Source organism: Olleya aquimaris, from assembly GCF_003259525.1.
In the GTDB taxonomy this organism is placed as follows: Bacteria; Bacteroidota; Bacteroidia; order Flavobacteriales; family Flavobacteriaceae; genus Olleya; species Olleya aquimaris.
Genome location: NZ_QLLO01000010.1, coordinates 1 through 57,671, shown reverse-complemented (window position 1 = coordinate 57,671; position 57,671 = coordinate 1). Strand labels below are relative to the sequence as shown.

Annotated in this window: 59 protein-coding genes (1 of these 59 running past the window's edge); 41 read left to right on the top strand and 18 right to left on the bottom strand. The window is 31.9% G+C overall.

The features are described 5' to 3' along the window. Positions 1–821: the 3' portion of a proline dehydrogenase family protein gene (locus LY08_RS12310; RefSeq protein WP_111660752.1), read on the top strand. It extends 352 nt beyond the left edge of the window; only the last 821 of its 1,173 coding nucleotides appear in the window; its start codon lies beyond the left edge, outside the window; it ends in the stop codon at positions 819–821. On the opposite strand, the gene LY08_RS12305 is transcribed toward LY08_RS12310, so the two are convergent. The 6 genes from LY08_RS12305 to porX all read right to left on the bottom strand — a co-directional run bounded on the left by LY08_RS12305 (position 818) and on the right by porX (position 5,276). After that, a complete protein-coding gene (locus LY08_RS12305; protein WP_111660751.1) occupies positions 818–1,201 on the bottom strand; it encodes a DUF4258 domain-containing protein in 384 nt (127 codons plus the stop codon). The genes LY08_RS12310 and LY08_RS12305 overlap by 4 nt on opposite strands. A 23-nt stretch (positions 1,202–1,224) precedes the next feature. Continuing rightward, the gene (locus tag LY08_RS12300; RefSeq protein ID WP_111660750.1) at positions 1,225–2,424 is read right to left on the bottom strand and encodes an alanine dehydrogenase; all 1,200 of its coding nucleotides are present in this window, start codon (positions 2,422–2,424) and stop codon (positions 1,225–1,227) included. Positions 2,425–2,482: 58 nt separating this feature from the next. After that, on the bottom strand, positions 2,483–3,028 hold the full coding sequence (locus tag LY08_RS12295; RefSeq protein WP_111660749.1) for a hypothetical protein: 546 nt from the start codon (positions 3,026–3,028) through the stop codon (positions 2,483–2,485). After that, the gene (locus LY08_RS13585) at positions 2,970–3,113 is read right to left on the bottom strand and encodes a hypothetical protein (RefSeq protein WP_170120613.1); all 144 of its coding nucleotides are present in this window, start codon (positions 3,111–3,113) and stop codon (positions 2,970–2,972) included. The genes LY08_RS12295 and LY08_RS13585 overlap by 59 nt, the downstream gene beginning before the upstream one ends. A gap of 169 nt (positions 3,114–3,282) precedes the next feature. Next, positions 3,283–3,696: a tRNA (adenosine(37)-N6)-threonylcarbamoyltransferase complex ATPase subunit type 1 TsaE gene (gene tsaE / locus LY08_RS12290; protein ID WP_111660748.1), complete on the bottom strand. Its 414-nt coding sequence runs from the start codon at positions 3,694–3,696 to the stop codon at positions 3,283–3,285. A 26-nt stretch (positions 3,697–3,722) separates the two neighbouring features. Next, the gene (porX, locus tag LY08_RS12285; protein WP_111660747.1) at positions 3,723–5,276 is read right to left on the bottom strand and encodes a T9SS response regulator signal transducer PorX; all 1,554 of its coding nucleotides are present in this window, start codon (positions 5,274–5,276) and stop codon (positions 3,723–3,725) included. A 36-nt stretch (positions 5,277–5,312) separates the two neighbouring features. On the opposite strand from porX, the gene LY08_RS12280 reads away from it, so the two are divergent. The 21 genes from LY08_RS12280 (at position 5,313) to hisIE (ending at position 28,096) form a co-directional block, all read left to right on the top strand. Continuing rightward, entirely contained in the window at positions 5,313–6,542 is a 1,230-nt protein-coding gene (locus LY08_RS12280; RefSeq protein ID WP_111660746.1) for an HD domain-containing protein, read from the top strand. Positions 6,543–6,567: 25 nt separating this feature from the next. Further along, positions 6,568–7,596: a UDP-3-O-(3-hydroxymyristoyl)glucosamine N-acyltransferase gene (gene lpxD, locus LY08_RS12275; RefSeq protein ID WP_111660745.1), complete on the top strand. Its 1,029-nt coding sequence runs from the start codon at positions 6,568–6,570 to the stop codon at positions 7,594–7,596. Then, on the top strand, positions 7,583–8,989 hold the full coding sequence (locus LY08_RS12270; protein WP_111660744.1) for a bifunctional UDP-3-O-[3-hydroxymyristoyl] N-acetylglucosamine deacetylase/3-hydroxyacyl-ACP dehydratase: 1,407 nt from the start codon (positions 7,583–7,585) through the stop codon (positions 8,987–8,989). The genes lpxD and LY08_RS12270 overlap by 14 nt, the downstream gene beginning before the upstream one ends. Positions 8,990–9,086: 97 nt before the next feature. Next, positions 9,087–9,872, top strand: coding sequence for an acyl-ACP--UDP-N-acetylglucosamine O-acyltransferase (gene lpxA, locus LY08_RS12265; RefSeq protein WP_111660743.1), 786 nt, complete (start codon positions 9,087–9,089; stop codon positions 9,870–9,872). Between the two features lie 21 nt (positions 9,873–9,893). Continuing rightward, complete coding sequence (efp, locus tag LY08_RS12260; RefSeq protein ID WP_111660742.1) at positions 9,894–10,460, top strand: elongation factor P; 567 nt, start codon at positions 9,894–9,896, stop codon at positions 10,458–10,460. Between the two features lie 9 nt (positions 10,461–10,469). Then, complete coding sequence (locus LY08_RS12255; RefSeq protein ID WP_111660741.1) at positions 10,470–11,405, top strand: UDP-3-O-(3-hydroxymyristoyl)glucosamine N-acyltransferase; 936 nt, start codon at positions 10,470–10,472, stop codon at positions 11,403–11,405. Then, on the top strand, positions 11,406–11,813 hold the full coding sequence (locus tag LY08_RS12250; RefSeq protein ID WP_111660740.1) for a nuclear transport factor 2 family protein: 408 nt from the start codon (positions 11,406–11,408) through the stop codon (positions 11,811–11,813). It begins immediately after the preceding gene. 85 nt (positions 11,814–11,898) lie between these two features. Continuing rightward, positions 11,899–12,771 (top strand): succinate--CoA ligase subunit alpha, encoded by an 873-nt coding sequence (sucD, locus tag LY08_RS12245; RefSeq protein ID WP_111660739.1) that lies wholly within the window; start codon positions 11,899–11,901, stop codon positions 12,769–12,771. Positions 12,772–12,876: 105 nt separating this feature from the next. Further along, positions 12,877–15,846: a M16 family metallopeptidase gene (locus tag LY08_RS12240; protein ID WP_111660738.1), complete on the top strand. Its 2,970-nt coding sequence runs from the start codon at positions 12,877–12,879 to the stop codon at positions 15,844–15,846. A gap of 168 nt (positions 15,847–16,014) precedes the next feature. Further along, on the top strand, positions 16,015–16,761 hold the full coding sequence (fabG, locus tag LY08_RS12235; RefSeq protein WP_111660737.1) for a 3-oxoacyl-[acyl-carrier-protein] reductase: 747 nt from the start codon (positions 16,015–16,017) through the stop codon (positions 16,759–16,761). Between the two features lie 26 nt (positions 16,762–16,787). Further along, positions 16,788–17,330 (top strand): hypothetical protein, encoded by a 543-nt coding sequence (locus tag LY08_RS12230; RefSeq protein ID WP_111660736.1) that lies wholly within the window; start codon positions 16,788–16,790, stop codon positions 17,328–17,330. Continuing rightward, positions 17,330–19,363, top strand: coding sequence for a vWA domain-containing protein (locus LY08_RS12225; RefSeq protein WP_111660735.1), 2,034 nt, complete (start codon positions 17,330–17,332; stop codon positions 19,361–19,363). The genes LY08_RS12230 and LY08_RS12225 overlap by 1 nt, the downstream gene beginning before the upstream one ends. Positions 19,364–19,378: 15 nt before the next feature. Then, positions 19,379–20,194 carry a prohibitin family protein gene (locus LY08_RS12220; protein WP_111660734.1) on the top strand — a complete coding sequence of 272 codons (816 nt, stop codon included), beginning with the start codon at positions 19,379–19,381 and terminating at the stop codon, positions 20,192–20,194. Between the two features lie 279 nt (positions 20,195–20,473). Beyond that, positions 20,474–21,331 (top strand): ATP phosphoribosyltransferase, encoded by an 858-nt coding sequence (hisG, locus tag LY08_RS12215; RefSeq protein WP_111660733.1) that lies wholly within the window; start codon positions 20,474–20,476, stop codon positions 21,329–21,331. A 50-nt stretch (positions 21,332–21,381) separates the two neighbouring features. Further along, positions 21,382–22,665, top strand: a complete 1,284-nt coding sequence (gene hisD / locus LY08_RS12210) for a histidinol dehydrogenase (RefSeq protein WP_111660732.1) — start codon at positions 21,382–21,384, stop codon at positions 22,663–22,665. 73 nt (positions 22,666–22,738) lie between these two features. Beyond that, on the top strand, positions 22,739–23,788 hold the full coding sequence (hisC, locus tag LY08_RS12205; protein WP_111660731.1) for a histidinol-phosphate transaminase: 1,050 nt from the start codon (positions 22,739–22,741) through the stop codon (positions 23,786–23,788). A gap of 87 nt (positions 23,789–23,875) precedes the next feature. Then, on the top strand, positions 23,876–25,015 hold the full coding sequence (gene hisB / locus LY08_RS12200) for a bifunctional histidinol-phosphatase/imidazoleglycerol-phosphate dehydratase HisB (protein WP_111660730.1): 1,140 nt from the start codon (positions 23,876–23,878) through the stop codon (positions 25,013–25,015). 145 nt (positions 25,016–25,160) lie between these two features. Continuing rightward, positions 25,161–25,745, top strand: coding sequence for an imidazole glycerol phosphate synthase subunit HisH (gene hisH / locus LY08_RS12195; RefSeq protein WP_111660729.1), 585 nt, complete (start codon positions 25,161–25,163; stop codon positions 25,743–25,745). 63 nt (positions 25,746–25,808) lie between these two features. After that, positions 25,809–26,543, top strand: a complete 735-nt coding sequence (gene hisA, locus LY08_RS12190; RefSeq protein ID WP_111660728.1) for a 1-(5-phosphoribosyl)-5-[(5-phosphoribosylamino)methylideneamino]imidazole-4-carboxamide isomerase — start codon at positions 25,809–25,811, stop codon at positions 26,541–26,543. Positions 26,544–26,610: 67 nt separating this feature from the next. Continuing rightward, entirely contained in the window at positions 26,611–27,366 is a 756-nt protein-coding gene (gene hisF / locus LY08_RS12185) for an imidazole glycerol phosphate synthase subunit HisF (protein WP_111660727.1), read from the top strand. A gap of 130 nt (positions 27,367–27,496) precedes the next feature. Beyond that, positions 27,497–28,096, top strand: coding sequence for a bifunctional phosphoribosyl-AMP cyclohydrolase/phosphoribosyl-ATP diphosphatase HisIE (gene hisIE, locus LY08_RS12180; protein ID WP_111660726.1), 600 nt, complete (start codon positions 27,497–27,499; stop codon positions 28,094–28,096). Positions 28,097–28,139: 43 nt separating this feature from the next. On the opposite strand, the gene LY08_RS12175 is transcribed toward hisIE, so the two are convergent. Beyond that, entirely contained in the window at positions 28,140–28,559 is a 420-nt protein-coding gene (locus LY08_RS12175; RefSeq protein ID WP_111660725.1) for a hypothetical protein, read from the bottom strand. 93 nt (positions 28,560–28,652) lie between these two features. Here LY08_RS12175 and LY08_RS12170 point away from each other — a divergent pair, with 93 nt between their 5' ends. The 6 genes from LY08_RS12170 (at position 28,653) to LY08_RS12150 (ending at position 32,434) form a co-directional block, all read left to right on the top strand. Then, positions 28,653–29,432 carry a tRNA pseudouridine synthase A gene (locus LY08_RS12170; RefSeq protein ID WP_111660724.1) on the top strand — a complete coding sequence of 260 codons (780 nt, stop codon included), beginning with the start codon at positions 28,653–28,655 and terminating at the stop codon, positions 29,430–29,432. 182 nt (positions 29,433–29,614) lie between these two features. After that, complete coding sequence (locus tag LY08_RS12165; protein ID WP_111660723.1) at positions 29,615–30,118, top strand: Dps family protein; 504 nt, start codon at positions 29,615–29,617, stop codon at positions 30,116–30,118. A 54-nt stretch (positions 30,119–30,172) separates the two neighbouring features. Further along, a complete protein-coding gene (locus LY08_RS12160; RefSeq protein WP_111660722.1) occupies positions 30,173–31,078 on the top strand; it encodes a mechanosensitive ion channel family protein in 906 nt (301 codons plus the stop codon). 107 nt (positions 31,079–31,185) lie between these two features. Then, a complete protein-coding gene (locus LY08_RS13580; protein WP_170120612.1) occupies positions 31,186–31,329 on the top strand; it encodes a hypothetical protein in 144 nt (47 codons plus the stop codon). Positions 31,330–31,394: 65 nt separating this feature from the next. After that, the gene (locus LY08_RS12155) at positions 31,395–31,556 is read left to right on the top strand and encodes a DUF1328 domain-containing protein (protein ID WP_111660721.1); all 162 of its coding nucleotides are present in this window, start codon (positions 31,395–31,397) and stop codon (positions 31,554–31,556) included. Between the two features lie 197 nt (positions 31,557–31,753). Continuing rightward, positions 31,754–32,434, top strand: a complete 681-nt coding sequence (locus LY08_RS12150) for a DUF2461 domain-containing protein (protein ID WP_111660720.1) — start codon at positions 31,754–31,756, stop codon at positions 32,432–32,434. Here the strand turns inward: LY08_RS12150 and LY08_RS12145 are convergent. Together LY08_RS12145 and LY08_RS12140 are read right to left on the bottom strand one after the other, a co-directional pair. Further along, the gene (locus LY08_RS12145) at positions 32,427–32,873 is read right to left on the bottom strand and encodes a transcription elongation factor (RefSeq protein WP_111660719.1); all 447 of its coding nucleotides are present in this window, start codon (positions 32,871–32,873) and stop codon (positions 32,427–32,429) included. The genes LY08_RS12150 and LY08_RS12145 overlap by 8 nt on opposite strands. A 6-nt stretch (positions 32,874–32,879) precedes the next feature. Beyond that, entirely contained in the window at positions 32,880–33,296 is a 417-nt protein-coding gene (locus LY08_RS12140) for a glyoxalase (protein WP_111660718.1), read from the bottom strand. Positions 33,297–33,415: 119 nt separating this feature from the next. Between LY08_RS12140 and LY08_RS12135 the strand changes: the two genes are divergently transcribed. After that, positions 33,416–33,805 (top strand): acyl-CoA thioesterase, encoded by a 390-nt coding sequence (locus tag LY08_RS12135; RefSeq protein WP_111660717.1) that lies wholly within the window; start codon positions 33,416–33,418, stop codon positions 33,803–33,805. Here the strand turns inward: LY08_RS12135 and LY08_RS12130 are convergent, their stop codons facing one another. Both LY08_RS12130 and LY08_RS12125 read right to left on the bottom strand, forming a co-directional pair. After that, on the bottom strand, positions 33,806–35,017 hold the full coding sequence (locus LY08_RS12130; protein WP_158526738.1) for a TlpA disulfide reductase family protein: 1,212 nt from the start codon (positions 35,015–35,017) through the stop codon (positions 33,806–33,808). A gap of 46 nt (positions 35,018–35,063) precedes the next feature. After that, complete coding sequence (locus tag LY08_RS12125) at positions 35,064–35,339, bottom strand: DUF3817 domain-containing protein (RefSeq protein WP_111660715.1); 276 nt, start codon at positions 35,337–35,339, stop codon at positions 35,064–35,066. Positions 35,340–35,430: 91 nt separating this feature from the next. On the opposite strand from LY08_RS12125, the gene LY08_RS12120 reads away from it, so the two are divergent. The 7 genes from LY08_RS12120 to LY08_RS12090 all read left to right on the top strand — a co-directional run bounded on the left by LY08_RS12120 (position 35,431) and on the right by LY08_RS12090 (position 43,684). Next, positions 35,431–36,348: an EamA family transporter gene (locus tag LY08_RS12120; RefSeq protein WP_111660714.1), complete on the top strand. Its 918-nt coding sequence runs from the start codon at positions 35,431–35,433 to the stop codon at positions 36,346–36,348. A gap of 187 nt (positions 36,349–36,535) precedes the next feature. Beyond that, complete coding sequence (locus tag LY08_RS12115) at positions 36,536–36,991, top strand: cold-shock protein (protein ID WP_111660713.1); 456 nt, start codon at positions 36,536–36,538, stop codon at positions 36,989–36,991. Positions 36,992–37,172: 181 nt separating this feature from the next. Beyond that, positions 37,173–38,747, top strand: a complete 1,575-nt coding sequence (locus LY08_RS12110; RefSeq protein WP_158526737.1) for a T9SS type B sorting domain-containing protein — start codon at positions 37,173–37,175, stop codon at positions 38,745–38,747. A gap of 62 nt (positions 38,748–38,809) precedes the next feature. Continuing rightward, complete coding sequence (locus LY08_RS12105) at positions 38,810–40,150, top strand: DEAD/DEAH box helicase (protein WP_111660711.1); 1,341 nt, start codon at positions 38,810–38,812, stop codon at positions 40,148–40,150. A gap of 3 nt (positions 40,151–40,153) precedes the next feature. After that, complete coding sequence (locus LY08_RS12100; RefSeq protein WP_111660710.1) at positions 40,154–41,464, top strand: DEAD/DEAH box helicase; 1,311 nt, start codon at positions 40,154–40,156, stop codon at positions 41,462–41,464. Between the two features lie 203 nt (positions 41,465–41,667). Beyond that, on the top strand, positions 41,668–42,471 hold the full coding sequence (locus tag LY08_RS12095; RefSeq protein ID WP_111660709.1) for an alpha/beta fold hydrolase: 804 nt from the start codon (positions 41,668–41,670) through the stop codon (positions 42,469–42,471). After that, positions 42,464–43,684, top strand: coding sequence for a HAMP domain-containing sensor histidine kinase (locus tag LY08_RS12090; protein WP_317046891.1), 1,221 nt, complete (start codon positions 42,464–42,466; stop codon positions 43,682–43,684). Before LY08_RS12095 ends, LY08_RS12090 begins: the two co-directional genes overlap by 8 nt. 366 nt (positions 43,685–44,050) lie before the next feature. Here the strand turns inward: LY08_RS12090 and LY08_RS12085 are convergent, their stop codons facing one another. Beyond that, positions 44,051–44,395: a winged helix-turn-helix transcriptional regulator gene (locus LY08_RS12085; RefSeq protein ID WP_111660707.1), complete on the bottom strand. Its 345-nt coding sequence runs from the start codon at positions 44,393–44,395 to the stop codon at positions 44,051–44,053. 236 nt (positions 44,396–44,631) lie between these two features. Between LY08_RS12085 and LY08_RS12080 the strand changes: the two genes are divergently transcribed. The 5 genes from LY08_RS12080 to LY08_RS12060 all read left to right on the top strand — a co-directional run bounded on the left by LY08_RS12080 (position 44,632) and on the right by LY08_RS12060 (position 49,029). Beyond that, complete coding sequence (locus tag LY08_RS12080; protein WP_111660706.1) at positions 44,632–45,306, top strand: NAD(P)H-dependent oxidoreductase; 675 nt, start codon at positions 44,632–44,634, stop codon at positions 45,304–45,306. Between the two features lie 92 nt (positions 45,307–45,398). After that, positions 45,399–46,376 carry an LLM class oxidoreductase gene (locus LY08_RS12075; RefSeq protein ID WP_111660705.1) on the top strand — a complete coding sequence of 326 codons (978 nt, stop codon included), beginning with the start codon at positions 45,399–45,401 and terminating at the stop codon, positions 46,374–46,376. Then, on the top strand, positions 46,369–47,166 hold the full coding sequence (locus tag LY08_RS12070; RefSeq protein ID WP_111660704.1) for an SDR family NAD(P)-dependent oxidoreductase: 798 nt from the start codon (positions 46,369–46,371) through the stop codon (positions 47,164–47,166). The genes LY08_RS12075 and LY08_RS12070 overlap by 8 nt, the downstream gene beginning before the upstream one ends. Positions 47,167–47,279: 113 nt before the next feature. Continuing rightward, positions 47,280–48,335 (top strand): serine hydrolase domain-containing protein, encoded by a 1,056-nt coding sequence (locus tag LY08_RS12065; RefSeq protein WP_111660703.1) that lies wholly within the window; start codon positions 47,280–47,282, stop codon positions 48,333–48,335. Between the two features lie 97 nt (positions 48,336–48,432). Then, positions 48,433–49,029 (top strand): hypothetical protein, encoded by a 597-nt coding sequence (locus LY08_RS12060; protein ID WP_111660702.1) that lies wholly within the window; start codon positions 48,433–48,435, stop codon positions 49,027–49,029. 406 nt (positions 49,030–49,435) lie between these two features. Here the strand turns inward: LY08_RS12060 and LY08_RS12055 are convergent, their stop codons facing one another. From LY08_RS12055 to LY08_RS12030, 6 genes are all read right to left on the bottom strand, one after another. Continuing rightward, a complete protein-coding gene (locus LY08_RS12055; RefSeq protein WP_146603226.1) occupies positions 49,436–51,616 on the bottom strand; it encodes a tetratricopeptide repeat-containing hybrid sensor histidine kinase/response regulator in 2,181 nt (726 codons plus the stop codon). A 277-nt stretch (positions 51,617–51,893) separates the two neighbouring features. Further along, positions 51,894–52,316, bottom strand: a complete 423-nt coding sequence (locus tag LY08_RS12050) for a PepSY-like domain-containing protein (protein WP_111660700.1) — start codon at positions 52,314–52,316, stop codon at positions 51,894–51,896. Between the two features lie 3 nt (positions 52,317–52,319). After that, a complete protein-coding gene (locus tag LY08_RS12045) occupies positions 52,320–52,646 on the bottom strand; it encodes a hypothetical protein (RefSeq protein WP_146603225.1) in 327 nt (108 codons plus the stop codon). A 115-nt stretch (positions 52,647–52,761) separates the two neighbouring features. Then, positions 52,762–53,127 (bottom strand): hypothetical protein, encoded by a 366-nt coding sequence (locus LY08_RS12040; protein ID WP_146603224.1) that lies wholly within the window; start codon positions 53,125–53,127, stop codon positions 52,762–52,764. Between the two features lie 160 nt (positions 53,128–53,287). Then, a complete protein-coding gene (locus LY08_RS12035) occupies positions 53,288–56,113 on the bottom strand; it encodes a M16 family metallopeptidase (RefSeq protein ID WP_111660697.1) in 2,826 nt (941 codons plus the stop codon). A gap of 100 nt (positions 56,114–56,213) precedes the next feature. Beyond that, positions 56,214–57,671, bottom strand: a 1,458-nt coding sequence (locus LY08_RS12030) for a MopE-related protein (RefSeq protein WP_146603223.1), incomplete at its 5' end; no start/stop codon positions are given.

Below are 57,671 nucleotides of genomic sequence, written 5' to 3'. Positions count from 1 at the left end.
TTGCAAAAGCCAATAAAGAAATCCCTATAGTAGCTATGAAACCTACTGCTTTAGGGCGTTTTGCTTTGTGGCAAAAGGTGTCTGAAAAGAAACCTTTAACTCAAGCAGAAGAACAAGAGTGGCAACGTATTGTTGATCGTTTTGATAGTATATGTAAAGCAACGTATGATGCAGAATTACGTGTACTTATTGATGCGGAAGAAAGTTGGATGCAAGATGCTGCAGATGATTTGGTAGAGCTTATGATGGAGCGCTACAATACAAACCGTATGACAGTATATAACACGTTACAGTGTTACAGATGGGATAGAATAGATTATTTAAAAGCCATCCATCAACGCGCTAAAGACAAAGGATTTATGTGCGGAATGAAAATAGTAAGAGGTGCTTACATGGAAAAAGAAAGAGAACGTGCAGAAGAGAAAGGGTATCCATCACCAATTTGTGCAACAAAAGAAGAAACAGATATCACTTTTAATGAGGCTTTAAAATATATTTTAAATAACAAACAAGATTTTTCTGTGTTTGTTGGGACACATAACGAAGCTAGCTCTTATTTAGCTATGGACATTATGGATAATAAAAAGATAGAGAGTAATGATAATACAGTTTGGTTTGGTCAATTATATGGTATGAGCGACCATATTAGTTTTAACCTCTCCCAACATGGTTATAATACAGCAAAATTAATTCCGTTTGGACCTGTTAAAGAAGTAATTCCATATTTAATTCGTCGTGCTGAAGAAAATACAAGTGTAGCAGGACAAACAGGTAGAGAATTAACCTTGTTAAATAAAGAAATGAAGCGTAGAAAGACTTAATTTAAAAACTGAATAGATTGTAAGGTAGCAATACTATCACAGTTTTCGATGTAAAAAGATACGTTTTGTTGATCTTTTGTTGTGCCAGAAATGTAGTAAACGCCACAAGGTTCTTTTCTAGGTTCGCTTTTAGAAAAATTAACGTCGCCTTCTTTTAATATATAGCTAATTGCAGCAGTATCAATCGTTTTTGATGCAATTAATGCTTCGCTTTCTGTAGAAAATTTAAGTGTTTTAGTTCTAATACTTTTTAATACGCGTCCTTCAGGACCATAGTTATATTCGCAAGAGACGCCTCTTCCGTTTAAAAATAAGGCTAAAATGACAAGTCCAATAGCAAATCCACCTAAGTAATATCCAAATCTGTGTAATAATTTCATGTACTAATTATTGAGCTGCAAATTTAGAATATTAATAGATTAATATCACTATGTTTTAGATCAAACCATTCACCAACTGCTCGACTAGTTAAAATACCATGATAAAAATATAATCCATTTTTTAAGCCTTTATCAAACCTAATGGATTGTTCTAAACCACCATCATCTGCAATTTTAAGTAAATAAGGCGTGAAAATATTACTAATAGAAGCGGAAGCAGTCCTAGAGTATCGCGCAGGAATATTAGGCACGCAATAATGGATAACACCATGTTTGTTGTACGTAGGATTATTGTGTGTGGTGACGTCACTAGTTTCAAAACACCCTCCCATATCTATACTAACATCAATTATTACTGAACCTTTTTTCATGCTTTCAACCATAGTCTCGGACACGATAATAGGTGCTCTGTCTTTTCCCCTTACTGCACCAATAACCACATCGCAACGTTTTAAAGCTTTGCTTAAATATTTTGGCTGAATGGTGGACGTGTACAATGTTCGTCCTAAATTGGCTTGTAAACAGCGTAATTTTGTAATAGAATTATCAAACACTTTAACATTAGCGCCTAATCCCACTGCGCTTCTAGCAGCAAATTCGCCGACAGTTCCTGCGCCTAATATTACAACTTCAACTGGTGGTACACCGCTAATATTACCAAACATTAACCCATTACCGTTACTAGAATTACTGAGTAGTTCTGCAGCAATTAACACAGAAGCAGTTCCTGCAATTTCACTTAATGCACGTACAGCTGGATACGCACCATCTTCATCACGAATAAACTCAAACGCTAACGCAGTAATACGTTTAGACGCTAATGTTTCAAAGTATTTTTTGGTTTGTGTTTTTATTTGAAGCGCAGAAATAAGTGTGGTCTGCGGATTTATTAATTGTAATTCGTCTAGAGTAGGAGGTTCGACCTTTAAAATCATAGGACACGCGTAGACTTTTGCGGTGTCTTTGGTGACTTCTGCACCAGCTTCGCTATAATCTCTATCGCTAAAGTTGGCACCTTTACCAGCTTCAGACTCTATTAATACTTTATGACCATTATTAACAATTGCCGATACTGCATCTGGTGTCAAGCACACACGTTTTTCTTGAAACGCTGTCTCTTTTGGGATACCAATAAAAAGCTCGCTTTTGTGTTTATAAATTTCTAAAGTTTCTTCTTGTGGTAATAATTGTGCTTTAGAAAAAGGGGAGAGGGGTTTGGACATAATTAAGTTGGTTTTTTAAACAGAAACAAATTACAAAATAAAATGCAAAATTGTACTATTAAAAATACTGCTTAATTTTACCCCATAAAGTTTTTGGTTTGAAGGTTAACTCGTCTTCTAAATCTTGTATGGATTGATCAACTGTATTAAGCCTATTAAATATACGTGCTCTTATTAGATATATTGAAGGGATTATAATTGCCATAAATGGAACCATATGTATTAATTCAAATTCATCAAATAAATAAGTGTCAGATAAAGCAAATCCAAGTAATTGGTAAGCATACATAATTATTGGTACTAAAAGTGCGTGATGCCACCAATGTCTGCATGTTAAAAACCAAATACACAACAACAATAATGGTACCAATTTGCCAGTCGCTGTCCATACCACTATCTGAGCACTTTCTATATTTTTACTTTCAAAAGTGTAAAAAAAAGTGTCCCAAATCGGTTGATCTGGAACACTTTCATAAATGTAAAACAGATAAGGTGTTAAAGCGATAATTGTGGCTAAAATCGAACCTGTTATAATAATTTTCTTATTACCCGTTTGCTGGGATTTTAATTTTTCTACCGTCGATTTCTGTTGTTTGTTGTCCATTTAAATCAATCAGATTTGTTGCTTGTGCAGTGAATAATACACCACCAAAAATTGCTAATGCAATTACATACTTTTTAGTACTCATAATGTTAGGGATTTAATTAATTAATACGTCTAAAGTATAGAAAATCCGTAATCAAAAAGTGTCTAAATGTTAAAATTATGTTAAAAAACGCATTTTTTAAATTTTGCGATGTGGTTTAAACCGCATTTAGTCAAAAATACACATTTTATTGAAAGAAAAAAGAGAAATTTTATCCAAAATTCTTTAATGTTAGGGCTCTTGCAGTATTTTCGGACAAAGTGATGTTAACAATAGTGTAATCATCTTGAAGTAAAGGTTTTAATAGACTTGGCCACTCCACAAACACATATTGATCACTATAAATATAAGTTTCTATTCCAAAATCATATAATTCATCTTCATCCTCAACACGATAAAGGTCAAAATGATAGATAGACTCTTCATCAGTTACATACTCGTTAACCAAAGAAAACGTTGGGCTACTTACAATATCATTACTACCCAATAGTTTTACAAGGGTTTTTATTAATGTAGTTTTACCAACACCCATATCGCCTTCAAATAAAATAGTTTTAGAAGTTGCCTGCTCTAAGATTTTTTTTGCTACAGACTCGACGTCGTCTAGATTATAATTAATGGTCACTGTTTAAAGTTTTTTGCAAAAATAAATTATTTAGGACTTAAAACAGCAAACGGAATAATCATTTCTTCTAAAGATACTCCACCATGTTGGTAAGTGTTTCTGTAGTAGCTTACATAATGGTTGTAGTTATTAGGATAAGCAAAAAACAAATCACTTTTAGCAAAAATAAACGAGCTATTCATATTAATAGATGGTAAGTGAATAGTCTTTGGGTCTTTAGCTGCTAACACATCTTTAGCTTCATAGCTTAAACTGCGACCAGTTTTATAGCGTAAATTTAAACTGGTATCTCTATCGCCAATTACTTTTGAAGGGTTTTTAACATTAATAGTTCCGTGATCTGTAGTAATGATTAGTTTAAAACCCATTTGTTGGGCTTGCTGAATCATTTCAAGTAATGGCGAGTTTTTAAACCAACTCTGTGTTAAGCTTCTATAAGCTTTGTCATTTGAGGCTAACTCCTTAACGACATCCATTTCTGTTTTAGAGTGCGACAACATGTCTACAAAATTATAAACCACTACTGTTAAATCGTTGTCTTTAAGCCCTCTAAAGTTTTCTGCTAATTTTTTACCCTGAGATAGGTTAGTAATTTTATAATATTCATGTTTAAGATTAGTTAATCCTAATCGTTTCATTTGTGCGTTTAAAAAATCGGCTTCATGCAAGTTTTTACCACCATCATCAGTATCGTTTTTCCAATACTCTGGATGTAGCTTCTCCATATCACTAGGCATTAAACCAGAGAAAATTGCATTTCTGGCATATTGTGTTGCTGTAGGTAAAATGCTAAAAAAAGCTTCTTCTTTTTGTTTTTTGTAGTGATTGTTTACTGATGGCTCAAACGCTTTCCATTGGTCGTAGCGTAAATTATCTACCACAATTAACAATGTTGGTTGTTCTTTACTTAATTCTGGAGCAATCTTTTCTCTAAATAATGTATGTGATAAAGTTGGCGCATCTGTATTAGGCTCAAACCATGTTGGATAAACTTTATCTATAAACTTTCCAAATTGGATATTGGCTTCGTTTTTCTGAGATTCTAAAATCTCGAACATACTTGGGTCTTCAATATCCTCAAGTTGCATTTCCCAATAGATTAGTTTTTTATATAAGTCAACCCATTCTTCATAACTATTTACCATGGACAAATCCATTGCAATTTTCCTAAATTCCTGTTGGTAATTAGATGTGGTTTTCTCTGATACTAATCTAGAATGGTCTAAATTCTTTTTTAAACTCAGAAGAATTTGGTTAGGATTAACAGGTTTAATTAAGTAGTCTGCAATTTTATTACCAATTGCTTCTTCCATGATATATTCCTCTTCGCTTTTAGTAATCATCACTACAGGAAGGGTGTCTTGTTTTTCTTTAATTTCATTTAAAGTTTCTAAACCAGTAAGACCAGGCATGTTTTCGTCTAAAAAAACAATATCAAATTTCTTTTCATCTAATATTTCTAAAGCTTCAGTACCACTATTACAAGTAGTAACATGGTAATTTTTTTTCTCCAAAAACAGGATGTGAGGTTTTAGTAAATCTATTTCGTCGTCAACCCAAAGAATATTTATATTGTTCATGTATATTTGTGTGTATTAATTATTAATAGCTTAAGCTTGAAACCAAGTAACAAACTTAAAATCTTAAACGATCCAATTTACGGATTTATTACAATACCAAATTCATCTATTTTTGAATTAATAGAGCATAAATATTTTCAGCGCTTAAGACGCATTTCTCAAATGGGGTTGTCTTATTTAGTATATCCAGGCGCTCATCACACACGTTTTCATCATGCAATTGGCTGTATGCATTTAATGCAAAAAGCCATACAAGTCCTTCGTTTTAAGGGTGTTGAAATTTCTGTAGATGAAGAAAAAGCCTTATACATAGCTATTTTATTGCACGATATTGGACATGGTCCATTTAGTCACGCAATGGAACATAGCATTGTAAATGGTGTCTCTCATGAAGAAATTTCGCTACTTTTTATGCAAGAATTAAATGCAGAATTTAACGACGATTTAACACTTGCTATCCAAATTTTTAAAGGAGAGTATCACAGAAAATTTATGTTACAGTTAATATCTAGTCAAATAGATATGGATCGTGCAGACTATTTAAAACGTGATAGTTTTTATACAGGTGTTGCAGAGGGTAACATTAATAGCGAGCGATTAATTACTATGCTTAATGTGAAAAACGACGAGCTAGTAATAGAGGATAAAGGCATTTATAGTGTCGAAAAGTTTTTAGTGGCTAGACGTTTAATGTATTGGCAAGTGTATTTGCACAAAACTAGTTTGGTAGCAGAACAATTACTAATTCGTGTATTAAAACGTGCTAAAGAGCTAACCAAAAACGGAGTGTCATTAAATGCTAGTCAACCCTTGTCCTTCTTTTTGAATAATGAAATTACATTAAAAGAATTTAATAATAACTGTTTAGAAACTTTTGCAAAGTTAGACGATTATGATATAGTTTCTGCTATGAAAAATTGGCAGTATCATGAAGATTTCGTGCTTAGTAATTTATGCGAAATGATTATTAACAGAAACCTTTTAAAAATTAAAATTAAAAAGAAACCTATTAAAACCGAAAGCTTACAAAGCCATATTAATGCTTTGCAAGTAAAATATAATATCACTGAAGCAGAAGCAAACTATTTTGTGTTTACAGGACAGATTAGCAATCAAGCTTATTCTCAAAAAAAGCAAAACATAAAAATTTTGCATAAAAATGGTAAAGTTGAAGATATTGTTAAAGCATCAGACCAGTTAAATCTTAAAGCCTTATCAAAACCTGTGACTAAATATTATATATGCTATCCAAAAGACCAACTTTAGCACATTTTTTCTATTTTTGTGGACAATGAAATTTACAGCAGAACAAATAGCTGGTATTTTAGATGGTGTCGTAGTAGGCAACCCTCAAGCAGAGGTCTCTAAACTATCCAAAATTGAAGAAGGTGTTAAAGGGGCATTAACCTTTTTGGCAAATCCAAAATACACACCTTATATATATACAACAAAAGCGACTATTGCAATTGTTGATAAAGATTTTGTACCAGAACAGGATATAAATTGTACGTTAATTAAAGTTGAAGACGCTTATAAATCGTTTTCAAAACTATTAGAATATTATAATCAAGTAAAGCTAAATAAATTTGGTATTGAGCAACCAAGCTCAATTTCTAAATCGGCTAAAATTGGTAAAGATATTTATATTGGTGCGTTTACTGTTATTGGAGATAATGTTACAATAGGTGATAACGTCAAGATTTTTGCTAACAGTTATATAGGAGATAATGTTGTTATAGGAGATAATTCTGTGTTATTTTCTGGAGCTAAAGTTTATTCGGACTGTATTATTGGTAAACATTGTGTTATCAATTCTGGAGCAATAATTGGAGCAGATGGCTTTGGGTTTGCGCCAAACGAGAATGGAGAATATACTAAAGTACCACAAATTGGAAATGTTATTTTAGAAGATTATGTGGATGTTGGTGCAGCTACAACTATAGATCGTGCAACGTTAGGTTCGACGATTATTAGACAAGGCGTAAAGTTAGATAACCAAATTCAAATTGCACACAACGTAGAAATTGGAAAAAACACAGTAATTGCTGCTCAAACAGGTATAGCTGGATCTACTAAAATTGGCGAAAACTGCCAAATAGGAGGCCAAGTAGGTTTTGCAGGTCATTTGACTATTGGAAATAATGTAAAGATACAAGCACAATCTGGTATAGGAAGAAATATAAAAGATAACGAAATATTACAAGGTTCACCTGCTTTTAGTTATGGAGACTGGAATAAATCTTATGTTTACTTTAAAAACCTTCCTAAATTAGTTAAAACTATAAATGAATTAGAAAAAAAAGGCAATGGGAATAATTAGTACCGATATAAAGCAAAAAACAATCCAAAAGGAAGTATCCCTTAAAGGTGTTGGCTTACATACAGGAAAAGACGTTACCTTAACTTTTAAACCTGCTCCAGAAAATGCTGGATTTGCGTTTAAAAGAATAGATTTAGAAGGAAGCCCTGTAATTGAAGCAGATGCCAATTATGTAACTAATACACAACGTGGTACTTGTTTAGAAAAAAACGGAGTCACCATTCAAACTTGCGAGCATGTATTAGCTGCATTGGTTGGACTAGATATAGATAATGCTATAATTGAATTAAACGATACCGAACCACCAATTATGGACGGTTCAGCTAAGTTTTTTGTTGAAGCTTTAGAAAAAGCTGGAATAGAGACACAAGAGGCTTGTCGTGAAGAATATGAAGTAACAGATGTGATATCTTATACAGATGAAGAATCTGGAAGCGAAATATTAGTTATGCCAGCTAAAGAATACCAAGTCACAACCATGGTGGATTTTGGCACTAAAGTATTAGGCACTCAAAATGCGACGTTAAATCACATGTCAGATTTTAAAACTAATATCTCGGACTCGAGGACGTTTAGTTTTTTGCATGAATTAGAATCGTTGTTAGAAAACGGATTAATTAAAGGTGGCGATTTAAATAATGCAATTGTTTATGTAGATAAAGAGTTGTCTCCATCAACCATGGAAAAGCTAAAAGTCGCTTTTAAAAAAGACTCTATAGCAGTTAAGCCCAATGGAATATTAGATAATTTAACACTGCATTATCCCAACGAAGCAGCTAGACATAAGCTTTTAGATGTTATTGGCGATTTAGCTTTAATTGGAACAAGAATTAGAGGAAAAGTAATTGCTAACAAACCTGGACATTTTGTAAACACACAGTTTGCGAAAAAAATGTCTAAGTTAATTAAAAACGAAAGACGTAATAATGTTCCAAAAATTGATTTAAATCAACCTCCAGTAATGGATGTTAATCAAATCATGGACATGTTGCCTCACAGACAACCATTTTTATTATTGGATAAGGTTTTTGAACTATCAGACAATCATGTTATAGGTCTTAAAAACGTAACCATGAATGAGGAGTTTTTTAAAGGACACTTCCCAGGAGCACCAGTAATGCCAGGTGTTTTAATTGTAGAAGCAATGGCGCAAACTGGAGGAATCTTGGTTTTAAGTACAGTACCTGATCCTGAAAATTACTTAACTTTTTTCATGAAAATGGATAATGTTAAGTTTAAACAAAAAGTAGTGCCTGGTGATACGTTAATATTTAAATGTTCATTAATATCACCTATTAGAAGAGGTATTTGTCATATGCAAGGATATGCCTATACTAACGGAAAGCTTTGTGCAGAAGCTGAGCTTATGGCACAAATTACTAAAGTAAAATAATTATAAAATGAAACGAGTAATCCTTCGTTACTCTAAGTAATTTTTAAGTTTAAAATACATACATATTTTAGACATTTAATAAAATAAAATTATAAAAATGAACCAACCTCTAGCATACGTACATCCAGGAGCTAAAATTGCCAAGAATGTTGTTATTGAACCATTTACAACTATTTATAACAATGTTACAATTGGCGAAGGAACATGGATTGGAAGTAATGTCACAATAATGGAAGGCGCAAGAATTGGTAAAAATTGTAATATTTTTCCAGGATCAGTAATTTCTGCGGTACCACAAGATTTAAAATATGATGATGAGGATACATTAACTATTATTGGTGATAATGTAACCATCAGAGAATGTGTAACCATCAACAGAGGGACAACAGACAGAATGAAAACGGTAGTTGGTAATAACTGTTTGATTATGGCATATTGCCATATTGCTCACGATTGTATTGTTGGAAACAATTGTATTTTTTCAAATAACAGCACTTTAGCAGGACATATCACCATAGGTGATTATGTGATTTTAGCAGGTATGACTGCAGTACATCAATTTTGCTCTGTTGGGAATCATGCGTTTGTTACAGGAGGATCGTTAGTGCGTAAGGATGTTCCACCATTTGTAAAAGCTGGTCGTGAACCATTATCATATGTTGGTATTAATTCTGTAGGACTAAGACGTAGAGGATTCACCACAGAAAAAATTAGAGAAATTCAAGATATTTTTAGAATTCTGTACCAAAAAAATTACAATAATTCTCAAGCTGCTGCTATTATTGAAGCAGAAATGGAAGCAACAACAGAACGCGATGAAATTCTTCAATTTATCAAAAATTCGCATCGTGGAATTATGAAAGGATATTTCAAATCAAATTAAAATATAAAATAATAAACAACAATGGTTACAACTTCAGATATTAGAAATGGATTATGTATAAGATATAATAATGATATTTATAAAATCATAGAATTTTTACATGTAAAACCAGGTAAAGGTCCTGCATTTGTTAGAACAAAATTAAAAAGTGTTACTAACGGTAAAGTAATTGATAATACGTTTTCTGCAGGTCATAAATTAGATGATGTTAGAGTAGAAACTCATAAATTTCAATATTTATATAATGATGGCGAATTCTATCATTTTATGAATGAAGCTGATTACACGCAAATTAGATTATTAGAAGCAGCTTTAGATACTCCAGAATTAATGAAAGAAGGAGAAGTTGTGACGGTTATTATTAATACAGAAGACAATATGCCACTTTCTGTAGAAATGCCAGCAAGTGTTATATTAGAAGTCACTGCAACAGAACCTGGAGTTAAAGGTAATACAGCAACAAACGCTACAAAACCTGCTACAGTTGAAACTGGAGCAACAGTAAACGTGCCTTTATTTATCAACGAAGGTGATAAAATTAAAGTAGAAACCGACAAGGGAACTTACAAAGAACGCGTTAAGGAGTAGGTTTATATTATGAAATTCCCTAATCCACATACCTTAGAGCATATCGCAAACCTAATTGATTGTCAATTTATTGGCGACTCAGAGTTTATGGTATTAGGTATGAATGAAATCCATGTGGTTGAACCTGGAGATATTGTTTTTGTAGATCATCCAAAATACTATGATAAAGCACTACAAAGTGCTGCAACTATAGTATTAATTAATAAAGAAGTGGATTGTCCAGAAGGTAAAGCACTTTTAATAAGTGATGATCCGTTTAGAGATTTCAATAAATTAACCAATCACTTTAAACCTTTTAAAAGCTCTAATGTTTCTATTTCTGCTTCAGCAAAAATTGGAAAAAACACCATTATTCAACCCAATTGCTTTATTGGTAATAATGTAACCATAGGAGATAATTGTGTCATACATTCTAATGTAAGTATTTATGATGATGCTGTTATAGGTAACAATGTAACTATTCACGCTGGATGTGTTTTAGGTGCAAGTGCTTTTTATTACAAAAACAGACCAGAAGGGTTTGATCAATTAAAATCTGGAGGTAGAGTAGTTATTAAAGACAATGTAGATATTGGTGCTTTATGCACCATAGATAAAGGAGTTACAGGAGATACTATTATTGGTGAAGGCTCTAAATTAGATAATCAAATCCAAGTTGGACATGATACGGTTATTGGTAAAAAATGCTTGATAGCCTCACAAACAGGTATTGCTGGTTGTTGTATTATTGAAGATGAAGTTACCCTTTGGGGACAAGTTGGAACTACTAGTGGAATAACCATTGGTAAAAAAGCCAATGTGTTAGGTCAAACTGGTGTTACTAAATCTATTGAAGGTGGAAAATCGTACTTCGGAACTCCAATTGAAGAATCTCGTGTAAAACTAAAAGAGTTAGCATACATAAAGAAAATTCCTGAAATATTAGACCAATTAAAAAATAAATAGATGTCAGCAAAAGAGATAGTTAAGGCGTTTTACGACTCAGATTTAGCTAATGATGCATCAGTAGTGTCAACGTTTTTTCATAAAGATTGTCAATTGCATTGGAATAGTAGTCAAGGATTTACAATACTGGATTATGATGGATTAGAAGGCTTTTTTGAAGGGACACGTCAATCGTACAAAGCCCTTCGTTTTAAGTTCAGCCATATTTTAGAAGACAACCCATTTGTAACCACTAGACATACGTTGTTTGGCAATACTATTGAAGATCCAGATAATGAAATTGCTTTAGCTCATTTTACTTCTATTTGGGAAGTTAAAGATGGCAAATTGTTTCGTTGTCACGAAATAAGTCAGCTAGCAGATGACAAAACTTTAGAATCAAATTCATTTTCTGAAATAAAAATCTAAAATAGTTTTAAAAAATAGCTATCAAAAACTTACTTTTGCAGAGCAAAAAATAATTTATTATAAAATTTCTTAATCAATACAAAACATGAGCGTTTTAGTAAACAAAGATTCAAAAATAATAGTTCAAGGATTTACAGGTAGTGAAGGAACATTTCACGCTGGACAAATGATAGAGTATGGTACTAATGTAGTTGGTGGTGTTACGCCAGGTAAAGGTGGTCAAACTCATCTAGATAAACCGGTTTTTAATACTGTTCAAGAAGCTGTAGAAAAAGTAGGTGCAGATACAACTATTATTTTTGTTCCGCCAGCATTTGCTGCAGACGCTATTATGGAAGCTGCAAACGCAGGAATTAAAGTAATTATTTGTATTACTGAAGGGATACCTGTTGCAGATATGATTAAAGCTTCAGATTATATTAAAGATAAAGATTGTAGATTAATTGGTCCTAACTGTCCAGGAGTAATCACTCCAGGTGAAGCTAAAGTTGGAATTATGCCAGGTTTTGTATTCAAAAAAGGAAAAGTAGGTATTGTTTCTAAATCAGGCACATTAACTTATGAAGCTGCAGACCAGGTGGTTAAGCAAGGTTTAGGTATTACTACTGCTATTGGTATTGGTGGTGACCCTATTATCGGAACCACAACTAAGGAAGCGGTTGAGTTATTAATTAACGATCCAGAAACAGAATGTGTGGTAATGATAGGAGAAATTGGAGGTCAGTTAGAAGCAGATGCTGCTAATTGGTATAAAGCGTCAGGAAGTAAAAAACCTATTGTTGGGTTTATAGCAGGAGAAACTGCTCCAGCAGGACGTACAATGGGACATGCAGGAGCTATTGTAGGTGGATCTGATGATACAGCACAAGCTAAAAAAGCAATTATGAGAGATTGTGGTATTCATGTTGTAGATTCTCCAGCAGAAATTGGTAAAAAAGTAGCCGAAGTTGTAGGCTAACATATCTAACACTAATGTGTTAAAATAATCCAAATATATAAACGATTAAAGTTCGTTAGCTTATTTTAGCTAACGAACTTTTTTAATTTATAAACCAACCAAAAAATGAAACACTTAAAATTAATACTAGCTATTGCTATAATTACTTTTGTAGCAAGTTGTAAAAAAAGTAATTCTGGCGACGTAGCTGTTAAAACCGAAACACAAAAAGATGCTAATGGATTTAGTTACGAAAGCGTCAGTAATGATCCAACAGGTTTACGTTTGTATACTCTAGATAATGGTTTAAAAGTGTATTTAAGTAAAAATACTGACGAACCTAAAATACAAACATATATTGCTGTTAGAGCTGGGTCTAATTACGACCCAAAAGAATCTACAGGATTGGCACATTACCTAGAACATATGGTGTTTAAAGGTACAGATGAAGTTGGTACCATAGATTGGGAAACAGAAAAAAAGTATTTAGATACCATTTCTAATTTATACGAAAAACATAGAGCAGAAAAAGATCCAGATTTAAAAAAAGCGATTTATAAAGAAATTGATAGAGTATCATTAGCTGCTTCAAACTATTCTGTTGCTAACGAGTATGATAAAATGTCAAGTTCTTTAGGTGCAACTGGTACAAATGCTTACACATGGTTTGAGCAAACCGTGTACACTAATAAAATTCCGACAAACGAATTAGACAAATTTTTAGCTTTAGAAAGCGAACGTTTTAGTCAAGTAGTGTTGCGTTTATTTCATACAGAACTTGAAGCAGTTTTCGAAGAGTTTAATAGAGGACAGGATAGCGATGGTAGAAAGCGTTATGCAGCAATGCTAGAAGGTTTATTCCCTAATCACCCTTATGGACAACAAACAACTATTGGTACTGCAGAACATCTAAAAAATCCATCCATGGTAGATATTCATAATTATTTTGATAAGTATTATGTACCTAATAACATGGCAGTAATATTAGTTGGTGATATCGATTTTGATACAACTATCAAAAAGGTAAATGATACGTTTGGAAAATTTGAACGTAAAGAAGTACAACACCCAGAATTACCAAAAGAAGAACCTTTAAATTCTGTTGTAGAAAAAGAAGTTTTCGGACCAACTGCAGAAAGTATTTCTATAGCGTATCGCTCTGGTGGAGTTAATACTAAAGATGAAAAGTTAGTGACCTTAGCAGATATGATTTTAGCTAATGGTAATGCTGGTTTAATAGATTTAAACCTTAATCAGCAACAAGTAGTGCAATATGCTGGTAGTTCACCTACATTTTTAAACGACTATGGATATCATGTGTTTTCTGGTTCTCCAAAAGAAGGTCAATCTCTAGACGAGGTTAAAAAACTAATCTTAGAACAAATTGAAAAATTAAAAAAAGGAGAATTTGAAGACTGGATGTTAGATGCAGTTATTAACGATCTTAAAAAGTCTAAATTACAAGAGTACGAAAGTAATACAGCTGTAGCTAACGCTTATGTTAATGCATTTATTCATAATGAAAAATGGGAAGATAAAGTCAAGTTTTTAGATGACCTTAAAAAAGTGACTAAGCAAGAATTAGTAGATTTTGCAAATTCATTTTATAAGGATAATTATGTAGTAACCTATAAACGTAAAGGGGCAGACGATAAAATTGTTAAAGTTCAAAACCCAGGAATTACTCCTGTAAACCTTAACAGAGGTGCTAACTCTAAATATATTGAAGAGTTTAATAAAATGCAATCTGAACCATTAAAACCTGTTTATGTAGATTATGCTTCAGCTATTAAAAAGACTGAAACAGAAAGCGGAATCAAAGTATCCTACATTGAAAATGAAACTAATGATTTATTTGATATGAATATCATTTTTGATATGGGTAGCGATAATGACAAAAAATTAGATTTAGCAGTAGGATATTTAGAGTATTTAGGGACTGATAAGTACACTAACGAAGAGTTAAAAAAAGAATTCTATAAATTAGGAATTGACTATTACGTAAATACTGGTAGCGAAAAAACATATATAGGTTTAAACGGATTAAAAGAAAACTTACCAAAAGGTTTAGAGCTATTAGAGCACTTACTTGATCACGCAGTGCCTAATCAAGAAGCGTATGATAAATATGTACAGTCTATAGCAAAAGGTAGGCAAAACAATAAAACTAACAAAGGAAGCATCTTAAGACGTGGTTTGGTAGAGTATGCCAAGTATGGTGAAAACTCAAGTCTACGTAATATTATTCCTGTAAGTCAGCTTAATCAGATTAATCCACAAGAGTTAGTTAGCTTAACTAAACACTTAAAAAACTACAAACAACGTGTTTTTTACTATGGTAAAGATATAGATAATGCGGTTGCTGCTTTAAACACCTCACATAAAGTGTCTTCAGAATTAAAAGATTATCCTGAAGCGTTGGCGTTTAACGAGTTAGAAACTGGTGGAAACGTGTATTTTGTAGACTTTGACATGGTGCAATCAGAAATGATGTTTTTAGCTAAAGGAGAACCATTTAAGCCAGAAAATATGGCTGCATCAACATTGTTTAATACTTATTTTGGTGGTGGATTATCTTCAATAGTTTTTCAAGAGATTAGAGAGTCTAAATCATTAGCGTATTCTGCTTGGTCTAGATATAGTACAGCAAATGATAAAGACGATTCAAATTATGTGATGGCATACATTGGGACGCAAGCCAATAAAATGCCTGAAGCTGTTGATGCTATGATGGACTTAATGAATGATATGCCAGAATCTGAAGCTCAATTTCTAGCTGCAAAAGAGTCGACATTAAAAAAATTAGCAGCACAACGTATTAATAAATCTAATATCTTTTGGAGTTATGAACGACTTCAAAAATTAGGAATGTCTGAAGATAACAGAGAAGCAATGTACAATGCTATTAAAGACATGACTATTGAAGATTTACGCGAGTTTTTTAATAAAAACATCAAAGGAGAAGATTATAACGTCATGGTGATTGGAAACAAAAATGATGTAGATATGAAAGCGTTAAGCAAATTAGGGAAAGTTCAAGAAATGGACGTTGACTATTTATTTAATTATGAAAAACCTGAAGAAGTAAAAATGTAAACAAATAATATTTATATTTTTTAAAGGTAAATATTTACAAAATAGCCTTATAATTTTATAACAAATTATAGGGCTTTTTTTATTTAGAACACGTAGTTATTGTTATATTTGAATTAGTAAACTAACAACTTGTTTTCGATATATTCGAAACAAAATAAATTATTCTTAATGAAACTTTTAGAAGGAAAAACAGCAATTATAACAGGTGCTTCCAGAGGAATTGGTAAAGGTATTGCGCAAGTATTTGCTCAACAAGGAGCTAATGTAGCATTTACTTATAGCTCTTCTGTAGAAGCAGCAAACACATTAGAAAAAGAGTTAAATGCTTTTGGAATTAAAGCTAAAGGATACAAAAGTAATGCAGCAAGTTTTGATGAAGCGCAACAATTAGCAGAAGATGTTTTAACAGAATTTGGTAGTATTGATATATTAGTTAATAACGCTGGAATAACAAAAGATAATCTGTTAATGAGAATGGGAGAAGAGGACTTTGATCAAGTAATTGAAGTTAACTTAAAATCCGTTTTTAACATGACAAAAGCTGTACAGCGTACAATGCTTAAACAACGAAAAGGATCTATAATTAATATGAGTTCTGTAGTTGGTGTTAAAGGTAATGCAGGTCAAACCAATTATGCTGCGTCTAAAGCAGGTATTATTGGATTTTCTAAGTCTGTAGCATTAGAATTGGGTTCTAGAAACATTAGAAGTAATGTGATAGCACCAGGTTTTATCGAAACAGAAATGACTGCAAAACTTGATGAAGAAACTGTAAAAGGATGGCGCAGTGCAATTCCTTTAAAACGTGGTGGTACTCCAGAAGATATCGCTAACGCTTGTGTGTTTTTAGCATCAGACATGTCTGCTTATGTAACAGGTCAAACCATTAATGTAGATGGTGGAATGTTAACCTAATTAATAATTTTAAAAACTATACTACCATGAAAAACCTGTTTCACTTCATTGCATTATTTTTAGTAACTACTTCACTTGTAAATGCACAAGATTGGATAGATTATAAATCTGAGGATTTAGCTTTTATAGCTGAGTTTCCTGGAGAACCAGAACGTACTGTTCAAGAAGTTGAAACAGCTATAGGAATTATTGATATGCACATGATAATGCATAGTGCTGATTCTAGTGATGATAATATGGTGTATTCAATAATTAGATCAGATTATCCTGAGGAGGAATTTAAAGATGCTGATGACGAGTATAACAATTCTGTGTTAGATGGTGCAGTTAATGGTGCTACAACTAATGTTAATGGCGAGTTAACTTCTGATGAAAAAATAACACATAACGGTTTTCCTGGACGTAGTATAAAAATAAAAATTAGTGGTGCTTTTATTTATATGAATGCCTATTTAGTCAATAATACTATGTTTGTAGTTCAAGTTATTTGCTTAACAGATAAAGATGAAAACGAAGATATTAAACGATTTATGGACTCGTTTGATATGCTAAAAGTTAAAGAAGATTAGTGTCAACAGAAACTCTTTTATACATCATTTTAGCAGGTATAGTAGCACTTCTACTAGCCTTATTCCAGTACAAATACAAATCTAAAAGCGCATCACAATCTGTTGCGCTTTTTACATTTTTGCGTTTTATTACCTTATTTTCAATTTTATTATTGCTAATTAACCCTAAGTTTGAGCAGTTTAAATATTTCACCCAAAAACCTAATTTAATAGTAGCAGTAGACAATTCAGCATCATTACAATACTTAAATCAAGACCAGAATGCTAAAAATGCGCTTCAACAATTAGTAAATAATCAAGAATTAAAAGATAAATTTAATGTTGAAGTATATTCCTTCGGAAACACATTAGAGGCTAGTGATAGCGTATCTTTTACCAATCAACAAACCAATTTAGATAAAACCTTTAAAGAGCTAACTCAGATATATAAAAACACAATTTCACCAACCATACTTTTAACAGATGGTAACCAAACGGTAGGAAACGATTATCAGTTTTCTGCTAAAAACTATAAACAACCTATTTATCCCATTATATTAGGGGATACCATAACGTATTCAGATTTAAAAATAAGTCAGTTAAACGTTAATAAATACGCTTATTTAAAAAACAAATTTCCTATTGAAGCGATTATAGTTTATAATGGTAGTGAAGCTGTAACCAGTAAATTTGTAGTTACAAAAGGGAATACAACGGTGTATTCTAAACCGCTGTCATTAAGCAAAACCAAAAGTAGTGAGGTTTTAAATTTTACTTTACCAGCAACTGGTGTAGGTGTACAAGAGTACAAAGCACAAGTGGTACCATTAGTTGCAGAAAAAAATATAGTAAATAACTATAAAAATTTTGCGGTTGAAGTCATAGATCAAAAAACCAAAATAGCAATTGTCAGTACGATTTTACATCCAGATTTAGGTACTTTAAAAAAGAGTATTTCTAGTAACGAGCAACGTGAAGTTGTGTTTTTGAAACCCAATCAATTAGAATCACAATTAAATGATTTTCAATTAGTTATATTGTATCAGCCAAACAATGCATTTAAAGGTTTATTTGATAAATTAAATACTGAAAACATTAATAAATGGATCATAACAGGTCCAAAAACAGATTGGCGATTTTTAAACAATGTTTCACAAGTTTATACCTTTGATTTTTCTTCTCAAACCGATGATTACCAACCTAATCTAAATCCTAATTACACCTCATTCATCATTGAAGATTTAGATTTTGAGAGCTTTCCACCTCTAAAATCTACATTTGGAGACTCAGAGTTTAAAACACCTTTTGAGGCTATTTTATACAAAACCGTTTCTGGTATCAAAACACAAGAACCTTTACTAACTACTATTGAAACCAATGGTAGAAGAGAAGCAGTCTTATTTGGCGAAAACCTTTGGAGATGGCGTGCACAAAGCTATTTAAACAATGGAAGTTTTTTAGAATTCGATAATTTTATTGGTAAGCTAGTTCAGTATTTAGCGTCAAACAAGCGAAAAAACAGATTAAATGTTGATTATAATTCATTTTACAACGGAAGTGAAAACATTATAATAAGCGCACAATTTTTTAATAAGAATTACGAGTTTGATAATAGTGAAGCTTTAACCATATCACTTAAAAACAAAGACACCAATAAAACGTCTAAAAGACCACTGATTTTAAAAGGTAACAACTATCAGGTCAACTTAAGCAATATTCCAGCAGGAGATTATAACTTTACAGTCAGCGCAAACTCAGAAAACATAGCAGTTTCTGGAAATTTTAAAATTGTGGAATATAATATCGAGCAGCAATTTTTAAATGCCAATGTAACAAAGTTACAACAGTTAGCTACTAACAGTAATGGTGAAGCTTTCTTTATAGATAATTACGCTGTAATTTCAGAAAACTTATTAAAGGATAATCGTTACCAACCTATCCAAAAAAGTAATAAAAGTGTTGTACCTTTGATAGATTGGCAATATCTACTGTTTATAATAGCTTTATCCTTGGCTTTAGAATGGTTTATAAGAAAATATAAAGGATTAATATAAAATTAAAAATTAGTTATGGAAAAATTACCAAAAATTGCATTCCCAATAATCATAGCGGTTATTATCGGAATTATTTTAATTGCTAAATCAGCAGTAACAATAGACTCTGGAGAAGCTGGAGTGTTGTTTGAAACCTTTGGAGACGGTGTTGTAACCGACGAGCCTCCAATGGGTGAAGGGTTTCATATTGTTGCACCATGGAATAAAGTCTTTATTTATGAAGTACGTCAACAAGAATTGTTTGAAAAAATGAAAGTATTATCGTCTAACGGACTAGAAATACAAATTGATGCTTCTGCTTGGTACGAGCCTGTTTACGACGAGTTAGGAAATCTTCACCAATCACTAGGTCAAAACTACCTACAACGTGTTATACAGCCTGCTATACGTAGTGCTGCCCGTAGTGTTGTTGGTCGTTACACACCAGAACAATTATACTCTAGCAAACGTGATGCAATTCAAGATGAAATTTTTGCAGAAACAAAAAAGATTTTAGAAAAACAATACGTGCAATTAAACGAGGTATTAGTACGTGATGTTACTTTACCAAATACAATTAAAGAAGCTATCGAGCGTAAATTACGTCAAGAACAAGAGTCTTTAGAGTATGAGTTTAGGTTAGTTACTGCTGCTAAAGAAGCAGAAAAAGTAATTATTGAAGCACAAGGTAAAGCTGATGCAAACAAAATTTTAAGTGCATCACTTACTGATAAAATTTTACAAGATAAAGGGATTGAAGCGACTGTAAAGTTATCAGAATCTCCTAATAGTAAAGTAATTGTTATTGGCTCAGGAGATAGCGGAATGCCAATTATTCTAGGAAATCAATAATTTAAAGTCCAAAAGCTAAGATTTTCATAAAATTTAAATTTTAATGAGAATTGGTTTGCTTTTTAAAATTTAAATTCACAATATTTGTAAACGAAAAAAAAACAAATGAATTTTATTCAATCACATCATCATCATTTTCATATTTGCACTCAAGCGAACTGAAGATGTATTGTATAAAATCAACATATTTAAAAACCGTTTGAGTAAATCAAACGGTTTTTTGTTTATAACAACTTTCCTAATTAAAGATTTACTCAAACACAATTAAAAAAAATTAAAATGAGTAAATTAAAAATTGCAGTTCAAAAATCAGGACGATTAAATGAGGATTCCATGAAAATCCTTAAAGACATTGGTATTTCTATAGACAATGGAAAAGACCAACTTAAAGCATCAGCCAGAAATTTTCCTTTAGAAATTTTCTATTTACGTAATGGAGACATTCCGCAGTATTTAAAAGATGGTGTAGTAGATGTTGCTATTATTGGTGAAAACGTATTAATCGAAAAAGGTAACGATATCAAGGTTGCTGAAAAGCTAGGCTTTTCCAGCTGTAAAGTATCTGTTGCTGTGCCAAAAGGTGCAACATACAACTCGGTTAAAGATTTAGAAGGTAAGCGTATTGCTACGTCATACCCAAATACAGTCAATCAGTTTTTAGATAAAAATAAGGTATCTGCTAAATTACACATCATTAATGGTTCGGTTGAAATTGCTCCAAATATTGGATTAGCAGATGCTATAGTAGATATTGTATCCAGCGGAAGCACCTTGTTTAAAAACGGTTTAAAAGAAGTTGAAGTTATTTTAAAGTCGGAAGCGGTATTAGCAGTATCACCTAAAATTTCTGCTGAAAATCAAAAGCTGCTTGAAAAAATCCAATTTAGAATTCAATCGGTTTTAAAAGGACAAAACTCAAAATATGTGTTGCTAAATGCACCTAACCATAAGTTAAATGACATTATTAATATTTTACCAGGAATGAAAAGCCCAACGGTTTTACCATTAGCAGAAGCAGGTTGGAGTAGTGTACACTCTGTAATTGACAAAAATCAATTTTGGGAAGTTATTGACGAATTAAAAGCGAATGGTGCACAGGGTATTTTAGTTTGTCCAATAGAAAAAATGGTGATTTAATAATCTAATGTCATACTTAGCGAAGTCGATGTGCAAATGAAATAACAATTATGAAAACATTTATAAATCCAAACCAATCCACTTGGTCAACCCTTTTAAAAAGACCAACACAAACTATAGACGATATAGAAACTACAGTTACTCAAATCTTTGATGACGTACAACGCAATGGTGATCAGGCTGTTGCTAAATACACGCAACTGTTTGATGGAGTCGAATTAGATTCAAATAGTGTAACCACAAAAGAAGTCGAGCTAGCCAGTTCTAACATTTCTTCAGAATTAAAACAAGCTATTCAACAAGCAAAACAAAATATTGAAACGTTTCACAAAGCACAGCAAACAGAAACAATCAGTATTGAAACAACAATTGGTGTTACGTGTTGGCAAGAAAAAAGAGCGATTAATAAAGTAGGTATATATATTCCTGCTGGTAGTGCGCCATTATTTTCAACCGTTTTAATGTTGGCTGTTCCTGCACAAATTGCTGGTTGCAAAGAGATAGTATTGTGTTCGCCTCCTAATAAAGAAGGTAATATTGCTAACGAAATTTTATATGCAGCGCAGCTTTGTGGAGTTACTAAAATAATTAAAGTTGGTGGTATTCAGGCTATTGCTGGTTTAACGTTTGGTACAGAAAGCATTCCGCAAGTGTATAAGATTTTTGGTCCAGGAAACCAGTTTGTAACGGTTGCCAAACAATTAGCAACCAAATATGGAGTAGCTATCGATATGCCTGCAGGTCCAAGCGAATTGTTAGTGGCTGCAGACAAAAGTGCTAATGCAAGTTATGTGGCTTCAGATTTATTAAGTCAAGCAGAACATGGAGCAGACAGTCAAGTTATATTGGTGTCAGACTCTCAAGATTTTGTAGAAGAGGTTCAAAAAGAAATAGATAAACAAGTGAAAGATCTGCCAAGAAAAGACATCGCAAAAAATGCTTTAAAAAATTCCAAAGCCATCATTATGGAAGATGCTAATGACGCACTAAGTTTGATAAACGACTATGCACCAGAACACTTAATTTTATGCACTAACGACAATGATTTTTTTGTAGCTAATATTCAAAATGCAGGTTCTGTTTTTATTGGTAATTACTCACCAGAAAGTGCTGGAGATTATGCGTCTGGGACCAATCACACTTTGCCAACAAATGGGTTTAGTAAAGCGTATTCTGGTGTAAACCTAGACAGTTTTACAAAAGCCATTACGTTTCAAAACATCACAAAGGAAGGCTTGTTAAATATAGGTAACACTATAGAATTAATGGCTGAAGCCGAAGGATTACAAGCACACAAAAATGCGGTTTCAATTCGATTAAAAGATTTAAAATAAATGTCATTCAGAGCGAAGCGAAGATTCATTTGATGAGATTCCTCACTGTGTTCGGAATGACAAATAGAATAAAATGAAAACAACATTCAACATAAACAACCTAGTTAGAGCTAACATCAAAGCGCTAAAACCATATTCGTCTGCAAGAGACGAGTATAAGGATGCAACGTCACAAAATATGGTCTTTTTGGATGCTAACGAGAATCCGTTTGAAAATGGCGTCAATCGTTATCCAGATCCACAACAACAAGATGTTAAAGCTCTATTGTCAAAAATTAAAAAGGTTTCAACAAATCAAATTTTATTGGGTAACGGTAGCGATGAAGTATTAGACTTAATTTTCAGAGCGTTTTGCGATCCAAATCAAGATAAAATAATTACGCTTCCGCCAACCTATGGTATGTATGAAGTTTTAGCAAATACCAATGCAATAGAAGTTATTAAAATTGAACTAACTAAAGACTTCCAGCCTGATTTTGATGAAATTTTGAAAGCATCTAACACAGAAACCAAACTATTGTTTCTTTGCTCGCCAAACAACCCAACAGCCAATAGTTTTGAGGCTTCAATAATTGAAAAATTAATAACTAATTTTCAAGGCATTGTGGTGATTGACGAAGCGTATATCGATTTTTCAAATCAGCAAAGTTGGATTAGTAGATTGCAAGAATTTCCTAATGTAATTGTTACACAAACACTATCTAAAGCCTATGGTATGGCTGGAATTAGATTAGGGGTTTGTTATGCTTCTGCAGAAATTATTGCAGTTTTAAATAAAATAAAACCACCTTATAACGTCAATGAGTTAACACAACAAAAAGCAATTGAACGATTAAAAAATCAAGCTGAAGTTTCAGAAGAAATAACTTCAATTATTACTGAAAGAGAGCAGTTAATGTTGGCTTTAAAAACTATAAATTTTGTATCAACTATTTATCCCTCAGATGCTAATTTTGTGTTAGTTAAAGTGGATGATGCAAATAAGCGTTACAATCAATTAATAATGCAAGGCATTGTGGTTAGAAACAGAACCAATCAACCGTTGTGTGAAAACTGTTTAAGACTAACAGTTGGAACTAAAACTGAAAATAAAAGATTAATTGAAGCACTAAAAAAAATATAATTGTGATTGTTCTGAACTTGTTTCAGAATCACACAACAGAATAATGAGATGCTGAAATAAATTCAGCTTGACAAAATAAAAAATAAAATGAAAAAAGTACTTTTTATAGACAGAGATGGGACATTAGTTTTAGAGCCACCTGTAGATTATCAGTTAGATAGTTTAGAGAAGTTAGAGTTTTACCCAAAAGTGTTTCAATACATGGCTAAAATAGCTTCAGAGTTAGATTACGAACTAGTTATGGTGACCAATCAGGATGGTTTAGGAACCGATTCGTTTCCAGAAGACACCTTTTGGCCTGCTCAAAACAAAATTATCTCAGCTTTTGAAAAGGAAGGTGTAGTGTTTTCTGAAGTTTGCATAGACAAAACATTTCCGCATGAAAATGCAGACACACGTAAGCCTAGAACTGGGTTATTATCTAAATATTTAGATGCTACTAAATACGATTTAAAAAACAGTTTTGTTTTAGGTGACCGAATCACAGACATGGAATTGGCTAAAAACTTGGGTGCTAAAGGTATTTTTTTATCTGAAAATCCAGAGTTAGGAGCAGATGAAATTGAAAGCTCTAAACAAGCTATTTTAGATTGTATAGTTTTGACAAGTACAGATTGGAAAGCGATTTACGAGTTTTTAAAATTAGAAGATCGCGTTGCTGAGATTACCAGAAACACTAACGAAACCAAAATTTACATTAAATTAAACCTTGATGGTTCTGGTAAAAATGACATCGATACAGGATTAAAGTTTTTTGATCATATGTTAGACCAAATTGGTCGTCATGGCGCAATGGATTTAACCGTTAAAGTAGATGGCGATTTAGAAGTGGATGAGCACCACACTATTGAAGATACTATGATTGCTTTAGGCGAATTATTTAATAAAACCTTAGGTAATAAATTAGGTATCGAGCGATACGGGTTTTGCTTACCTATGGACGACTGTTTAGCACAAGTAGCAGTGGACTTTGGAGGTAGAAATTGGTTAGAATGGGATGCTGATTTTAAACGCGAAAAAATTGGTGATATGCCAACCGAAATGTTTTTCCATTTGTTTAAATCGTTTACAGATGGTGCCAAATGCAACTTAAACATAAAAGCAGAAGGTACTAACGAACACCATAAAATTGAAGGCATTTTTAAAGCATTTGCAAAAGCAATGAAAATGGCAGTCAAACGTGATGCTAACAAGATGTATTTACCATCAACTAAAGGAATGTTGTAAGCTGTATTAGTTTATTAATTTAACGTCACTTATAGTGATTTGTGAAGTATGAGCAAATTGTATCGAGACGTATAGAGAAATAAGTTCTCGATACAAAATTGCTGAATAGCAATTTCACTAGAACTGACGTAACAAAAACTAAAAAATGAAAATAGTAATAATAAATTACGGAGCAGGAAACATTAAAAGCATTCAGTTTGCTTTTAAACGCTTAGGTTATGATGCTATATTATCTAATAACCCTGAAGAGATTGAAGCAGCAGATAAAGTTATTTTTCCTGGTGTTGGAGAAGCAAGTAGTGCGATGAGTATGTTAAGAACAAGTGGTTTGGATACTTTAATTCCGACTTTAAAACAACCCGTTTTAGGTATTTGTTTAGGGATGCAATTGATGTGTAACTCTTCAGAAGAGGGTAATACAATAGGATTAGGCATTTTTAATACAGAAGTAAAACGATTTAACAATACCGTTAAAGTGCCACAAATGGGATGGAATACCATTACCAATTTAAAAACAGATTTGTTTAATGGCGTTAAAAACCGTGAGTTTATGTATTGCGTACATAGTTTTTATGCAGAAAATTGTAACCAAAGCATTGCAGTAACTAATTATGGATTAGATTACGCATCTGCTTTACAAAGGGATAATTTTTATGGCGTGCAATTTCACCCAGAAAAAAGCAGTACAGCAGGAGAACAATTATTAAAGAATTTTATAGAGTTAAAATAACTTTTAGCTGTTTGCTGTTAGCCTAACGCTAATAGTCATAAGCCAAAAGCCAAAAGTCAAAATATGAGAATAATACCAGCAATAGATATCATAGACGGGAAGTGTGTTCGTTTAACAAAAGGCGATTACAATACCACTAAAATTTATAACGAAAACCCATTAGAAATAGCTAAACAGTTTGAAGATGCAGGCATCGAGTATTTACACATGGTCGATTTAGATGGTGCCAAAGCAGCACATGTTGTTAATTATCGTGTGTTAGAGCAGGTGGCTTCTAAAACCAATTTAAAAATCGATTTTGGAGGTGGCTTAAAGTCTGATAACGATATTATTACCGCATTCAATTCTGGAGCTAGACAAATAACTGGAGGAAGTATTGCAGTAAAAAACAGAGACATTTTTGAAAGTTGGATTAGTAAATATGGCTCACAAAAAATAATTTTGGGTGCAGATTGTAATAACCAAAAAATAGCCATTAGTGGTTGGTTAGAAGAAAGTAATCTGGATGTCATTCCGTTTATAAAAGACTATCAAAAACAAGGCATTAAATATGTGATTTGCACAGATATTTCAAAAGATGGTATGTTAGAAGGACCTTCTATTGAGTTATATAAAAACATTATTAGTCAATGTAGTAATGGTAGTACAGACCAATCGGTTAAATTAATAGCTTCAGGAGGTGTTACAACTATTCAAGATTTGGAAACGCTTGCAGAAATTGGTTGCGAAGGTGTGATTATTGGAAAAGCACTTTATGAAAACAGAATTACATTAAGAGAATTACAACGATTTATATAAATAGCCTTTAGCTTTTGGGTTTTAGCAGTTAGCTAATCGCCAAAAGCTAAAAGCCAAAAGCCAAAAGATGCTTACAAAACGAATCATACCCTGTCTAGACATTAAAAACGGACGAACCGTAAAAGGTGTCAATTTTGTTAATTTACGTGATGCTGGAGATCCAGTAGAACTGGCTAAACAATATGCTGTAAAAGGTGCGGACGAGCTGGTGTTTTTAGATATTTCAGCCACTTTAGAAGGCAGAAAAACCATGATTGACATGGTGTTACAGGTGGCAGAGCAAGTTAATATTCCGTTTACGGTAGGAGGTGGGATATCTTCTGTAGAAGATGTAGATGTGTTGTTAAAATCTGGTGCAGATAAGGTTTCTATAAATTCTTCAGCAGTAAAAAGACCTGAATTAATTAACGAGTTGGCAAACAAATTTGGAAGTCAATGTGTGGTGGTAGCAATAGACGCCAAACAAATAGATAGCGAATGGAAAGTACACTTAGCAGGTGGAAGTATACCAACTAATTTAGATTTATTTGAATGGGCTAAAGAGGTAGAACAAAGAGGAGCAGGAGAAATATTATTTACTTCCATGAATAATGATGGTACCAAAAATGGTTTTGCTAACGAAGCTTTGGCTAAGTTATCTGAAACTTTAAATATTCCAATAATAGCTTCTGGAGGAGCAGGAACTGTACAACATTTTGTGGATACCTTTAAAGAGGGTAAAGCAGATGCTGCTTTGGCTGCTAGTGTGTTTCATTTTGGTGAAATAGCTATAAAAGATTTAAAAGAAGAATTAAGAGATAATAATATAGAAGTACGATTATAATTATATCGTCACTTCGAGTGATTTGTGAAGCATGAACAAATAGTATCGAGAAGTCATTATAAGTTCTCGATACAAAATTGCTAAAAAGCAATTTCACTCGAACTGACGAGTCCTAAATACATATAACAGAATGAACATAAATTTCAATAAAAATAACGACGGATTAGTACCAGCAATTATTCAGGATGCACAAACAAAAAATGTATTGATGTTAGGCTACATGAATCAAGAGGCTTTTAACAAAACTATGGAAACCAATTTGGTAACGTTTTATAGCAGAACTAAAAATCGTTTATGGACTAAAGGTGAAGAAAGTGGCAACGTGTTACATTTAGTAGATATAAAACTAGATTGTGATAATGACACACTACTCATTCAAGTCAATCCAAATGGTCCAACCTGCCATAAAGGAAGTGACACCTGTTGGGATGAAGCCAATACAGAGACTTTTGGATTTATTTCAAAATTAGAAAACACCATAGAAAACCGTGTAAAAACTGGAGATGCTTCAACCTCTTATGTAGCTTCACTATTTGCTTCAGGTATAAATAAAATCGCTCAAAAAGTAGGAGAGGAAGCTGTAGAAGTAGTTATTGAGGCTAAAGACCAAAACGATGGTTTATTTTTAAATGAAAGTGCCGATTTATTATTTCATTATTTAATGTTGTTGCAAGCTAAAGGGTTTAAACTAAAAGATGTGGTGACAGTTTTAAAAGAAAGAGAACAATAAAAAAAGGCATCAAATTGATGCCTTTTTTTATGTGTATATTTTGTTAGCTAATCCAGCCTTTTTGTACAAATAGTCTAGCCAAAACAACAAAAACTATAGCAAAAACTATAATCATTATGGTCATTACCATACTACTAACATAATTGTTGATTAGTAAATAACTCATTTGTACAATCACTGCTAACAGTGATAATAACATTAAAGTATAGCCTAATTTTTTTCGTAATAAAATAAATACAAAAGCAAAAAACCCAGCAAATACTGCAATAGCAAATGCTGCGGTAACCCAAGATGGTGTATTGGCTACAATATTTATTTGTTCTTCTGTGTACATGCTTCTAAAACTTTCGGTATTGTAAGCTTGTTGTAAATAAGCATTGACTCCCATTCCGTTCCAAATTAGTCCAATTACTGCGACTATCCAGAACCAAATTGGTGGTTTTTGTGTGGTGGTTGTTGACATAATTTTTATTTTTTAGTTAGTTAATAAGTTTCAATTTATAAAAATTTTGCGAGATGCTTGCTAAAACTGTATTTTCGACGTTCAATAATTATTATGCAAAAAAAGTATTTCTACGTTATTACTATTCAATATTTGGGTTATCGGTTTCATGGTTGGCAAAAACAGCCAAACCTAAAAACTTTGCATTTAATGATTGATCGTACGCTTAACTTCATTTTAGAAAAAAAGAAATTTAAAACGCTTACTTCTGGTCGTACAGATGCAATGGTAAGTGCAGAACAAGCTGCATTCGAGTTGTTTTTAGAAGAACCTATTGAAGATTTTGATGCCTTTTTAGCATTGTTTAATTATAATTTACCTCAGGATATTCGAGCTAAAACTATTAGAGAAGTAGATCAAGATTTTAATATTATACAACACTCTAAAGTTAAAGAATACTTGTATTTGTTTGCTTTTGGAAACAAATTTCATCCGTTTTGTGCACCAATATTAACGACTATTTTAGACAATCTAGATATAGATTTAATGCAACAAGGAGCCAAGCTTTTTGAAGGCAAACACTATCTTAAAGCCTATTGCTATAAACCTACTGATAATGGGATTTATAACAGAACAATATTAAAATGCGAATTGGTAGAAAATAATATCTATACTGCCAATTTTTTTCCAGAAAAAAGTTATATGTTGCGAGTAAAGGGTAAAGGATTTATGCGTAATCAAATCCGATTAATGATGGGTACCTTGATAGAATTAGGTCAAGGTAAACGTACCTTACAAGATATTGAAGCTAGCTTAAAACCAGACTATAAATACAACATGCAATATATTGCTCCAGCTTCAGGGTTAATATTAAATTCTATTGAATTTGAATAACCATAATTGATTCTTACCCTTTAAATATCTTCTTTTTAATTTTTCAAATTATCTTATAATACCGCTTATTTATTAGCCATTATTGAAATTCTATAACAATCAAAAAAAATCTTATAACAGATTTGCTTGATTTGTGATGCATCTTTGCATTAAAAGGATTACAAACGTTAAAAACAAAAAAAATGAGCTATTTAAATATCAACGACGAAAAATTAGTACCTGTAGTAAAAGAATTAAATTTATTACTAGCTAATTACCACATATATTATCAAAAGCTTAGAAGCTTTCATTGGAATGTTCTTGGAAAAAACTTTTTTGATTTGCACAATCAATTTGAAGACATGTACAACGATGCAAAAGTAAAAATTGATGAAATAGCCGAACGCATTCTAACTTTAAGACACCATCCTTTAAGCAAATTAAACGATTATTTAAGACTATCTAAAATCTCTGAAGCATCTGCTATGGTAACAGACCAAGAGATGGTGACAGAATTGTTAAACGACCATAAAATTATTTTAGAGCAAATGTCTCTAGTAATTAAAAATGCAGAAGCGGCTAATGACGAGGGTACCATAGATTTAATGGGTGCCTACATAAGAGAATTAGAAAAAACCAGCTGGATGCTAAATGCATGGTCAAAAGACACCTCAAAGCAACTTAATAAAATGAATAAAGCCAGTTAAACTAGCTTAAATACACAACATTAATTACCAATTTAAAAACTTAAACTCACGCATATGAAATCTCAACTAACCGAAGCCTATAATTTACTAATCGAAAAATTAGAAGGTTGGTTTAATCTAATTATAACAAACATCCCAAATTTAGTATTAGCCATCTTAGTATTGGCTACTTCATATTTTGTTGCTAAATATGTCAACAAATATGTATCTAAGCTAGTTGCAAAACGTGTACAAGAAAATTCTATTACTAACATGATAGGTCGTCTATCTGCAGTAGTAGTAGTACTTGCTGGATTATTTTTAGCTTTAGGAATCTTAAATTTAGGAAAAACATTAACTTCATTATTAGCAGGTGCAGGTGTAGCTGGTTTGGCTATAGGACTTGCTTTACAAGGGACATTATCTAACACCTTTGCTGGTATAGTATTGTCATTTAGAAAAAAAATACAAATAGGACATTGGGTTGAAACTAATGGATTTTCTGGTGAAGTCATGGACATCAACCTGAAAGATTTTACCTTAAAAGAGGCAGATAACAACATGGTTGTTATTCCAAATAAATTGATTTTAGAAAATCCACTTAAAAACTATACGTTAACTACAAGAATGCGAATCTTTTTAGAATGTGGAGTAGGCTACGAGTCTGATTTAGATCTTGTAGAAAAATTAACTAAAGAAACCATTTGCAACACATTTGATCAAATTGAATCTCCGGATGATGTTGAGTTTTATTACACAGAATTTGGAGGAAGCTCTATAAACTATTTATGTAGATTTTGGATTGATGCCGAAAATGCTTTAGAAAAACTAAGAGCTAAAAGCAAAGCTATTATAGAAGTTAAGAAAGCCTATGATAAAGAGGATATCAATATACCGTTTCCTATTAGAACATTACAATTTGATAATAAATTAGACTTTGAAATGCCAGAAATGGATAACAAGCAATTTTCTAATAATTAGTAACATTCAAATTATATAACATAACGACTAAATGATGTAACACAAACCCCTTTAATTAGTTGCATCTTTGAAGTAAGAAATTAATTAACCATTTAAAACCAAAAATCATGAAAAAATTAGCTTATACCTTTTTAATTCTATTTTCAGTATCAATAGTATTGACTGGTTGCAGAGAAGAAAAATCAACAGGAGAAAAAGTTGAAGATGCTGTAGAAAGTGTTGCAGACGATGTTGAAGATACTGTAGACTAAAAAAATTGCTAGAAAAGAAAAAGAAAAATTTAGAATTATTTACTAACCCTTAAAACACAAAAATTATGTTACGTTGGACAATCACATTTATTATTATTGCAATTATAGCTGGAATCTTAGGATTTGGAGGTATAGCAGGAGCATCTGCAGGAATTGCTAAAATTTTATTCTTCATTTTTATAGTATTATTTTTACTATCACTTATCAAAGGTGGCGTGAAGAGCTAAATTTAAGACATTAACTATAGTATGTTTGTTAACTGAAAATTAGTTTAGAAGCAAAAATAAGAAGCAAGCATACAGTAGTTACATTTCAAGTATATTACCCAATCAAATACAATATTATTAAATACTATTTGATTAATAGCAAAGTCTCGATTTACAATCGAGACTTTTTTTGTACTTTAGAATGATAAATATTAATCATGACAGAAACTATTCCAAGAGAAACTTTCACTTTTTTAAAAGATCTAGAAAAAAACAATAATCGAGACTGGTTTAACGAGCACAAAAGTGCTTTTAAAGAAATAGAATCTGAGATTAAACAAGTCTACAATCAGTTGTTTCAAATGTTAAATAAGCATGACGAGATTGATAAAGTCAAGCTATTTAGAATTTATAGAGATGTTAGGTTTTCTAAAAACAAATTACCATACAAAACCCATTTTGGTGGTTCTTTTAACCGAGTAAAGCCAAGATTGAGAGGTGGTTACTACTTACATATTCAACCTAATAACGAGAGTTTTATAGCTACTGGTTTTTGGGAACCTTCAAAAGAGGATTTATTAAGAATTAGAAAAGAGTTTGAAATGGACGATCAAGACATGCGTGATATTTTAAATAATAAATCATTTAATTCTGTTTGGGGTGGTTTTGTGGGTGACGAGCTTAAAACAGCACCTAAAGGTTTTGATAAAGATCATCCTGCTATAGATTTAATTAGACGAAAACAATTTATTTTCACAAAAAAATATACAGATAAAGAGGTGCTATCTTCTAACTTTTTAAAAGAGGTAAATCAAGCGTTTAAAGCTATACGACCATTTTTTGATTATATGAGTGAGGTGCTAACCACAGATTTAAATGGAGTTTCTCTAATTAAATAACATCTGTAACTGTATATTTTGTTCCGTTAAACTCAAACGTATCCCCTTTTTGTTTTTGTTTTAGCAATTGGCCAATTGGTGATTGTAACGATATGGCGTAATAAGTTTCATTATCAAGTTCAATTTTTCCAATGCTAATAGATATAAAAAAATGAAGGCTATCTGTTTTTACTAAACTTCCTAATGCTGCATTAGGAGAAAGTAAATTAGTTTTAACCAGTTTTAAATACTCTTGTGTTTTTCTGGCATCGTTTAAATAACCATTATTTTTTTCAAGATCGTTTAAAAGCTTACCATTTCCAGCATCGTCATCTTCAGAATTGCCTTTATCATTACTTTCAATAGATTCTTTTATTAATTCTATTTCGTTTTTGTAATCCAATATGCGTTTTTCTACATAGGCATTACACACTTGCAAAAGTTGTTGTTTTATGGTCATATAGGGCTAAACCGCTTTTAATATATCTGCATTTTCAAATAACTGAATACTACTTTGTAAACGCTGTTTTACAATGTTCATCATACGTTTATTAAGTGAAGACGAGTTTTTGATGTAAAGCTCATATTCTTCAGTAGTAAATTGCCCAATTACAATTCCTTTTAAGCTATTTCTAAATTTGATGTCTTTATGGATAGCGTTATCAATATAATTCAGGCGTTTTTCAATAGTTAATTGATAAAATACATTTTTATGTTTGACAATGTAATTTTTAAAAACCGATACAAATAAATCGTTTTGCAGTTTAATTATAGGACGTAAAGTAATGTTCTGAAAACGCTCATCATCACTCATATTGTCAGATAATTTAATAGATAAAATTACAGGTCTAATAGCCAAAAGTTGCTCGTCTCGTGTAGTCATGGTAATTTGTTTTATTAAAAATATCGATAAAAAACACCAATGCAAGCATCGATAAAATTACTTTTTAACCGCTTTGTTAACAATTAGGTTATTGTATTTTTGTGTAAAGAATTAAAACCATGAGATTTCATACCAGAAAATGGGTAAAACCAGAAGATTTAAACCCAAACGGAACCTTATTTGGAGGTCAACTTTTAGCTTGGATAGATGAAGAAGCTGCTTTATATACAGTTGTACAATTAGAAAATAATAAAGTAGTCACTAAATATATGAGTGAAATTAACTTTATGAGCAAAGCTGTTAAAGGTGATATAATTGAAATAGGGATGGAGGTTCAAAAATTTGGACGTTCTTCAATAACCTTAAATTGCGAGGTAAGAAACATGCGTACACGCGAAACTATTATTACGGTAGATAATATCATAATGGTTAATCTAGACGAACATGGTAACCCAAAACCACACGGAAAAACTAAAATTGAGTTTGTAAAGGATAGATTGAATAATTAACTATTCAGCCAACAACTCTTTAATACGTTGCTCTAGCTTTCGTCCAGATATTTTCTCGCTAGCAATGCGTCCTTTTTTGTCAATTAGTAGCTTAAATGGAATACTCTCTACGCCATATCTAAAGGCAATGGATTTGTTTTTATCTAATATATGATACTCCCAATTTAGGTTATCTACATTTATGGCTGTAATCCATTCGGCTTGACCTTTATCTTCGCTAATACTCATAATTTCAAACCCATCCGCATTGTATTTGTTGTATAAGGCTACCAAATTTGGGTTAGATGCACGACAAGGACCACACCAACTTGCCCAAAAGTCAAGCAAAATAACTTTACCACGAGGAATAGAGTTTAAGGACATGGTTTCGCCATATGGGTTTTGACCACTTAAACTATATGCTTTTGGTCTGTATTCCTCATAAGTTGTTGCAACAGTTTCTGCTTTTACAGGTATAGGTTTAGCAACATAGTTTTCTTTTTCTTTAATTAAACTATCTATTGCTTTTACTGAGGCTAAACTTTTAATTTCTGGCGATAAACTATTGTAAAACTCTCTTAATTTTTGATGTCCATACGCATCAATATTTTCTTTAATAATTAAAGTAGAATAATAAGAGTTTGGATGATCTTTTATAAACTGCATGGTATAATCGCTAGTTTGCTTAAACAAAGCAGATCGGTCTTTTCTAAGTTTAGAAATACTTTTATTAGAAAAATCGCCTTTTAAATTATAGTATAAACCCACACCTTTATTTCTAAAATCATACATTTTTTTAGTGTATGCTGCATAATCTTTTTGAACCGAAGTAGAAGAGTAGCTTGATGAGTTTTCTATAGTTTCATTTAAAAAGACATCTATTTTAGAAGCATCAACAAGTAATCTAAAACGCTTATTACTTAAATTGCTGGATAAGCTGTAATAATCTGGAGTGTCAATATGCCCTTTAAACTGAAATTGTTTATCAACAACAGTAACCGAGTCTATAATAATTGGAATTCTATTTTTTATTTTGTGTAAATAAACTGTAGTAAGTGCATCGCTAAAACTGTGTCCATTAATTAAAAATTGATTGTCAAATAGTACTGTTTCTTGTTTAGTAGTGTTAACAACATCAGGTGTTGTTGAAGGCTGTTTTTTTGAAGTAAAAGAGTCACAATTAAAAAGTAAAAGACAGGCTAAAAGCAGAGAGAGTCTAGTAAAAATGTTCATAATGAATGAGTTAACCATTCAATATTACTATTTTTTATTCAACAATTTAAGACTTCAAATATTTTTTATCAACATAGAAAGTTCCAAAAGGTAGGATAGAGGCTAACAAAATAATACTAAAATCTTTATTTGACCATTGTTGTTCTGGTTTTAATAAAAACGCTAATGCTATGTAAGCTACAAATAATAATCCATGTGGCATACCTAGTAATTTTACATAAAAATCATCTCCAGATGGTAGTCTTTTGTATATGGCTGCAGCCATTAATAATAAGTAAGAGACACCTTCTAATAAGGCAACAATACGGAATGTGTTTAGCATAATAAGTAACTTTATTACAAAGATAAATATTGTTTTGCTAATTATGATTTTACATTGGATTTATCATTAATTTCGTTAGTTTAATTTTACTATGGACACGACTAGAAAATCAATATTAATTATTCTTTCTTTTTTCTCTATTTATGTTATTTGGGGATCCACTTATATGTTTAATAAAATAGTTGTCCAGGAAGTACAACCACTATACTTAGCATCTGTAAGGTTTTTTTGTTCTGCAATTTTAATATTATGTATCGCTTTATTTATGAAGCTGTCTCTAAAAATTACATTAAAACAACTTAAAAATTCTGTTATTATTGGATTTTTATTTCTTGTTTATGGTAATGGAGTTTTTGTTTGGGCTTTAAAATATGTAGATAGTGGTTTTGCAGCCTTAATAGCAGCCACACAACCCTTATTTGTAATTTTATTAATGCGTGTTTTAAATGGTTTTCAAATTAAGACTAAAGCTTTGATAGGTGTAGTATTAGGATTAATTGGGATGTACCTTTTAGTTTCCCAAGAGGGCTTATTAATAAATCAAGATAGCATTATTGGAATTGTTCTTATGTTTACTTGTGTTTTAAGTTGGAGCTACGGAAGTATTTTTGTGTCTAAAGCAGATTTGCCAAAAAGTTACCTTGTCACTACTGGATACCAAATGATTATAGCTAGTGCCATGCTAATTGTATTAAGTTTTTGTTTTAACGAGACTTGGTCTGCACCAAGTACTTGGAGTACCAATGCGCAATGGTCAATGGTATTACTTATAATTTTTGGAGGTGTTGTAGCATTTACAGCCTTTAATTATTTACTAAAAGAAGTTTCTACAGAAAAAGTAGCCACGTCTGCATATGTTAATCCAGTTATAGCATTATTTTTAGGATGGTACGTCCTAGAAGAACAACTAAGCACACAATCTATTGTTGCAGCTTTCATCTTGCTTTTAGGTGTGTATTTTATAAATTCTAAGAAGAAATTTGTCCCACTTTCTAGATTAAGAAAATAATATTTATTACTAAGTATAATTACTTCATATACAATTAATTAAAAAGTTACTATCTTTGTAACTCATTTAAGCAAGTAAACCTTTCCTTTTTCTCACCTGGCAAGTAGTATAGAATCGTTAAGCAGAACATAGCTTTTTATTACTTTCTGTTAAATGAATTCATTTTAAAACCTATTTAATAACGCTAATGGCAAAATCACAACAAACATTTAATAAAAGTGAAAAAGAAAAAAAACGCTTAAAGAAAAGAGAAGATAAGCGTAAAAAAATGGAGGCTAGAAAAGCCGAAAAAGAAGCAAATGGAGGCTCTGATGGTATCCAATTTGCATATGTAGACTTTAATGGTAATTTGGTAGATACTCCACCAGATCCAGAATTAAAGGAGAAGATTGATGCAGAAGAAATTGTTTTAGGTGTACCTAAAAAAGTGGAAGGCGAAGAAGAAGATCCAGTAAGAAACGGTAAAGTATCCTTTTTTGATACCTCTAAAGGGTTTGGATTTATTATAGATACAGAAAATAACGAGAAATATTTCTGTCACGTTAGTGGTTTAGTAGATCAAATTGCAGAAAATGATAAAGTATCTTTTGAACTTGAAAGAGGAATGAAGGGTATGAATGCTGTAAAAGTTAAGAAGATATAAGTTAAATAACATATTATTAAATATTCAACCTCTTTAAAGCATTTTAAAGAGGTTTTTTTATTATTGATAGATATTGGAATGATAAATGTGATTGTTTTTGTATTTTAAAACTCATTTTAGGAGGATGAAAAATAATGGCGTTTTATTATTATTTTGTTGTCTATCAAGTCTAGCTTATTTAATGAGTCCTAGTATTGGTAGCTCAACTATATGCGCTTATTCATCTGTTTTACCTGAAACATCACAGGTTTTCAAAACTACATCAACTAATACTTTTTCTAAAACAACCTTCAATAGTTTTGAAGATAATAATGCAACACAAACCAATAGTTTAGATTGTACTAATTTAATTAGTCCATTTAATACAGAAACTAATGTATCTATCGTAACCGATTTAAGTTGGACCATAGTTGCAGCCTCCAGTGGATATTTACTTACCGTAGGCTCCACTTGTGGAGGAAATGATGTTTTAGATAATTTTGATGTAGGTCCAATTCCATTTTATACGTTTACTACACCGTTATTGCCAAATACCCAATATTATGTTACAGTAACCCCTTATAATACCTCAGAAAGCGCAATAGGTTGTACAGAAGAAACTTTTGTCACAGGATCGCAAATACCAATTTGTGCTGCGCTTTCCAATCCAATTAATGGAGCTGTAGATGTTTCACTATCTACAGATATTTCTTGGAATGCAGTCGATTTAGCAGAAGGATATTATTTAACAATAGGACTGACTTCCGGTGGTACAGAATTAGTAAATAATATAAATGTTGGAAATGTTACCACTTACAATTTCCCAAATGATTTATTACCATTAACAGAGGTGTTTGTAACCATAATACCTTACAATAGTTATGGGTCTCCTTCGGGTTGCCAAGAGCAAAGCTTTACTACCAAACTGTCTTTACCAATAGAGCCAGACTGTAGCGATATAATATTCCCTACAAATAATGCAATAGATGTACCATTAACTTCTAGTTTATCTTGGCAAGCAATAACCAACGTAGAAGGTTATATGTTAACCATTGGAACGTCTTCAAATAGTTCTGATACTTTAAATAATTTAGATGTTGGTGATGTTACAACTTATAACTTGACAGGTGTTTTAGAGGCTAATACAGCATATTATGTGACAATTATTCCTTATAATGATTTTGGAAACGCAACTGGTTGTTTAGAAGTCTTTTTTACTACAGAAGATGTCATTCCTGAATGTACTTATTTAATTTCCCCATATAATGGCGAATTTGATGTACTTGAAAATACAAGTATAACATGGTATTCTGTAAATAATGCTAATGGATATTCACTTAGCTTAGGTACAACTATTAATGGTACAGACTTAGTAAACAATCTAGATGTGTTTGATACAAGTTATACGCCTATTTTAGATTGGCCTGAAGGCGAAACTATTTATGTATCAATTACACCTTATAATGATGTTGGCGAAGCATTTGGTTGTCAACAAGAATCCTTTACCATTATAGACTACCCAATACATGCACCATCTTTTTTTACAGCTAATGGAGATGCATATAATAATACCTGGAAAGTTACTGATACTGAACATGAAGTCAAACAAATTTTCATCTTTGATCGTTATGGTAAACTGCTAAAAACTATAACCAATACAAATGAAGGTTGGGATGGTACTTTTAAAGGTAGCAAACTTCCCACAGACGACTATTGGTATTTTATAGAACTGTTTGATGGTCGAACGCAAAAAGGACATTTTACGTTAAAACGATAACCTGAGCTATAAATTAGTTATATCCACTAAAACTCTTCTATCTTTGTGCAAAATTTAAATGTATGTCACAACAATTTTCTAGTTTAGGTATTAATAAAGCGTTACAAGGTCGTTTAGTAGACTTGCAAATAACAGTTCCAACTACTATTCAAAAACAAGTAATACCTGTAATTCTTAACAAAACAGAAGATGTTGTCGCGATAGCAAAAACAGGAACCGGAAAAACTGCAGCTTTCGGGTTACCATTATTGCAATTAGTTAACCCTGAAAACACCAGCATTCAAGCAGTGATTTTAGCACCAACAAGAGAGTTAGGGCAGCAAATATTTAAACACTTAGAAGATTTTAATTCAGACACTTTAAATGTGTCAATTGCTGGAGTATTTGGAGGAATTCCAATAAAACCACAAATAGAACGCTTAAAACACACCACACAAATTGTCGTAGCAACTCCAGGTCGTTTGGCAGATTTGATAGATAAAAATGCTATTGACTTAAAAGAGGTTAGCTATTTTGTTTTAGATGAAGCAGATGAAATGGTTACCGCACACAAAGAAGGTGTAGATGTTATTATAAAAACATTACCCAAGTCTAGACGTACGATGTTATTTACTGCAACATTACCAGGAACTATTAAGCAACTCATACAAAATAGTTTATCCAAAAAGGTTATTACTATTGAGGCAGATATGGACACGGTTGGTCATCAAGGTGTAGACCATCAATATGTGGTTGTGGAGCCTATTGAAAAACTAAATGTGTTGATGCATTTTTTAAATGCTAACCATGGTCAGCGTGGTATTATCTTTTGTAAAACTAAAGCAGCAGTTAATAAACTGGCTAAAAACTTAGCAATTAATAAATTTTCGTCTGGTGCTTTACATGGTAGCTTGTCTCAAGGGATTCGTGATCGCATCATGGAACAGTTTAGAGCAGAGCACATCAATATTCTAGTAGCTACAGATTTAGCTGCACGAGGTATAGATGTTAAAGATCTTGCGTTTGTGGTAAATTACCATTTACCAGATACTTACGAGGCTTATGTGCATAGAAGTGGTCGTACAGCTAGAGCAGGAGCAAAGGGGTTAGCTTTAAGTGTGATCCAGGAAGACGAAGTACAAGATATTCCAGAGTTTGAAGATGAATTAGGCATTACTTTTAAAGAATACAAAAAAGCAGATGCACAAAGTATCGAAGAAAATAATGGTTTACTTTGGGCTAGACGTATTTTTAAAACGAAGCCTAACAGAGACGTTTCAGAAGAATTTAAAGCAAAAATTAAAACTATATTTCATCACCTAACAAAAGAAGAATTAGTAGATAAAATTTTAGCAAATTACATTGCTGAAACTAAAACTATAGCTGAAAAACCTGAGGTTGTAAAACCAAAAAAGAAAAAATAAAAAATGGGTCATTACATCAAAGCACAGCAAGACATATTAGATAAACTTAACATTAAAGCGCTTAATCCAATGCAGGAAGAAGCGTTATTGTCTATTACTAGTACTGCAAATACAGTTTTACTATCTCCAACCGGAACAGGTAAAACGGTAGCTTTTTTATTACCTACTATAGCAGCTTTAGATAAAGACAACCCTAATGTTCAGTTGTTAATTTTAGTGCCTTCACGTGAGCTAGCTATTCAGATAGAACAAGTTATTCGTACAATGGGTTCTGGTTTTAAAGCCAATGCGGTGTATGGTGGCAGACCATTTAGCAAAGACAAAATAGACTTAGCGCACACTCCAGCAATATTAGTAGGTACTCCTGGTCGAGTAGCAGACCATTTAAGACGTGAAACATTTTTAGTGGAGGATATTACAACTTTGGTTTTAGACGAATTTGATAAATCTCTAGAAGTTGGTTTTGAAAAAGAAATGAGCGAAATTATAGCAAGTCTTCCAAAAATTTCAAAACGTATTTTAACCTCTGCAACTCAAGATATAGAAATCCCACGTTTTGTAGGATTACAAAACGAATTAGTGATTGATTACTTAGATACTAAAGACTCTAATTTAGAGATTAAAACAGTATTGTCTCCAGATAAAAATAAGTTACAAACGTTAGTAGATTTACTACATGATATTGGTAATAAACCAGGTATCATCTTTTGTAATTTTAAAGATACGATTCAATTTGTTAGCGATTTTTTAAATAAAAACAACATTCCGCATGGTTGTTTTCAAGGTGGTATGGAGCAAATAGATCGTGAGCGCGCTTTAATAAAATTTAGAAACGGAACACACCAAATTATTATCGCTACAGACTTAGCTGCTCGTGGATTAGATATACCAGAGCTTAACTTTATCATTCATTACCAATTACCTTTAAAGGCTGAAGAATTTACACACAGAAACGGTCGAACTGCACGAATGAATGCACAAGGGACAGCCTATGTGTTGCAATGGGAAGGAGAGACCATACCCGATTTTATTAAAACAGATGACGTAGTAACTCCTAAAGGCATTGTAAAAACCTTAGAAACACCATGGACTACTTTATTTATTTCAGGAGGACGAAAAGATAAAATCTCTAAAGGAGATATTGCAGGCTTGTTTTTTAAACAAGCTAATCTTAACAAAAACGAATTAGGAGTTATCGAGTTAAAACAAGATTGTGCATTTGTTGCTATACCAAAAGCTAAAGTCAACCAAGTTATTAGTGATACTAACAATACAAGACTTAAGAAGAAAAAGGTGCGTGTTCAAGAAGTATAATTAAAAAACTAAGTTTTGGGAAATATGCTAATTAAAATTAGTGTGATTTTTTTTTATAATAGTATTATTTAGCTAATCACAATTAGCAAATATATAATCAATACTGATTTAAAACACACATATAAAAACTTAGGCTATAATTTCTTTACTTCTTTAGGTTAAATAAAAAAAAACATTAATTTTAACTTAGATAAAATAGGACTATGAATATTATTAAACGTAACAATGTTAAGATTCTTGGTCAAGGTAAAAAAACAATGCTGTTAGCACATGGATTTGGATGTGATCAAAACATGTGGCGTTTTATAATACCGGCATTTGAAGATGACTTTAAAATTGTTGTATTTGATTATGTTGGTTGCGGAAAATCGGACCTATCTGCTTACCATGCAGAACGCTATTCTGAGTTACAAGGCTATGCACAAGACGTCCTAGAAATATGCAATACACTTCAACTAGAAGATGTTACATTTGTTGGACACAGTGTGAGTTGTATGATAGGTGTATTGGCAGCTATAGAACAGCCAAATTTTTTCTCTAATTTAATTTTTATTGGACCATCAGCATGTTATGTAAATGATACTAACTATTTAGGCGGTTTTTCACGTCAAGACCTAGAAGGCTTATTAGATGTCATGGATAATAATTATTTAGGTTGGGCAACATATTTAGCACCTGTGGTTATGAAAAATGAAGACAAGCCTGAGTTAACTAAAGAGCTTCAAGATAGTTTCTGTTCTACAGATCCAATCATTACACGTAAGTTTGCCGAAGTCACTTTTTTCTCAGACAATAGAGAAGATCTCAGTCAGCTTTCAAAACCGTGTTTGGTCATGCAGTGTTCTGAAGATGCAATTGCACCAGATACAGTAGGGCAATATATCCACAATCAAATTCAAGACAGTACATTTGTGAAAATGAAGGCGACAGGTCATTGTCCCCATTTAAGTCATCCAAAAGAAACTATAGCCATTATAAAAAATTATCTAAAAACGCACGATCATTAATCATAACTCTACAAATCAATCGTCCTGGCAAAGTATCTTTGAGGAGACTCCATGCTTTTTATTTTCTATTTCCGACACCGGAAAAATTATGAAAATGAATCTTGAATTACGAACAAAATTAGGAGTAGAAGCAGAGCAGGTTATAGGTTGCCAATTGGAAGATTTACTTACCGTAGGTAGTAAAATATTTTACCAAACACATTTTTATCCCTTAATTAAAATGCAAAACTCTGCTCGCGAAATTTACCTTGTATTTAAAGGTGTCGACAAGCAAATACCTGCGTTATTAAATGTGGAAGTAAAGCAAAATAATGGTGAAGTAGAAATACTTTGTGGTGGTATCGAAATTTCAAATCGAAATAAATTTGAAAAAGAACTTTTAGATGCCAAAAAAGCAGCAGAAGTTGCGTTAGCAGAAAACGTAGAGCTTACAAAAGCTAAAAATAAGTTACAAGAACAGCAAACTATTTTAGAATTAAAATACCGAGAAGTAAAGTTACTAAAAGAACAGCAACAGGAAGTATATAAACTTATTGCACATGATCTTCAAGAACCATTACGTAAATCTATATTTATGAGTGATTATGTACTCACTAAATTTAAAGAATTGCCAAGCGAAATTAAAGATCGTTTAAACAAAATTATAGGTTATAATACATACATGAGCGAAATATTGTTAACCTTATTAAGGTATAAGGAGTTAGAACGTGCAAAACTCAACTATAGTTCTATAGCTCTAAACGACATTATAATTAGTGCATCAAATGCTTTACAGCTAAAAGACAATAAACAAGTAGAAATAGTTTACCCCAAAAACAATATTATATTACTAGGAAACGAAAAAATGCTAAGACGCCTTTTTATAGAATTGCTACGTAACTCTATAAAGGAACAAAATCCAGAAAATAACATACTAAACATTACCATTACAGCTGTTAAAACGGTAAAGAATTATTATTTTAATAATAACGAAAAATACCAGTATAAAAAATTTGTAAAAATTATTTATACAGACAATGGTCTAGGATTTAACTATAAACTAGATAAAATCTTACAAAAGACACAGCATTTAAATATGGTAAATATTGGTCTGGCGTATTGTAAGCAAATTGTTGAAAAACATTTAGGTGCTATGGAAGCAAAATCTGTACCTGGCGAAGGTGTTAGCTATACCATCTTACTTCCGTTAGATCTTGAATACGAAGATTTATAATTTAGTCTGGGTTTTGGTGTTATCCTAGCAATTTGATTTTACTACATTATAGCTAATAAATCCATTTGTACAATAATGTTCTGCGTTTTGTAACTTGATCTTTACTCATTGATTTTTATTTTATATTAACGAAATCGTGAATCTCCTTTGTCGATTTGGTTAAAAGCAGGGTAGAGCGTTAAGAAATAGTCCTGTGGACTATTTTAGCGAATGAGCCAGTTGGCGCTTTGGCAAACTTTAGTTTCTTTAAAAAATTTATACCTAAAAGTTTCTTCTACAATGTTAATGGAACACTTTTTTTCTGTGAGGGTGAAGTAGTGGTGAAGATGTGTGTAGAATGGTATAGTTAAAAACTAATATTAATTCTTATACCTCAATTTCTCCTTTTTTCTCAATCACAAAAACGCCCCAATCTGCAATAGATTTAATTAACGGAATTAGCGTTTTTCCAAAATCGGTTAACGAGTATTCTACTTTTAAAGGTGGTTTGGTGGTATACACTTTTCGTTTTACAATACCATCTTCCTCTAAAGTTTTTAACTGCAAACTTAAAGTACGCTCAGTAACTGTAGGCATCTCTTTTCGTAATTCGTTATAACGTAAAGGTCCATCAATAAGGTGATATAATATAACAGTTTTCCATTTTCCACCGATGACTCCCATGGTTAAACTAGCGCAACAAGGGTATTCTTTACCTTTAAATGTATACATATAATGTTGTTTTAAAACACAAAGATATATTACTATACTTAATTATACAACTATACTTTTTATAGTAATTTTAACATCTACTTAAAACACCTGTGTTTATTAAGGATTTGCTTGTTTAATACAGTGTAAATTTATACTATCCTTTTTGACCGTTATTGCAAGTCATTAAAACTAAACATACTTTTGTTACTATACTTTTGATAGTATATTGAATTTAAACTTTTAAAAATATAATAATGATTACACCAAACATTGCAAAAGAAGACATTTTAAACGCATTTAATTATAGACATGCTACCAAAGAATTTGATGTCACTAAAAAAGTTTCAGAGGAGGATATTAATTTCATTTTAAAAACAGGACATTTATCCCCAAGTTCTTTTGGATTCGAACCTTGGCATTTTATTGTTGTTCAAGATAAAGAATTACGCGAGTCATTAAAACCAGTAGCTTGGGGAGCACCTTTAAAATTAGATACCGCAAGTCATTTTATTTTAGGATTAAGTATGAAAGCACCTATGGTAAAACACGACGCAGAATATATTAATCATATGATGAAAGATGTCAAGCAAATGCCAGAAGATGTGATAGACATGTATTCTAAATTTTATAGAGAATTTCAGGAGCGTGATTTCGATTTAGATACAGATAAAAAATTATTCGATTGGTCATCTAAGCAAACCTACATTGCTTTAGGTAATATGATGACTGCTGCTGCATTGGTAGGTATTGATAGTTGTCCGATTGAAGGGTTTCATCAAGAACAAGCTGAAGCGTTATTAAGAGAAAAATTTGGAGTAGATACAGATAAATACGGCTTATCGTTTATGGTAGCTTTTGGTTACAGAAAAGCAGATCCAGAATTTCCAAAATCAAGACGTGATTTTGATGACATAGTCACTTGGAAATAAAAAAGCAAAGTTAATCAACATCCTTAAGTATTGATTGATAGCAAGAAGAAGTCACTTTTTTAAGTGACTTCTTCTAATAAAAACAACATAGTATGAAACCATTTGAAACCATAAATAAGGCATATAATTCAGTGTTTAAACAAAACCAATTAAGTGTTGGTATTGTTGTGCCTATCGAAAGATATGCTGCTGGTCCTGTGCCAACAATGCTTGACCATGTAAAACGTGCGCAACAGGTCGAACTTCTTGGTTTTAAATCCATATGGATTCGTGATATTCCGTATAACGTGCCTAATTTTGGAGATGCTGGTCAAACTTTCGATCCGTTTACCTACTTAGGTTTTTTAGCTGGTCAAACATCTGAAATTGCATTAGGAATATCAAGCATAGCCTTACCATTACATCATCCATTACATGTCGCGAAATCAGCTACAAGCATTGATCAATTATCTCATGGTAGATTACTTTTAGGTGTGGCTTCTGGAGATCGGTTTGATGAATATCCTGCAATGGGAATTGATTATGAAAAAAGAGGCGAATTGTTTAAAGAATCTTTCAATTATATTAGAAACGTTCAGAGAGATTTTCCAACTTTTAGCTCCAATAACTACGGAAACTTAACTGGTACCATAGATATGCTTCCAAAACCAACGTCGCATAAAATACCGATGCTAATGACAGGAAGTAGCAGGCAATCCTTAAAATGGAATGCCCAATATGCAGATGGATGGATGAATTATCCTAGAGACCTTTATACTCAAAATAATACCATAAGACAGTATAGAGAATTAGTTGCTGAGACAGGAAGTTTTGACAAACCCTTTATGCAACCTATGTACCTAGATATAATGGAAAACCCAAATGAAAAACCACAACCCATTCCACTTGGATTTCGATTAGGAATAAACCATTTAACCAGCTATTTAGATACTTTACGAGGTATTGGAGTTAACCATATAGCGTTAAATTTACGTTTTAACACTATGCCTTTAGATAAAGCGTTAGAGCAAATTGCTCAATATGTTTTACCAAAATTTCATAATAAGCAAAAAACAGAACACCATGCATAAACATATATTAATCACAGGAAGTACAGACGGAATTGGAAAATTAACAGCCTTAAAACTAGCTGAAGAAGGACATTTCATATATATCCATGGTAGGAGTGAAGCTAAATTAAATCAAGTTATTTCAGAGATTAAAGAGGCTTCAAGCAATGATAATGTTAAAGGTTTTGTTGCCGATTTTTCAGATTTAGATGCTGTAAAACTCATGGCAGAACAAGTAAAAAAGGAGATTCCTAAACTTGATGTTTTAATCAATAATGCTGGTATATTAAAAACCAAAGACACTTTCGCAGATAATGGATTAGATTACAGAATGGTAGTAAATTATTTAGCAACTTACACTTTAACTCATGCTATTTTAGATAATTTAAAGCAATCTGAAGCACCAAGAATTATTAATTTAAGTTCTGCTGCACAATCTACAGTAACAAAAGGGGTTTTAATTGGTGCGACTGCAGTTAATTCCAGCGAAGCTTATGCGCAAAGTAAATTAGCTTTAACCATGTGGAGTTTTTATTTAGCAAAGCAAGAGCCAAATATTACTATAATTGCTGTAAATCCAGGGTCATTATTAAACACAAAAATGGTTAAGGAAGCTTACGGTCAACATTGGTCTCCAGCAGATAAAGGTGTAACTATACTGTACGATTTAGCAACGGATTCCAGTCATGTAAATAAGTCAGGACACTATTTTGACAACGATAAAGGAAGTTATAGCAACGCTCATCCTGATGCGTATGATGAAGTTAAAATACAGCAACTTATTGATGATACTAATACTTTTTTACTATAACAATTCATCCCAAACACATGACAGTTTGGTAACCTAAAATTTATAAGTCTCACAATCTTAAATATATTTGTTCTGTAAATAAAAGATAGCAGAAATTAGTATTTTAAGGTATCATGACACACACCAAAACAAAACCCTCTAAAGGCAAACAGATTTTCAGAATACTATTATTTGTTGGGACGTTTGTGTCCTTATGGTTTGTCCCATGGATTTTAGTAAAAGCGTGGATTTTACCTTTACCAGATACAGTACAAGAGCAGGTCAACCAAACGTTAAGCTATGGTTTTGATGGTGTTATTGTTTATGTGGACCAAGCCGGAAAACCACCAGCAACGTATACAGCAGGTTACCATAATACTACACAAAAAATACCAGCCAAACCCAATGCTTTATTTAAAATAGCCAGTATCAGTAAGCTGTATGTTGCGGTTGCTATTACTAAATTAGCCCATCAAAAACGTATAGACTTAGACAAAACGCTTGCAGATTATTTCCCAGAACTTGTAGGAAGAATAGAATATGCAGAAGACATCACCATACGCATGCTAGTACAACACCGAAGTGGCATCCCTAATTTTACGGACAGTCCAGAGTTTTGGAGCAACCAACCCAATACTAATATAGACGTGCTTCAATATGTGCTAGATAAACCAGCCAACTTTAAGCCCAATACAGATTATGGCTATTCTAATACCAATTATTTATTACTATCAAGACTCATTGAGCAAGTAACAGGACGTCCACGTTTTGACTATTTTAAAACCGAAATTTTAAACCCTTTGGAACTAAAAAACACTTACGCATCACTGGATGACGTTAACTTAGACGAGGTGATGAGTGGCTATTATGTTGGTATAAATAAGGACTTTAAAACCCAGAATGAAGGCATGATGTTAGCAACTGCAGCAGATGTTGGTAGTTTTTTAAGAGCGTTAAATGATGGCACACTACTTAATAAAGCCGAAATGAATTTGTACAGCTCACTGTACCAGTTTAATCATGGTGGATTGGCAGCAGGTTACCAATGTCTAGCAGAATACCATAAAGATATAGATGCGGTTGTTGTACAATTTATGAATACCACCGATTTTGAAGGCTACCAATGGAATTTGTTAGAGATTACACATAGTCGTGTGGTGAAGATTTTGCGAAAGGATAGGAAGCTTTAGAGTGTAATTTCAAAAAGTTTATTTAGCAATATCTTTTATTTAATCCTAATAAATTAATATCTTATATTAGTTTTAATAATATTTAAAAGTAAGTAATATGGATATTAAAGAATTCGATAAACTTGTATATGATATTTTAGGTTGGGGAGTCATAACATTTGTGATATTTATCATTATTTTAATAATATTTTTTATTTTAAAAGTAAATAATTCTGATAAAAGATTTAAAACCACTAATGCTCTAGGTGAAAAAAAAATCGAAAATAATGTAAGCTATATTAGTAATGGAAATAGATTTGTAAATGATGAATTGATAAATAAACAAAGAAATAAAAGTATTATTCCAGGTAAATATGGAGAATTTTATAACCATAAAACTGAAAAATTTGAAAAGGATTCATTGCTTGGAAATTTAAATACAGAAAATGGATTTGATTCACAAACTGGTAAATTCCAAAAAGAGGATGAATTGTTTGGAGTCAATGTTGATACAGGTAAAAGATTAGATTTCGAGAGTGGAAAAATATATAAAGACACTTTATTAGGTGAAGTTGAAACTGGGACAAGAATTAATCAAGAAACAGGAGAAATTGAAAAAGATGGTCTTTTTGGATATGAAAAAACTGGTGAACGAATAAACCCTAATACTGGTAAACGTGAAATAAATGGTCTTTTTGGTTGGAAAGAAAAATAACAATTAATTTAATTCAAACTTTAAATTTACCTTGTTATTTAACATGAGCTTTACTCAATTACGCAAAATTTAATAGCCATAATTAGCTATTACTGATTATTCTATAATTAGTTTTAGTAAATGTCATTGTATTGCACATAATTATCCACAGGATCATTATATACAATAGTATGTAAAATACCGCCCAAAAGCGCTATTATACTAATTGTTGTAAAATGTACTATAATTTATATTATGTAAAATAGAGTTTTGATAAAGAAACTCTCACTTCCAAGTTGTATTAAAAAAAATGATACTTAATCTGTATTTTTAATAGTATGTAAAATAGAATTAATTGAGTAACCTCTCACTTTTAGTAACTTCTCTGTTTAGATTTGTATAACTATATATAATTGTAATCCTTTAATTAACAAACTTGTTGGACGGTTTTTATTTCAATAATTTCTGCTAACTGACTTTTACTAATTGGTTTGTTAATAATACTATCCATACCTAAATCAAAACAGCGTTGTTTGACTTCGCTTATTTCTAACGCTGTTAACGCAACTATTTTAGTATTCGGTTTGATGGTTTTAATCTTTTCTGTGGCTTCAAAACCATTCATTATAGGCATATTTAAATCCATTAGGATTAGGTCAAAGTTGTCTTCCTCGCAAGCTTTAACTGCTTCTAAACCATTTTTTGCTATTTTACAATCATGACCAATAGATAATATAAGTTTTTGAGTGACCATTTGGTTAATTTTGTTGTCTTCTACTACCAGTACTTTTAATGGTTTTAAGTTTTGTTCAAATTGTAATTCTTTGGCCTGTTGATTAGAAACCTCAAAAGCAATTCTAAAACTAATTACTGTACCGTGATGTTCTATGCTACTTAGTCTAATTTTACTATCCATTTTTTCTAGCAAGTATTTTGCTATTGGCAACCCTAAACCTGCACCATAAGAAGTGTTTTCGTCTTTTACTGCTTGCTTAAAGTTTTCGAAAATTAACTCTTGTTTCTCTAATGGTATCCCAATGCCTGTATCGGATATTTTAAAAAGCAAAGTTTCGCTATTCTGATCGATTTGTTCTTTAATAATATGAACTTTTATGCGACCATTACTTGTAAATTTAATAGAATTACCTATAATATTAATTAATATTTCTGATAGCCTAAAACCATCTGTATAATAGAGTTTATTTAGGCTTTTTGGTATGGTTAATTCTAGTGTATTGCCTTTTTCTTCTGCTTGAAATTTAAGCGAATCTATTATATTATTAATTAGTGTATATAGGTTAACATTAGTTTTTTGTAGCACAATATTTTCTGATTGGATATCGCTTATTCTTAAAATATTATTGACTAAATTTTTAAGGTGGTCTCCAGAAAATTGTAACGATTGTAGTAAACTAGAATGCTTACTATTAACCTCCTCATCTTCCATTAACATGGATGTTATTCCAATTACACCATGCAAAGGTGTTCTAAGCTCATGACTAATATTGGAAATTAATTCCGATTTTAATTGTGTAGCTTTTTCAGCTTTATTTTTTTCTATTTTTAATGCAGCATTTTTAGCTTTAAGTTCTCTTTTCTTTTTATTGCTTTTATATCTGTAAAAGAAGAAAAAAACAATGATAATAGCAGTTAATACAGATAATACTATAATTAAAGTGTTTTTATAATTAGCTTCTGCTAGCTCTGCTTGGTATTTAGAAACTAATAATTCTTGCTCAAATTCTTTTAGTTTAAAATTGGCATTAATTTGATTAATCTGCTTTTGGGCTTCTGCTTCTACAAAAATGCTTTTATTTTTCTGAATAAATCGCAGTTGTTCTAACGCTTTGTCTAATTGTCCTTGTGCTTCAAAAATGTCACATTTAGCATGACTTATATTAATAATATCATTGTAAAATTGATTTTTTTGTGCAATGTCTAATGCTTTGTCATAATATTCTAAAGCAGTATCATATTGTTTGATTTGTTTATAATGATCGGCATAATTAACAAATAAAGTTAAGCTATAAACAGATGGAATCTCTTCCAGTTTTTGATAATGCTCCTCTCCTATTTTTAGGTATTCTAGAGCTTTAGTGCTTTTATTGTACTCTGTGTACATGGACGCCATATTCATAGCGTTTATAAAAATGCTAGAATGACTGTTTAATTTTTTTGTGTATTTAGATGCTTCCTCAAAATAATATATAGCTTTATCTATATTATTATAGTGTGTTGATTGTACATTACCTAAACCATTTAATGCAGCAACCCTTGTAAAGTTGTTTTTTGAGGATTTTGCAAAACCTAATGCCAGTTTAAAATATTTTTCTGAATTAGCATAATCTTCTGCAATTAAATAACTATTACCCAAACAAGCATACGCTTCGCTTTTTAGGCTTTTATCTTCTATATTGTATGTTAAATCAACTGCTTGTGTAGAAAAATTAAGCGCAGACTCAAAGTTATTAGCATTAATATTTGTTTTAGCAAGATCTAATAACTTATTTATACTATCTGTAAAAACGCGTTGCTGATAGGTGTTTGTCTGAGAAAACACTACTGTGTAACAAAACACGAAAAACAGGAAAATAATCTTTTTCTTCACATCAACTGGTTAAGTAAATTTTAAATAGCTCTGGGATACTAAAATTAAACAAATAAAATTGTTTAAGAAATAATTATACACTTTCTTTTAAAAAAAACTAAAGTTAAGTGTTTAATATTGAGTATTTAAGCTATCAAATTGAAATTAATATTCTACTTGTGTTTCTATAATAATCTTTATAATTTTTTTTAACATATTAACATTAAAACAAAAAAGGCTACTTAATTAAAAGTAGCCTAATTGAGGGAGTGAGGGATTTGGGTAGGGATTATATAACTTAATATATAATTGTTCCATTCCCTCTAAACATAACGTCTTTGTTTTTGCCTTTTTTCTTAAACTCGACGTCATAAAAAGTGCCTTTTGTGGCACTAATAACTAGCTCTACTTCGGTAATGTCTTCATCACCATACATATTTTTTATTACTTTTTTTATTGCTTCTGGCAAATCGTCTTTATTTATACTAGTTTCGGTTTCTATCCATTGTCCATTTGGACTAAAATCTGCCCTGTATTTAACACCTTTCTTTTTAAAATGTGCTTCATAATTTCCATTAGAATCTGTTTCCCAATCTGGGTCGTTTTCTCCTGGATATTTAGCTTCAAAATTACTTTGAACCTCTTCTGGTACTTGACTGTTTGCCTTTTGTTGGCAATTAAATAGTACTAATACAATAAAGATGTATTTAAAATTTCTCATATATTATTTATCTGTTGGTTGGATTGCTGCAATTTGCATCTCGCTATACATGTTGTCTTCTTTTAAGTCTTTTAATTCTAAATTAAAAGTCTCTCCAACATGATTATTTTGTTGTAATGGATCTAGTACTTTACTTGCTTTTAATCCTTCTACAATAACAACATTGTCATTAGTATCTGTGAAATAAAATATATCGCCTTCAAAACCATCAAAAATAACGTCCTTAGTTAATTTGATATCTACTTTGCTTGATGTAAAGTTGTCTTTTGGTATTACTAGTGTCGTCACTAAAACAAATATCAAGCTGAATATTATATGTGTAATTTTCATAATTAAATATTTTTTAAGGTTAGTAACTTACTAGTACAAAGATGATTATATACTTGACAAATTGTATTATACAATTTTTAGGGATTGTTATAGGATTTACAGATTTAAAATCATTTTAATCACTTTCTACTACATCAAGAGGCTGGATCTCGCTTTTTATTTGTTTATACAATTCTAACTGTGGTCTGGTTAAAATATCGCCCATTTCTGCAGTTTCTTTTTGTTGCATATTAAATAATTTAATTAGCTTTTCTTTTCCTTTATAATTAGATTCAATTTTACTTCTTGTGATCAAAAATTCTTCTACTTTTTGTTCGAATAGTAAAAATTGATCTGCATCTAAGGCTAATTGTTTATTGTATGCATTTGTTATACGTTGTGCTTCTTTATCAAAAACGTCAGTATTGTTTTGGGTGTAAATGTCTTGAGAATAGCCAAGGGTAGTTAAACTAAATAAAACCATGTAAATAATCTTTTTCATAACAATATTTTTTAGGGTTTGTTTTGCTTGTTGCAAATGTCTAAAATATTAAAGCTAAGTGTCTTACATAATTTTTAGTTCTGATTATATGATTTTCATTTTAATGTAAAAAAAAACACAATGGTTACATTGTGTTTTTTAATTTAAAGGTATTTAAGTATTAAAGTTTATTACCATATATATCTAATTGGACCACAGGTTTACCAAGTTGTTTGACCTGCTCAAACTGTGTGGCTTTATCACCAACCACTAGATAAACCATATCTTCTTCTGTAATATATTTATCAATAATGGCTTTGTAGTCTGCTAAGGTCATATTAATCAATTCGTCTTGATCTTGATCTAAAAAGTTATTGGATTTATTGTATTTACTTATACGTCTTAATATACCTAATTGTGCACCAAGACTCTCATAAGCTCTGGTATTACCTTTTAGAATCTTGTTTTTTGTTAGCTCGACTTCGGTATCTGTAAAACTATTTTTATAGTCGTTAACCATATCTTTTATAATCTCTAGAGATTTTAAAGTGGCGTTAGCACGAACGCTTGTTCTGATGGTAAACGGACTAACAGCCTCTCGTTCTGTAATCCCTGAATAAGCTCCGTAAGTATACCCTTTTCCAATTCTTAAGGTCTGAAATAATCGACCACTAGAACCTCCTCCTAAAATCTCGTTTGCAAAATCAAGGTTATTAGCTTCTTCATCTTTTGCAGAAAGAGCTAATTTACCAATATATAAAACCGATTGTTTAGCATCTGGTACATCAACAAAATATAGGGTACCTCCTGTGTTTTTTGGTTGTACATCTACATTAGGAATGGTAATGCGCTCCCCTTTCCACTCTTTTAAAGGTTTTAAAGCCTCAACTGTTTGCGATTGATTAATCGCTCCAGCAATATGAAAAGTGGCTTCTTTTGGTGAAAGGTTTTTGTAATACGCTTTTAAGTCGTCTATAAAAATATCCTTAGTACTTTCTAAAGTACCAGCTCCATTGATACCAAAACGACTATCGTGACCATAAATTAATTGGTCATACACATTAGATGCAATTGCATTTGGATTAGCCTCGCTACCTTTTAAACTGGTTTCTAACGCTTGTTTTAATCGGTCAAATTCTTTTTGATCCCAACGTGGTTCTAATATAATTTCTTTGACTAGTTTAATGGTTTCGTTTAAATTTTTAGTTAAACACGATCCAGTAATATGTAAGTCTTCACTAGAACTATACATATTGATACGTGCACCTAACAAACCAATAGCTTCTTCTAAGTCTGCTGCAGTCTTAGTTTTTGTTCCTTGCATCATTAAATCGCTAAATAAATTAGCAACACCCTCTTTTCCTTTAGGGTCTAATAATTGTCCACCAGGAATAGTAATATCAAATTGTACTAATGGTACTTCATTATTTTCAATTCCATATAACGCCATCCCGTTATCTAGCTCTCCTTTCCAAATCTCTGGAGATTTAAAGACAGGTAATTCGCCAAAAGGAGGCTCGCTTCTATCATACTTACTTGGTGTTTTCTCGTAAACTGCTTCTTCACCTTGACTAACTTCTTCATTAGCTACATCTTGCTTCACCTCTTCAATCCAAACGGTTGCTTGTTTGCTATCTGCAACCGCTAAATCCAATTGTCCTTTTGGGACTACACTAGTCATAACATAGTTTTTGTCTTTAATATATTGTTTATAAACACGCATGATGTCTTCTGCGGTGACAGCATTAGTTAATTTAGCACGTTCTGTAATAAAACCAGGATCACCTTTAAACTCGTTATCCTGCACTAATTGAAACGCTTTATTTAACACAGTGCTAACTCCTTGGTATAAGTTAGTCTCTAGTTCTGCTTTAATACGTTTTAAATCGTCTGTATTTACACCATCTGTTTCAAAACGTTCTATACCTTCTTCAATTGCAGCTTTTACTTCGTCTAAGTCTGTTCCTGCATTGGCACGTACTCTAAACACAAACTCACCAGCTAACTCACTACTATTTTGATAAGTTCCAACTCGAGGTGCTAATTTTTGTTCTTCAACAATCACATTGTATAATGGCGATTTTTTGCTTCCGCTTAGCATTTCGCCTAAGATATTCAGTGCATAAGAATCTTTGTGATAATTTTTAACGGTTGGATACACCATTCTAAGTTCTGGTAGCTTTGCAAAATTATCTTCAAAGTATAATGACTTGGTATTGTCTAAAACAACTGGATCTATATTTAGCTCTTCAACATCTGGTCCACTTGGAATTTCTCCAAACCACTGCTCTACTAGCTTTTTGGTTTCTTCAACATCAATATCTCCAGCAATAACTAAAGACGCATTTTTAGCGCCATAAAATTGCTTATAAAACTCTTTTACATCATCAATAGTTGCTGCTTGTAAATCTGGTAAAGCACCAATAACAGTCCAACTGTAAGGATGTCCTTCAGGGTATAAGTTTTTTCTAATAATTTCATCTGTATAGCCATATGGCGCATTATCAACACGTTGGCGTTTTTCGTTTTTAACTACTTGTTTTTCGCGTTCTAAAGCAGCTTCGGTTACAGTATTAATCATATAACCAAATCGATCTGAGTCTATCCACATAATTTTTTCAAATGCATCTTTTGGCACGACTTCATAATATACGGTGTAGTCGTTTGATGTACCACCATTACGACTTCCACCCCATTCTGGAATCATTTTTCGGTTAGCACCAACAGGTACGTTTTCTGAATCGTTAAAAGACATATGCTCGAAGAAGTGAGCGAATCCTGTTTTTCCTGGTTTTTCTCGGTTAGACCCTACATGCATTAAAGTTGCGACAGCTACTATAGGATCTGAGTGATCTTCATGTAAAATTACTTCTAAGCCATTATCCAATGTGAATTTTTCGTAATCGATTTTGAAATCGTCTGTGCTGTTAGATGTAGACGAATTATTTGTACCACACGAGAATAGAATTAAGATAGTGATGACAAATAAGAATTTTAGTGTACGCATAGTATTATAGTTTTTTTGATTGCGGTTTAAAGATAATCAATAAAAAAACAGCTTTGAAACACTCAAAGCTGTTTTTGATTTTAAAAAATTAAATTAATTATTAATTGGATTGTTTGATAAACTTTTTCTGAAGTCTATTTCCGTCTAATACTATTGTGAATATATATTCACCTTCAGGTAATTTAGTCACGTCTACGCTTAGACTGTTATTACTTTTAGTTACTATAAATTCTTTAGAAATCACAGTTGTACCTCTAATATTACTTATGAAATACTTAGCTTTTCCATGAGTTTGACTAACTAAATTAATGTTTAATTCAGTTTTTGCAGGTACTGGATATAAATCAATAGTATTAACTTGTCCAACTCGATCATCATCGTCATCATCGTCATCATCGTCATCATCATCATCATCATCATTACAAGGTAATGGATTGCTAGGAGCTGGAATAGTTTCGCAAATAGTACTAGGATACCAATCGACGTATTTTTCTGATTTTATTTTATATTCAGAAATAAACAGTCCCATCATTGTCGTGTGGTTATTGCTATATCCTTTAACATGTAATTCCTTTTGAGAATAAATATTAGCATCTATGGTTGTACCTCTATCTATTTTAACTTTTTTCTCTACATAGAATACAACACCATATCCATTACTATCGATTAAACAATTGTCATTAACATCCATATCGTAATCTATCATAACAGAACATGATTGGTTAAATATAATAGTTGCACCATCCTCTAAATCTAATTTATGAATGTATACCTCTGGCATATCTATAATTAATGTTCCATTCTTTTTGATTTTTACATCATCATACGTATCAGAATTAATGGTTATTGTTTGATTTTCTGGAACGGTTAAATCAATTTCACAATCATCATCTGCAGTATTATAATAGAATGTTGGTAATGTTACCGAAGCATTATCAAATATACTTTGCTGTATGTAGCTTGAATTATCAGTATCTATTTGATCGGCTTTAACAAAACTAAAGACTGAACTGTCATCTCTAACCTTAGCTTTTTTGCCATTATTGATAACTCCTACTCCTCCACCATTTACTGTGGTCTCTTTTAGATAGATTTCTTTATTGGCTAACATAATGTAACCCGATAAGTTGTCTGAAGGAACAGCAGTAGACATATAACTTGAAGTTGTTGTACATCCGCTATTACCTGTTACAGAAACAGTATAAGTATTGTTATCAGAAACTATAATCGAGCTATCGGTACTTCCATTAGACCAACTATAGCTAATTGAACTAAAGTCTGAAGCATTTAACACGTCTACTGTTAATTCTGCTACACCTTGACAGAAATCTCCAAGAGGTGATTCAGTAATAACAATATCAGGTAGTCCAATTACACTAGGATCATCTCCATCTACTAATCCGTCACAGTTATTGTCAATTCCGTCACACACTTCTGGAGCACCAGGATATGAGTTTGCATCTGAATCGTCGCAATCGCCTTGACACGCTGTGAATCCATCACCATCTTGGTCGAAACCTTCGTCGATGTTTCCATCACAGTTATTATCTATTCCGTC

What these genes read in the sequence shown, in the direction of transcription:
- LY08_RS12305 (WP_111660751.1), bottom strand. Translation starts at nt 1,201, where the DNA reads ATGAAATTATTACACAGATTTGGATATTACTTAGGTGGATTTGCTATT.
- LY08_RS12300 (WP_111660750.1), bottom strand. Translation starts at nt 2,424, where the DNA reads ATGTCCAAACCCCTCTCCCCTTTTTCTAAAGCACAATTATTACCACAA.
- LY08_RS12295 (WP_111660749.1), bottom strand. Translation starts at nt 3,028, where the DNA reads ATGGACAACAAACAACAGAAATCGACGGTAGAAAAATTAAAATCCCAG.
- LY08_RS13585 (WP_170120613.1), bottom strand. Translation starts at nt 3,113, where the DNA reads ATGAGTACTAAAAAGTATGTAATTGCATTAGCAATTTTTGGTGGTGTA.
- porX (WP_111660747.1), bottom strand. Translation starts at nt 5,276, where the DNA reads ATGAACAATATAAATATTCTTTGGGTTGACGACGAAATAGATTTACTA.
- lpxD (WP_111660745.1), top strand. Translation starts at nt 6,568, where the DNA reads ATGAAATTTACAGCAGAACAAATAGCTGGTATTTTAGATGGTGTCGTA.
- LY08_RS12270 (WP_111660744.1), top strand. Translation starts at nt 7,583, where the DNA reads ATGGGAATAATTAGTACCGATATAAAGCAAAAAACAATCCAAAAGGAA.
- lpxA (WP_111660743.1), top strand. Translation starts at nt 9,087, where the DNA reads ATGAACCAACCTCTAGCATACGTACATCCAGGAGCTAAAATTGCCAAG.
- efp (WP_111660742.1), top strand. Translation starts at nt 9,894, where the DNA reads ATGGTTACAACTTCAGATATTAGAAATGGATTATGTATAAGATATAAT.
- LY08_RS12255 (WP_111660741.1), top strand. Translation starts at nt 10,470, where the DNA reads ATGAAATTCCCTAATCCACATACCTTAGAGCATATCGCAAACCTAATT.
- LY08_RS12250 (WP_111660740.1), top strand. Translation starts at nt 11,406, where the DNA reads ATGTCAGCAAAAGAGATAGTTAAGGCGTTTTACGACTCAGATTTAGCT.
- sucD (WP_111660739.1), top strand. Translation starts at nt 11,899, where the DNA reads ATGAGCGTTTTAGTAAACAAAGATTCAAAAATAATAGTTCAAGGATTT.
- LY08_RS12240 (WP_111660738.1), top strand. Translation starts at nt 12,877, where the DNA reads ATGAAACACTTAAAATTAATACTAGCTATTGCTATAATTACTTTTGTA.
- fabG (WP_111660737.1), top strand. Translation starts at nt 16,015, where the DNA reads ATGAAACTTTTAGAAGGAAAAACAGCAATTATAACAGGTGCTTCCAGA.
- LY08_RS12230 (WP_111660736.1), top strand. Translation starts at nt 16,788, where the DNA reads ATGAAAAACCTGTTTCACTTCATTGCATTATTTTTAGTAACTACTTCA.
- LY08_RS12220 (WP_111660734.1), top strand. Translation starts at nt 19,379, where the DNA reads ATGGAAAAATTACCAAAAATTGCATTCCCAATAATCATAGCGGTTATT.
- hisG (WP_111660733.1), top strand. Translation starts at nt 20,474, where the DNA reads ATGAGTAAATTAAAAATTGCAGTTCAAAAATCAGGACGATTAAATGAG.
- hisD (WP_111660732.1), top strand. Translation starts at nt 21,382, where the DNA reads ATGAAAACATTTATAAATCCAAACCAATCCACTTGGTCAACCCTTTTA.
- hisC (WP_111660731.1), top strand. Translation starts at nt 22,739, where the DNA reads ATGAAAACAACATTCAACATAAACAACCTAGTTAGAGCTAACATCAAA.
- hisB (WP_111660730.1), top strand. Translation starts at nt 23,876, where the DNA reads ATGAAAAAAGTACTTTTTATAGACAGAGATGGGACATTAGTTTTAGAG.
- hisH (WP_111660729.1), top strand. Translation starts at nt 25,161, where the DNA reads ATGAAAATAGTAATAATAAATTACGGAGCAGGAAACATTAAAAGCATT.
- hisA (WP_111660728.1), top strand. Translation starts at nt 25,809, where the DNA reads ATGAGAATAATACCAGCAATAGATATCATAGACGGGAAGTGTGTTCGT.
- hisF (WP_111660727.1), top strand. Translation starts at nt 26,611, where the DNA reads ATGCTTACAAAACGAATCATACCCTGTCTAGACATTAAAAACGGACGA.
- hisIE (WP_111660726.1), top strand. Translation starts at nt 27,497, where the DNA reads ATGAACATAAATTTCAATAAAAATAACGACGGATTAGTACCAGCAATT.
- LY08_RS12175 (WP_111660725.1), bottom strand. Translation starts at nt 28,559, where the DNA reads ATGTCAACAACCACCACACAAAAACCACCAATTTGGTTCTGGATAGTC.
- LY08_RS12170 (WP_111660724.1), top strand. Translation starts at nt 28,653, where the DNA reads ATGCAAAAAAAGTATTTCTACGTTATTACTATTCAATATTTGGGTTAT.
- LY08_RS12165 (WP_111660723.1), top strand. Translation starts at nt 29,615, where the DNA reads ATGAGCTATTTAAATATCAACGACGAAAAATTAGTACCTGTAGTAAAA.
- LY08_RS12160 (WP_111660722.1), top strand. Translation starts at nt 30,173, where the DNA reads ATGAAATCTCAACTAACCGAAGCCTATAATTTACTAATCGAAAAATTA.
- LY08_RS13580 (WP_170120612.1), top strand. Translation starts at nt 31,186, where the DNA reads ATGAAAAAATTAGCTTATACCTTTTTAATTCTATTTTCAGTATCAATA.
- LY08_RS12155 (WP_111660721.1), top strand. Translation starts at nt 31,395, where the DNA reads ATGTTACGTTGGACAATCACATTTATTATTATTGCAATTATAGCTGGA.
- LY08_RS12150 (WP_111660720.1), top strand. Translation starts at nt 31,754, where the DNA reads ATGACAGAAACTATTCCAAGAGAAACTTTCACTTTTTTAAAAGATCTA.
- LY08_RS12145 (WP_111660719.1), bottom strand. Translation starts at nt 32,873, where the DNA reads ATGACCATAAAACAACAACTTTTGCAAGTGTGTAATGCCTATGTAGAA.
- LY08_RS12140 (WP_111660718.1), bottom strand. Translation starts at nt 33,296, where the DNA reads ATGACTACACGAGACGAGCAACTTTTGGCTATTAGACCTGTAATTTTA.
- LY08_RS12135 (WP_111660717.1), top strand. Translation starts at nt 33,416, where the DNA reads ATGAGATTTCATACCAGAAAATGGGTAAAACCAGAAGATTTAAACCCA.
- LY08_RS12130 (WP_158526738.1), bottom strand. Translation starts at nt 35,017, where the DNA reads ATGAACATTTTTACTAGACTCTCTCTGCTTTTAGCCTGTCTTTTACTT.
- LY08_RS12125 (WP_111660715.1), bottom strand. Translation starts at nt 35,339, where the DNA reads ATGCTAAACACATTCCGTATTGTTGCCTTATTAGAAGGTGTCTCTTAC.
- LY08_RS12120 (WP_111660714.1), top strand. Translation starts at nt 35,431, where the DNA reads ATGGACACGACTAGAAAATCAATATTAATTATTCTTTCTTTTTTCTCT.
- LY08_RS12115 (WP_111660713.1), top strand. Translation starts at nt 36,536, where the DNA reads ATGGCAAAATCACAACAAACATTTAATAAAAGTGAAAAAGAAAAAAAA.
- LY08_RS12110 (WP_158526737.1), top strand. Translation starts at nt 37,173, where the DNA reads ATGAGTCCTAGTATTGGTAGCTCAACTATATGCGCTTATTCATCTGTT.
- LY08_RS12105 (WP_111660711.1), top strand. Translation starts at nt 38,810, where the DNA reads ATGTCACAACAATTTTCTAGTTTAGGTATTAATAAAGCGTTACAAGGT.
- LY08_RS12100 (WP_111660710.1), top strand. Translation starts at nt 40,154, where the DNA reads ATGGGTCATTACATCAAAGCACAGCAAGACATATTAGATAAACTTAAC.
- LY08_RS12095 (WP_111660709.1), top strand. Translation starts at nt 41,668, where the DNA reads ATGAATATTATTAAACGTAACAATGTTAAGATTCTTGGTCAAGGTAAA.
- LY08_RS12085 (WP_111660707.1), bottom strand. Translation starts at nt 44,395, where the DNA reads ATGTATACATTTAAAGGTAAAGAATACCCTTGTTGCGCTAGTTTAACC.
- LY08_RS12080 (WP_111660706.1), top strand. Translation starts at nt 44,632, where the DNA reads ATGATTACACCAAACATTGCAAAAGAAGACATTTTAAACGCATTTAAT.
- LY08_RS12075 (WP_111660705.1), top strand. Translation starts at nt 45,399, where the DNA reads ATGAAACCATTTGAAACCATAAATAAGGCATATAATTCAGTGTTTAAA.
- LY08_RS12070 (WP_111660704.1), top strand. Translation starts at nt 46,369, where the DNA reads ATGCATAAACATATATTAATCACAGGAAGTACAGACGGAATTGGAAAA.
- LY08_RS12065 (WP_111660703.1), top strand. Translation starts at nt 47,280, where the DNA reads ATGACACACACCAAAACAAAACCCTCTAAAGGCAAACAGATTTTCAGA.
- LY08_RS12060 (WP_111660702.1), top strand. Translation starts at nt 48,433, where the DNA reads ATGGATATTAAAGAATTCGATAAACTTGTATATGATATTTTAGGTTGG.
- LY08_RS12050 (WP_111660700.1), bottom strand. Translation starts at nt 52,316, where the DNA reads ATGAGAAATTTTAAATACATCTTTATTGTATTAGTACTATTTAATTGC.
- LY08_RS12045 (WP_146603225.1), bottom strand. Translation starts at nt 52,646, where the DNA reads ATGAAAATTACACATATAATATTCAGCTTGATATTTGTTTTAGTGACG.
- LY08_RS12040 (WP_146603224.1), bottom strand. Translation starts at nt 53,127, where the DNA reads ATGAAAAAGATTATTTACATGGTTTTATTTAGTTTAACTACCCTTGGC.
- LY08_RS12035 (WP_111660697.1), bottom strand. Translation starts at nt 56,113, where the DNA reads ATGCGTACACTAAAATTCTTATTTGTCATCACTATCTTAATTCTATTC.